The 54,808-nt window shown below is 64.8% G+C and carries 60 protein-coding genes and 1 tRNA gene (2 of these 61 running past the window's edge); 40 read left to right on the forward strand and 21 right to left on the reverse strand.

Going from position 1 to position 54,808, the window contains the following annotated elements:
• Positions 1-785: the 5' portion of a prolipoprotein diacylglyceryl transferase gene (lgt, locus tag FXB38_RS12330; protein ID WP_148751130.1), read on the reverse strand. 61 nt of this gene lie to the left of the window's left edge; 785 of the gene's 846 nt are visible here — the first part of the coding sequence; the start codon lies at positions 783-785; the stop codon falls past the left edge of the window.
• An 8-nt stretch (positions 786-793) separates the two neighbouring features.
• Positions 794-1,531: a dienelactone hydrolase family protein gene (locus FXB38_RS12335; RefSeq protein WP_148751131.1), complete on the reverse strand. Its 738-nt coding sequence runs from the start codon at positions 1,529-1,531 to the stop codon at positions 794-796.
• Between the two features lie 184 nt (positions 1,532-1,715).
• Here FXB38_RS12335 and FXB38_RS12340 point away from each other — a divergent pair, with 184 nt between their 5' ends.
• The 4 genes from FXB38_RS12340 (at position 1,716) to ychF (ending at position 4,643) form a co-directional block, all read left to right on the forward strand.
• The gene (locus tag FXB38_RS12340) at positions 1,716-1,967 is read left to right on the forward strand and encodes an accessory factor UbiK family protein (RefSeq protein ID WP_128953911.1); all 252 of its coding nucleotides are present in this window, start codon (positions 1,716-1,718) and stop codon (positions 1,965-1,967) included.
• 183 nt (positions 1,968-2,150) lie between these two features.
• Positions 2,151-2,876, forward strand: coding sequence for a 50S ribosomal protein L25/general stress protein Ctc (locus FXB38_RS12345; protein WP_148751132.1), 726 nt, complete (start codon positions 2,151-2,153; stop codon positions 2,874-2,876).
• 58 nt (positions 2,877-2,934) lie between these two features.
• On the forward strand, positions 2,935-3,540 hold the full coding sequence (pth, locus tag FXB38_RS12350; protein WP_148751133.1) for an aminoacyl-tRNA hydrolase: 606 nt from the start codon (positions 2,935-2,937) through the stop codon (positions 3,538-3,540).
• 5 nt (positions 3,541-3,545) lie between these two features.
• Positions 3,546-4,643, forward strand: a complete 1,098-nt coding sequence (gene ychF / locus FXB38_RS12355) for a redox-regulated ATPase YchF (RefSeq protein ID WP_148751134.1) — start codon at positions 3,546-3,548, stop codon at positions 4,641-4,643.
• 143 nt (positions 4,644-4,786) lie between these two features.
• On the opposite strand, the gene FXB38_RS12360 is transcribed toward ychF, so the two are convergent.
• On the reverse strand, positions 4,787-5,083 hold the full coding sequence (locus FXB38_RS12360) for a DUF4282 domain-containing protein (protein WP_045003742.1): 297 nt from the start codon (positions 5,081-5,083) through the stop codon (positions 4,787-4,789).
• A gap of 159 nt (positions 5,084-5,242) precedes the next feature.
• On the opposite strand from FXB38_RS12360, the gene FXB38_RS12365 reads away from it, so the two are divergent.
• The 3 genes from FXB38_RS12365 (at position 5,243) to FXB38_RS42670 (ending at position 6,522) form a co-directional block, all read left to right on the forward strand.
• A complete protein-coding gene (locus FXB38_RS12365; protein WP_148751135.1) occupies positions 5,243-5,695 on the forward strand; it encodes a MaoC family dehydratase in 453 nt (150 codons plus the stop codon).
• The gene (locus FXB38_RS12370; protein ID WP_148751136.1) at positions 5,695-6,174 is read left to right on the forward strand and encodes a MaoC family dehydratase; all 480 of its coding nucleotides are present in this window, start codon (positions 5,695-5,697) and stop codon (positions 6,172-6,174) included. The genes FXB38_RS12365 and FXB38_RS12370 overlap by 1 nt, the downstream gene beginning before the upstream one ends.
• A 201-nt stretch (positions 6,175-6,375) precedes the next feature.
• Positions 6,376-6,522 carry a hypothetical protein gene (locus FXB38_RS42670; protein ID WP_187434826.1) on the forward strand — a complete coding sequence of 49 codons (147 nt, stop codon included), beginning with the start codon at positions 6,376-6,378 and terminating at the stop codon, positions 6,520-6,522.
• A 65-nt stretch (positions 6,523-6,587) separates the two neighbouring features.
• Here FXB38_RS42670 and FXB38_RS42675 read toward each other — a convergent pair whose 3' ends face one another.
• The 4 genes from FXB38_RS42675 to FXB38_RS12385 form a co-directional block, all read right to left on the reverse strand.
• Positions 6,588-6,725, reverse strand: coding sequence for a hypothetical protein (locus tag FXB38_RS42675; protein WP_187434827.1), 138 nt, complete (start codon positions 6,723-6,725; stop codon positions 6,588-6,590).
• 292 nt (positions 6,726-7,017) lie between these two features.
• Positions 7,018-7,443: a hypothetical protein gene (locus FXB38_RS12375; protein WP_148751137.1), complete on the reverse strand. Its 426-nt coding sequence runs from the start codon at positions 7,441-7,443 to the stop codon at positions 7,018-7,020.
• Positions 7,444-7,615: 172 nt separating this feature from the next.
• A complete protein-coding gene (locus tag FXB38_RS12380; RefSeq protein WP_148751138.1) occupies positions 7,616-8,533 on the reverse strand; it encodes a hypothetical protein in 918 nt (305 codons plus the stop codon).
• Positions 8,534-8,761: 228 nt separating this feature from the next.
• Positions 8,762-9,202, reverse strand: coding sequence for a nuclear transport factor 2 family protein (locus tag FXB38_RS12385; RefSeq protein WP_148751139.1), 441 nt, complete (start codon positions 9,200-9,202; stop codon positions 8,762-8,764).
• Between the two features lie 274 nt (positions 9,203-9,476).
• On the opposite strand from FXB38_RS12385, the gene FXB38_RS12390 reads away from it, so the two are divergent.
• A complete protein-coding gene (locus tag FXB38_RS12390; protein ID WP_148751140.1) occupies positions 9,477-9,713 on the forward strand; it encodes a hypothetical protein in 237 nt (78 codons plus the stop codon).
• Positions 9,714-9,793: 80 nt separating this feature from the next.
• On the opposite strand, the gene uvrB is transcribed toward FXB38_RS12390, so the two are convergent.
• From uvrB to FXB38_RS12410, 4 genes are all read right to left on the reverse strand, one after another.
• A complete protein-coding gene (uvrB, locus tag FXB38_RS12395) occupies positions 9,794-12,829 on the reverse strand; it encodes an excinuclease ABC subunit UvrB (protein ID WP_148751141.1) in 3,036 nt (1,011 codons plus the stop codon).
• 107 nt (positions 12,830-12,936) lie between these two features.
• Complete coding sequence (locus FXB38_RS12400; protein WP_148751142.1) at positions 12,937-13,167, reverse strand: hypothetical protein; 231 nt, start codon at positions 13,165-13,167, stop codon at positions 12,937-12,939.
• Between the two features lie 61 nt (positions 13,168-13,228).
• Positions 13,229-13,456: a hypothetical protein gene (locus tag FXB38_RS12405; protein ID WP_148751143.1), complete on the reverse strand. Its 228-nt coding sequence runs from the start codon at positions 13,454-13,456 to the stop codon at positions 13,229-13,231.
• Between the two features lie 175 nt (positions 13,457-13,631).
• Positions 13,632-14,546, reverse strand: a complete 915-nt coding sequence (locus FXB38_RS12410; protein WP_148751144.1) for a LysR substrate-binding domain-containing protein — start codon at positions 14,544-14,546, stop codon at positions 13,632-13,634.
• A 312-nt stretch (positions 14,547-14,858) separates the two neighbouring features.
• On the opposite strand from FXB38_RS12410, the gene FXB38_RS12415 reads away from it, so the two are divergent.
• The 3 genes from FXB38_RS12415 (at position 14,859) to FXB38_RS12425 (ending at position 16,660) form a co-directional block, all read left to right on the forward strand.
• Entirely contained in the window at positions 14,859-15,638 is a 780-nt protein-coding gene (locus FXB38_RS12415; protein WP_148751145.1) for a sulfite exporter TauE/SafE family protein, read from the forward strand.
• Positions 15,635-15,865 (forward strand): hypothetical protein, encoded by a 231-nt coding sequence (locus FXB38_RS12420; protein WP_148751146.1) that lies wholly within the window; start codon positions 15,635-15,637, stop codon positions 15,863-15,865. Before FXB38_RS12415 ends, FXB38_RS12420 begins: the two co-directional genes overlap by 4 nt.
• Positions 15,866-15,964: 99 nt before the next feature.
• Positions 15,965-16,660 (forward strand): glutathione S-transferase family protein, encoded by a 696-nt coding sequence (locus FXB38_RS12425; RefSeq protein ID WP_148751147.1) that lies wholly within the window; start codon positions 15,965-15,967, stop codon positions 16,658-16,660.
• Between the two features lie 90 nt (positions 16,661-16,750).
• Here FXB38_RS12425 and FXB38_RS12430 read toward each other — a convergent pair whose 3' ends face one another.
• The gene (locus tag FXB38_RS12430) at positions 16,751-16,948 is read right to left on the reverse strand and encodes a cysteine-rich CWC family protein (RefSeq protein ID WP_148751148.1); all 198 of its coding nucleotides are present in this window, start codon (positions 16,946-16,948) and stop codon (positions 16,751-16,753) included.
• Between the two features lie 114 nt (positions 16,949-17,062).
• Here FXB38_RS12430 and FXB38_RS12435 point away from each other — a divergent pair, with 114 nt between their 5' ends.
• Genes FXB38_RS12435 through hmuQ form a run of 4 tightly spaced genes read left to right on the forward strand, consistent with a single transcriptional unit; the run spans position 17,063 to position 20,518 of the window.
• Positions 17,063-18,616, forward strand: a complete 1,554-nt coding sequence (locus FXB38_RS12435; protein ID WP_148751149.1) for a DUF1800 domain-containing protein — start codon at positions 17,063-17,065, stop codon at positions 18,614-18,616.
• A gap of 2 nt (positions 18,617-18,618) precedes the next feature.
• Positions 18,619-19,836, forward strand: a complete 1,218-nt coding sequence (locus FXB38_RS12440) for a DUF1501 domain-containing protein (RefSeq protein ID WP_187434834.1) — start codon at positions 18,619-18,621, stop codon at positions 19,834-19,836.
• Positions 19,837-19,874: 38 nt separating this feature from the next.
• Positions 19,875-20,138 (forward strand): endonuclease domain-containing protein, encoded by a 264-nt coding sequence (locus FXB38_RS12445; protein ID WP_430640169.1) that lies wholly within the window; start codon positions 19,875-19,877, stop codon positions 20,136-20,138.
• A 56-nt stretch (positions 20,139-20,194) separates the two neighbouring features.
• Positions 20,195-20,518 carry a heme-degrading protein HmuQ gene (gene hmuQ / locus FXB38_RS12450; RefSeq protein WP_148751151.1) on the forward strand — a complete coding sequence of 108 codons (324 nt, stop codon included), beginning with the start codon at positions 20,195-20,197 and terminating at the stop codon, positions 20,516-20,518.
• Between the two features lie 17 nt (positions 20,519-20,535).
• Here hmuQ and FXB38_RS12455 read toward each other — a convergent pair whose 3' ends face one another.
• The 6 genes from FXB38_RS12455 to FXB38_RS12475 form a co-directional block, all read right to left on the reverse strand.
• Complete coding sequence (locus FXB38_RS12455) at positions 20,536-21,477, reverse strand: aldo/keto reductase (protein ID WP_148751152.1); 942 nt, start codon at positions 21,475-21,477, stop codon at positions 20,536-20,538.
• A 259-nt stretch (positions 21,478-21,736) separates the two neighbouring features.
• Positions 21,737-22,192, reverse strand: a complete 456-nt coding sequence (locus FXB38_RS12460) for a GNAT family N-acetyltransferase (protein WP_148751153.1) — start codon at positions 22,190-22,192, stop codon at positions 21,737-21,739.
• Between the two features lie 73 nt (positions 22,193-22,265).
• Positions 22,266-23,078 (reverse strand): PAS-domain containing protein, encoded by an 813-nt coding sequence (locus tag FXB38_RS12465; RefSeq protein WP_148751154.1) that lies wholly within the window; start codon positions 23,076-23,078, stop codon positions 22,266-22,268.
• A gap of 129 nt (positions 23,079-23,207) precedes the next feature.
• Positions 23,208-23,369: a hypothetical protein gene (locus tag FXB38_RS12470; protein WP_187434836.1), complete on the reverse strand. Its 162-nt coding sequence runs from the start codon at positions 23,367-23,369 to the stop codon at positions 23,208-23,210.
• A gap of 70 nt (positions 23,370-23,439) precedes the next feature.
• Positions 23,440-23,616 (reverse strand): hypothetical protein, encoded by a 177-nt coding sequence (locus tag FXB38_RS42680; protein ID WP_187434828.1) that lies wholly within the window; start codon positions 23,614-23,616, stop codon positions 23,440-23,442.
• 155 nt (positions 23,617-23,771) lie between these two features.
• Positions 23,772-24,422: a glutathione S-transferase family protein gene (locus FXB38_RS12475; protein WP_148751155.1), complete on the reverse strand. Its 651-nt coding sequence runs from the start codon at positions 24,420-24,422 to the stop codon at positions 23,772-23,774.
• A 541-nt stretch (positions 24,423-24,963) separates the two neighbouring features.
• Here FXB38_RS12475 and FXB38_RS12485 point away from each other — a divergent pair.
• The 8 genes from FXB38_RS12485 (at position 24,964) to FXB38_RS12520 (ending at position 33,607) form a co-directional block, all read left to right on the forward strand.
• Positions 24,964-26,166: a pyridoxal phosphate-dependent aminotransferase gene (locus tag FXB38_RS12485; protein ID WP_148751156.1), complete on the forward strand. Its 1,203-nt coding sequence runs from the start codon at positions 24,964-24,966 to the stop codon at positions 26,164-26,166.
• Positions 26,167-26,331: 165 nt separating this feature from the next.
• A complete protein-coding gene (locus FXB38_RS12490; protein ID WP_148751157.1) occupies positions 26,332-26,811 on the forward strand; it encodes a DUF992 domain-containing protein in 480 nt (159 codons plus the stop codon).
• Between the two features lie 161 nt (positions 26,812-26,972).
• Positions 26,973-29,021 carry an elongation factor G gene (locus tag FXB38_RS12495; RefSeq protein WP_148751158.1) on the forward strand — a complete coding sequence of 683 codons (2,049 nt, stop codon included), beginning with the start codon at positions 26,973-26,975 and terminating at the stop codon, positions 29,019-29,021.
• Positions 29,022-29,207: 186 nt separating this feature from the next.
• Positions 29,208-29,480: a helix-turn-helix domain-containing protein gene (locus tag FXB38_RS12500; RefSeq protein WP_148751159.1), complete on the forward strand. Its 273-nt coding sequence runs from the start codon at positions 29,208-29,210 to the stop codon at positions 29,478-29,480.
• A gap of 90 nt (positions 29,481-29,570) precedes the next feature.
• Positions 29,571-31,328: a SulP family inorganic anion transporter gene (locus FXB38_RS12505; protein WP_148751160.1), complete on the forward strand. Its 1,758-nt coding sequence runs from the start codon at positions 29,571-29,573 to the stop codon at positions 31,326-31,328.
• Between the two features lie 52 nt (positions 31,329-31,380).
• Positions 31,381-32,220 (forward strand): shikimate dehydrogenase, encoded by an 840-nt coding sequence (locus tag FXB38_RS12510; RefSeq protein WP_148751161.1) that lies wholly within the window; start codon positions 31,381-31,383, stop codon positions 32,218-32,220.
• 56 nt (positions 32,221-32,276) lie between these two features.
• The gene (locus tag FXB38_RS12515; RefSeq protein ID WP_148751162.1) at positions 32,277-32,903 is read left to right on the forward strand and encodes a hypothetical protein; all 627 of its coding nucleotides are present in this window, start codon (positions 32,277-32,279) and stop codon (positions 32,901-32,903) included.
• A 74-nt stretch (positions 32,904-32,977) separates the two neighbouring features.
• The gene (locus tag FXB38_RS12520) at positions 32,978-33,607 is read left to right on the forward strand and encodes a single stranded DNA-binding domain-containing protein (RefSeq protein ID WP_148751163.1); all 630 of its coding nucleotides are present in this window, start codon (positions 32,978-32,980) and stop codon (positions 33,605-33,607) included.
• A gap of 120 nt (positions 33,608-33,727) precedes the next feature.
• Here the strand turns inward: FXB38_RS12520 and FXB38_RS12525 are convergent, their stop codons facing one another.
• Positions 33,728-34,870 carry an alpha-hydroxy acid oxidase gene (locus tag FXB38_RS12525; protein WP_148751164.1) on the reverse strand — a complete coding sequence of 381 codons (1,143 nt, stop codon included), beginning with the start codon at positions 34,868-34,870 and terminating at the stop codon, positions 33,728-33,730.
• A gap of 133 nt (positions 34,871-35,003) precedes the next feature.
• On the opposite strand from FXB38_RS12525, the gene FXB38_RS42685 reads away from it, so the two are divergent.
• The 12 genes from FXB38_RS42685 to FXB38_RS12580 all read left to right on the forward strand — a co-directional run bounded on the left by FXB38_RS42685 (position 35,004) and on the right by FXB38_RS12580 (position 47,164).
• Positions 35,004-35,171, forward strand: a complete 168-nt coding sequence (locus FXB38_RS42685; protein ID WP_187434829.1) for a hypothetical protein — start codon at positions 35,004-35,006, stop codon at positions 35,169-35,171.
• Positions 35,172-35,391: 220 nt separating this feature from the next.
• Positions 35,392-36,738, forward strand: coding sequence for a phosphoglucosamine mutase (glmM, locus tag FXB38_RS12530; RefSeq protein WP_148751165.1), 1,347 nt, complete (start codon positions 35,392-35,394; stop codon positions 36,736-36,738).
• Positions 36,739-37,025: 287 nt separating this feature from the next.
• Positions 37,026-38,267 carry an MFS transporter gene (locus FXB38_RS12535; RefSeq protein ID WP_187434830.1) on the forward strand — a complete coding sequence of 414 codons (1,242 nt, stop codon included), beginning with the start codon at positions 37,026-37,028 and terminating at the stop codon, positions 38,265-38,267.
• A 227-nt stretch (positions 38,268-38,494) separates the two neighbouring features.
• Positions 38,495-39,337 (forward strand): outer membrane protein, encoded by an 843-nt coding sequence (locus FXB38_RS12540; protein ID WP_187434831.1) that lies wholly within the window; start codon positions 38,495-38,497, stop codon positions 39,335-39,337.
• Positions 39,338-39,508: 171 nt separating this feature from the next.
• Positions 39,509-40,405 carry an outer membrane protein gene (locus FXB38_RS12545; protein WP_148751168.1) on the forward strand — a complete coding sequence of 299 codons (897 nt, stop codon included), beginning with the start codon at positions 39,509-39,511 and terminating at the stop codon, positions 40,403-40,405.
• A gap of 75 nt (positions 40,406-40,480) precedes the next feature.
• The gene (locus FXB38_RS12550) at positions 40,481-41,071 is read left to right on the forward strand and encodes a glutathione S-transferase family protein (RefSeq protein WP_148751169.1); all 591 of its coding nucleotides are present in this window, start codon (positions 40,481-40,483) and stop codon (positions 41,069-41,071) included.
• Positions 41,072-41,116: 45 nt separating this feature from the next.
• Positions 41,117-41,581 (forward strand): GNAT family N-acetyltransferase, encoded by a 465-nt coding sequence (locus FXB38_RS12555; RefSeq protein ID WP_148751170.1) that lies wholly within the window; start codon positions 41,117-41,119, stop codon positions 41,579-41,581.
• 173 nt (positions 41,582-41,754) lie between these two features.
• Positions 41,755-41,946 (forward strand): hypothetical protein, encoded by a 192-nt coding sequence (locus FXB38_RS12560; RefSeq protein WP_246229842.1) that lies wholly within the window; start codon positions 41,755-41,757, stop codon positions 41,944-41,946.
• Positions 41,947-42,025: 79 nt separating this feature from the next.
• Positions 42,026-43,198 carry a phosphoserine transaminase gene (locus tag FXB38_RS12565; RefSeq protein WP_148751172.1) on the forward strand — a complete coding sequence of 391 codons (1,173 nt, stop codon included), beginning with the start codon at positions 42,026-42,028 and terminating at the stop codon, positions 43,196-43,198.
• A 240-nt stretch (positions 43,199-43,438) separates the two neighbouring features.
• Entirely contained in the window at positions 43,439-45,028 is a 1,590-nt protein-coding gene (gene serA, locus FXB38_RS12570) for a phosphoglycerate dehydrogenase (RefSeq protein ID WP_148751173.1), read from the forward strand.
• A 298-nt stretch (positions 45,029-45,326) separates the two neighbouring features.
• Entirely contained in the window at positions 45,327-46,499 is a 1,173-nt protein-coding gene (locus FXB38_RS12575) for a thiolase family protein (RefSeq protein ID WP_148751174.1), read from the forward strand.
• 194 nt (positions 46,500-46,693) lie between these two features.
• Entirely contained in the window at positions 46,694-47,164 is a 471-nt protein-coding gene (locus FXB38_RS12580) for a DoxX family protein (protein ID WP_148751175.1), read from the forward strand.
• Here FXB38_RS12580 and FXB38_RS42690 read toward each other — a convergent pair.
• Complete coding sequence (locus FXB38_RS42690) at positions 47,145-47,294, reverse strand: hypothetical protein (protein ID WP_187434832.1); 150 nt, start codon at positions 47,292-47,294, stop codon at positions 47,145-47,147. The two genes, FXB38_RS12580 and FXB38_RS42690, sit on opposite strands and share 20 nt — an antisense overlap.
• A 379-nt stretch (positions 47,295-47,673) precedes the next feature.
• Here FXB38_RS42690 and FXB38_RS12585 point away from each other — a divergent pair, with 379 nt between their 5' ends.
• A complete protein-coding gene (locus FXB38_RS12585) occupies positions 47,674-49,647 on the forward strand; it encodes a methyl-accepting chemotaxis protein (RefSeq protein ID WP_148751176.1) in 1,974 nt (657 codons plus the stop codon).
• Between the two features lie 37 nt (positions 49,648-49,684).
• Here FXB38_RS12585 and FXB38_RS12590 read toward each other — a convergent pair whose 3' ends face one another.
• A complete protein-coding gene (locus tag FXB38_RS12590; RefSeq protein WP_148751177.1) occupies positions 49,685-52,990 on the reverse strand; it encodes a PAS domain-containing sensor histidine kinase in 3,306 nt (1,101 codons plus the stop codon).
• 228 nt (positions 52,991-53,218) lie between these two features.
• On the opposite strand from FXB38_RS12590, the gene FXB38_RS12595 reads away from it, so the two are divergent.
• The 4 genes from FXB38_RS12595 to FXB38_RS12610 form a co-directional block, all read left to right on the forward strand.
• Positions 53,219-53,602, forward strand: coding sequence for a phasin family protein (locus tag FXB38_RS12595; protein ID WP_148751178.1), 384 nt, complete (start codon positions 53,219-53,221; stop codon positions 53,600-53,602).
• Positions 53,603-53,923: 321 nt separating this feature from the next.
• Positions 53,924-54,355: a phasin gene (locus tag FXB38_RS12600; RefSeq protein WP_148751179.1), complete on the forward strand. Its 432-nt coding sequence runs from the start codon at positions 53,924-53,926 to the stop codon at positions 54,353-54,355.
• A 187-nt stretch (positions 54,356-54,542) separates the two neighbouring features.
• A tRNA-His gene (locus FXB38_RS12605) sits at positions 54,543-54,619 on the forward strand.
• A gap of 18 nt (positions 54,620-54,637) precedes the next feature.
• Positions 54,638-54,808 carry part of the coding region annotated (locus FXB38_RS12610) for a hypothetical protein (protein WP_210250909.1) on the forward strand (this coding region is incomplete at its 3' end). 568 nt of the annotated region lie beyond the right edge of the window, so 171 of the 739 annotated nt are shown.

Below are 54,808 nucleotides of genomic sequence, written 5' to 3' on the forward strand. Positions count from 1 at the left end.
CCGCCGACGATAAGCATCGGGATCGACAGCAGCATGCCCATGGTTAATCCGCCCCAGAGGAAGCCGAGCTGCTCGTCCGGTTCGCGGAAATGCTCGCCGGCGATGCGGGTCAGGCCGTAGATCAGGATGAAGGCGCCGAGGATCATGCCGGGGCGTTTCAAGGCGCCGAGGCGGATCAAGATCGCGAGCACGGTGAACAGCAGGATGCCCTCCATGCCGGCTTCATAGAGCTGGCTCGGATGGCGCGGCAAATGCGAGGGATCGTTGGGGAATACCATGGCCCAGGGCAGGCTTGCGTCGGTAGCGCGGCCCCACAATTCGCCGTTGATGAAATTGGCGATGCGCCCGAGCAGAAGCCCGATCGGGGCGACTGCAGTGGTGATGTCACCGAGCGATAGGATCGAGATGCCGTTGCGATAGGCAAACCACATCACTGCGACGACGCAGCCGAGGAAGCCGCCGTGGAACGACATGCCGCCCTCCCACAGCCGGAAGATCGCCGTGGGATGCTCGATGAAGAAGGGCAGATTGTAGAACAGCACGTAGCCGGTGCGGCCGCCCAGGATGATGCCGAGTGTAACCCACAGAATGAAGTCGTCGATCTGCACCAGCGACATCGGCGCGGGGCCGCCCCACAGCCGCTCGTTCTTCAGCAGCGAGCGCGCATAGAGCCAGCCGATGACGATGCCGCCGATATAGGCCAGCGCATACCAGCGGATCGCGAACGGCCCGATCGCGACCGCGATCGGGTTGAAGGACGGAAAGTCGATGAGCAGAAAGGGCATCGTGCCTTCTATGACTGGACGAGATTGCGGCGATAGAGCGCCAGCAGGCGCTCCCAATGCCGCTCGGCGGCGTCGCGGTCATAGACCGGGCGCTTGGGAAAGGCGAAGCCGTGATGGGTCCCGGGATAGATCTCGACCTCGGCTTTCGCGCCGCTCATGCCCTGCTTGACCCTCTCGATGATCTCGGTCGGCGCGTAGATGTCGGTCTCGGCGCAGGCGAAATAGAGCTCGGCCTTGGTCTTGCTCGCGGCGAGATGCGGGCTGTCGTCCTGATCGGTCGCGAGCTGCGTGCCGTAGACCGAGGCGGCCGCCTTGACGCGATCGGGGAAATGCGTGGCGGCGTTGACGGCATAACGGCCGCTCATGCAGTAGCCGACGGTGCCGATGATCTCAGTGTTCGCGGCCGTCTGGCCCTCGGCATAGGTGAGCAGCGCGCGCGTGTCGTCCATGATCATGGGAATCGTGAGCGAGCCCATCAGCGCGAACATGCGCTTGCGCTCCGGTGCGTTCGGATCGGCCGGCAGCGCGCCGAGCTCCATCACGCCGGAGCGGTAATAGAGGTTCGGCAGCATCACGTAGTAGCCCGATGTCGCGAGCCGGCGCGCCATGTCGCGCAGCTCTTCGCGGATCGCCGGCGCGTCCATGTAGAACAGGATGACCGGGAACGGTCCGGCGCGCTCGGGATGAACGATGAAGGTCGCGGTGTGGCCGTCCCTGGTGGGAATTGCGATCTGCTGCTCGATCATGTCTTGCGTTCCGCTTTGTGATTCTTGTTATGCAGGGACGTTGAATACGATTGCAAGGAAACCGGGGCATGACAAGGATACCACCGCGCGGCCCTTGAACCGGCCTCCGCGGATTGCCATTGTCTTATCCGCCGTTCGCGCAAAGTTTATCGCAGGCCGCCAAGAGACCGATCAGGAGACCGACATGACCCAGACCACCAACCGGTTTTTCGACGAGATCGGCCGCTTGATGAACGACGCCGCCGGAGCTGCTCAGGGCGCCAAGCGGGAGTTCGATACGGTGCTGCGCAATCAGGCCGAAAAATTCCTGCGCGACATGGATCTGGTCAAGCGCGAGGAGTTCGAGGCGGTCAAGGACATGGCCCGCCTCGCCCGCGAGGAGAACGAGGCCTTGAAGGCGCGTATCGCGGCGCTGGAGGCCAAGCTCGGCGGGTGAGGTCGCTTACCCTCCCCTGGAGGGTGGGAACCCGGGCGGGCAGCCCATTCTCCTTGTCATTTCTGCATCTTCCGGGTAAAAGCCCGGCAGTTCGTGGCCCCCGCACCCCTGGAGGCTTGCTGCGAACGATGCCATGGGCCGCGCTGCGGCCCATTAACTTTTGCAAAAACAAGGACTTAGACTATGGCGACGACCGTCAAGGAATTGAAGGCGACCGCACGTCCGAAGAGCGGCAAGGGGGCCGCCCGGGCTGAGCGTCGCGCCGGGAAAGTGCCCGGAGTGATCTATGGCAACAAGCAGCCCCCGCTCCCGATCTCGGTTGACGATCGCGAACTGCGCCAGCGCATCCTCGCCGGCCGGTTCCTGACCACGCTGGTCGACATCGACCTCGAGGGCAAGAAGCACCGCGTGATTCCGCGCGATTATCACCTCGATCCGGTCAAGGACTTCCCGATCCATGTCGACTTCATGCGGCTCGGCGAAGGTGCCACCATCCGCATCAGCGTGCCTCTGCACGTGGTCAAGGCGGAAGGCTCGCCCGGCGTGAAGCGCGGCGGCGCCGTCAACATCGTCGCCCATGCGATCGAGCTCGAATGCGGCGTAGAGAGCATCCCGCAATACATCGAGGCCGATGTCGGCTCGCTCGAAATCGGTCACTCGCTGCATCTGGCAGACATCAAGCTGCCGGCCGGCGTCAAGGCGCTGACCCGCGAGGACGCGACCCTCGTCACCATCGTGCCGCCGTCCGGCTACGCCGAAGAGCAGAAGGCCGCGGCTGCGGCTGCTGCTGGTGGCGCGGCTCCGGCGGCTGGTGCAGCTGCTCCGGCGGCAGGTGCTGCTCCGGCTGCGGGTGCTGCTGCTCCGGCGGCCGCTGCCAAGGCTCCCGCCGGCGGCGACAAGAAGAAGTAATCTCTCATAGCTGGCGCGCGGTCTCTGATCGCGCGCCGAGCGAGGGGCGCGCCGCGTCATGCGACTCTTTGTTGGGCTCGGCAATCCCGGCGCGAAATACGCACGTAACCGGCACAATATCGGCTTCATGGCCGTCGACGAGATTGCGCGGCGTCATGGTTTCGCACCATGGCGCCGTCGTTTTCAGGGTGAGACCTCGGAAGGCACGCTCGGCACTGAGCGCGTGATCCTGCTCAAGCCGATGACCTATATGAACGACTCCGGCCGCAGCGTTCAGGAGGCGGCGAGCTTCTTCAAGTTCGCGACCGGTGACGTCACGGTGTTTCACGACGAGCTCGAACTGCCGCCGGGCAAGGTTCGGGTGAAGATCGGCGGCGGCATTGCCGGACATAACGGCCTGCGCTCGATCTCGGCGCATATCGGCAACGAGTATCGCCGTGTCAGGCTCGGCATCGGTCACCCCGGCGTCAAGGAGATGGTGCACGGCCATGTGCTGTCGGACTTCGCCAAAGCCGACAACGACTGGGTGATGACGCTCTGCGACGCGGTGGCCGAGCATGCCGCACTGATCGTCAAGGGCACGGACGCGACCTTCGCCAACAGGGTGCATCTTGCGATGCAGGCGAAGGGATTTTTGACCAAGGACGAGAACGGCAAGGAATAACGCTCGTGGGATTCAAATGCGGAATCGTCGGATTGCCCAATGTCGGCAAGTCGACCTTGTTCAACGCGCTGACCGAGACGGCCGCGGCGCAGGCCGCGAACTATCCGTTCTGCACCATCGAGCCGAATGTCGGCGAGGTCGCGGTGCCGGATCCGCGGCTCGACAAGCTCGCGGCGATCGCCAAATCGGGACAGATCATTCCGACCCGGCTGACCTTCGTCGACATCGCCGGCCTGGTGCGCGGCGCCTCCAAGGGCGAAGGCCTCGGCAACCAGTTTCTCGCCAACATCCGCGAGGTCGACGCCATCGCGCATGTCGTGCGCTGCTTTGAAGATTCCGACATCACCCATGTCGAGGGCAAGATCGCGCCGCTCGCCGACATCGAGACGATCGAGACCGAGCTGATGCTCGCCGATCTCGACAGCCTCGAGAAGCGCGTCGACAACCTCACCAAGAAAGCCAAGGGCAACGACAAGGACGCCAAGGAGCAGCTCGACCTCGTCAACCGCACGCTGGTACTGCTGCGCGAAGGCAAGCCCGCGCGCCTCGTCGAGCGCAAGGCGGAGGAGGAGCGCGCCTTCGGGATGCTCGGCCTGCTGTCGTCGAAGCCGGTCCTCTACGTCTGCAACGTCGAGGAAGGCTCTGCCGCGACAGGCAACGCCTTCTCCAAGGCGGTCGAAGAGCAGGCGGCGAAAGAGGGCGCGGTCGCCGTCGTCATCTCTGCCAAGATCGAATCCGAGATCGCCACGATCTCGCGTGACGAGCGCGCCGACTTCCTGGAGACGCTGGGTCTCGAAGAGGCCGGGCTCGATCGCCTGATCCGCGCCGGCTATACGCTGCTCGACCTCATCACCTATTTCACGGTGGGCCCGAAGGAAGCGCGCGCCTGGACCATCTATCGCGGCACCAAGGCGCCGGGCGCCGCCGGTGTGATCCACACCGATTTCGAGAAGGGCTTCATCCGCGCCGAGACGATTGCGTATGAGGATTACGTCGCGCTGAACGGTGAAGCCGGCGCCCGCGATGCCGGCAAGCTGCGGCTCGAAGGCAAGGAATACGTTGTCGCCGATGGCGACGTGATGCATTTCCGGTTTAATACTTAGCGCGGGTTTCGTGCCCCGGACGCTGCGCAGCGCTCTTGCGGTGCGCTGCAGAGCCGGGGCCCAGGAATCTTGATTGCGGATGCATGGGTCCCGGCACTGCGTCGCGTCATTTCATGCCGCGCCGCGTCCGGGACACGAGAGGCTCACCGCACCCCGCCGCCCTGGTCCCGGATCGCGCCGAGATGCTCGTTGATGCGGAACACGATCAGGATCAGTTCCGCGGCGATGCGCGAGAACACGATTCCGACGACGACGCCCGCGATCGACTCCAGCACGACCAGGAAGCCGGCGAACGGGCTGATGGCCATCGCGGTGAGACCGGCAAAAATTCCGGAGAGTCCGAACAGGCAGATCACGCCGATCACCAGCCAGTAGAAGGTCTTGATGATCGTCGGCGTGATGAAGCGGTCCCATTGAAACAGGTCGCTGAATGAAAACATCTCTCTCCCCCGGGCAAATGGCGCCCCCGACTGCGTCAATCCGACAATGAGGCAGGTCCGGCCCGACTCGCCGAATGTAGCACGAGCCATGCGGGCCGGCGGGTTGAGATTGCCGCAAAGTGCGGCCACAATCTGTCATTCCCGCAAAGCTTTCCCAAGATGACCCTGACCTTCGAAGATTTCCCGACCGGCCGGTATGGAACGTTCGGCCCGCGCCATGTCACCCGCGACGAGATCCTGGCTTTCGCCGCCGAGTTCGATCCGCAACCGATGCATCTGGACGAAGAGGCCGCCAGCAAAAGCATGCTGCGCGGCCTGTCCGGCTCGGGCTGGCACCTCTGCTCGCTGATGATGCGGATGATGGCCGACGGTTTCATCACCCGCGCCGCCTCGCTCGGATCGCCCGGCGTCGACGAGGTGCGCTGGCTGTCTCCTTTGAGGCCGGGCGACGACCTCATGCTCGATGTCGACGTCGTGGAAGCCCGGACCTCGAAGAGCAGGCCGAATCTCGGCATCGTCAAGTTCAAATGCACGATGCGCAACGGCAGGGGCGAAGCCCTGTGCGAGATGACCTCGCCGATCCTGATCGAGCGGCGCGCGGGAGCGGTCTGATGCCATTCTTCGAGGAGATCGAGATCGGCCATCGCCGCGACATCGGCGCCTACACTTTCACGGCGGAGTCGATCAAGACGTTCGCGGCGAATTTCGATCCGCAGCGTTTCCACCTTGATGAGGAGGAGGGCAAGAACTCGCTGTTCGGCGGGCTTGCGGCGTCGGGCTGGCATGTCGGCTCGGCCTGCATGAGCCTGCTTGTCGCCGACGGCCAGCGTCTGGCGCGTGAAGCCGCAGCGCGTGGCGAGGAGGTCGCGGTGTGGGGGCCGTCACCAGGCTTTCGCGACCTGCGCTGGATCAAGCCGGTGCTGGCCGGCGACACCATCAGCTATTCCAACGTCGTCATCGACAAGCGCACCTCCGCCTCGCGCCCAGGCTGGGGCATCCTGACCGCCCGCACCACCGGCACCAACCAGCGTGGCGAAGAGGTCTATTCCATCACCGCCAGCGCCTTCGTGCCGATGCGGCAGGGCGGTTAGACCAGTTCCAGGATGAACGGCCGAAATCGGCTCGCGAGTGTTGCCCGCGCGCTATGGACGCGATTCTGGGCTGCTGCCATAAGCCTCGGCGAGATGGCCGGTCCTTGCGAAGCAGTTACCGGAACCATCGAGTTGCTAACCAATTATGAACCTGTCGCTGTCTATTTGAACGAACTGGGCGGAGTACAGGGGACGAGCACGATGGCAGACCGCGGCGCACTCAAGCTGGTTGGATTTATCTTCGCGACCGCGACACTGGCCGTGATGCTGGCTGCCGGCATGGTGGTGAAGGGCTATGCCGACGGCGCCTACACCCTGGAAGCCTCGAGCATCGACGCGAGCCGTTAAGAGCTCGTTAACTCCGCGGGGCCACGAAGTGGCCTCCGCGCGGTGCCGCGACACGGCCTCCGCCCTCAGCGGCTATAGACGAACGCCAATATCGCGATCGCAACCGCTAGCAATCCGACAAAGCGCAGCATGATGGTCCCGAACTGGTTCGGCGCGGGCCGCAGCGGTATCGGGTCCGTGTTTTCGGGCCGAATGCTTTCCATCTGAAAATATCCCCGGGCCCGGCCGCAAAGGCTGCGGGCGCTTGGCATTGGTCGGTGCGAGGGCGGGGAGGGTTCAATAGCGCACTCTCGTGTCCCGGACGCGCAGCAGCGCCTTAGCGCTGCTGCGCAGAGCCGGGACCCATCGTGACGCGCGTTCCGTATTAACGTGGGCCCCGGCTCTGCGACGCGTCACTGCGTGCCGCATCGCGTCCGGGGCACGAGAGCGGCACCCCCGAATCAAAACCGCCGCGTCCCGTCCGGAACGCGGCGGCTGTGATGACTGGTGCTGCGATCAGCTGTTGCGCAGGCCGTCGGCGGCGCGTTTCCACTGGGAGACGTTGTCGGCGATCATGCGGGTCGACTTCATCGCGGCCTGGCTGAGCTGGGCGTAGCCCGAGATCTCGCGCTGGACGCGCTGGCCTTCGGCATGCAGCAGGTCGCGCAGGCTCTCGAGCTCGGAGATCAGATTCTCGATCTCGGCGAGCGAGGTGCCGGCGACGCGCTGGATCAGCGAGTTGACGTTGGTGACGGTGGCTTCCGCGCTCGGATCGAGCGGCGGCGCGTCGGTGGTGGTGGTCGCGGCCGGCCGGCGCAGATAGGCGATGTCGTTGCGGACGAAATCGCGGATGCCGGCTTCGACTTCCGTCACGGCGGCGAGGTTGGTGTCGACCGTCTCGGTCTCGGTGGTCTCGGTCTTTTCCGGACGCATGGCGTTCATCGTTATTCCCCTGTTCGCGTTGAGCGCAGCGCGAGTGTCCCCCGCACGACGATGGGTGTCAGGCCGGTGCATGAGGGCGTCCGATTTTGACCGCAACGGGGCCGAGATGCGGCAAGGGCGGACCATTCGGGGGTTTTGCCGTGGCGTATGGTTACGGGATTCTAAAGATGGCTCACCAGCTCTTCTTGAAGCCCGCGGTCAGGCTCTTGTTGATCGCGCCTTGCGAGGTCTCGCCGACCGAACCGGAGACGGTGACGTTGTCGAACAGCTTCTGCTCGGCGCCGAACTTGCGCAGCCATTTGTCGTCGGTGGTCGACATGGTCTGGCCGGCGGTGATGCTGGTACCGGTGTCGACGATCGTGACCTTGGCGGACTGGTCAGTCTCGTAATTGCGGGTGATGTGGCCGCCGACGCCGGGCAGCGCCGTGGTGCCTTGCTGGTTGACGCTGTAGCCGTTCTGGAGCGTCAGCGCATAATCGCCCGACAGCGGCACCGATTTGGTCAGCGACGCGCCAAGCTTGCTCTGCTCGGCGCCGGGATCGACGCGGGCTTCGACCGCAGTCTTGTCCCACACGGGGCCTGCGCCCGGCGCGGTCGCGGTGGCCCAAGCGCTGCCGGAGGATTGCGGCAGGTTGCCGCCATTAGCGGCCTTCTGCGCCATCAGCTCCGACATCGTGGTCGGCTCTTTCGCCACCGTCATGTCGGCGCCGATCCGGGTGTCCCAGAATGAGGACACCGACTGCTTCACGGTCACGGCCGAGGAGCCGTTCGCGTTGGCATTGGTCGACCAGTTGATGCCGTTGTTGGCGGCGGCCTGCGCGCGCTTCTTGGCGGCGATGAGGTCGTTGAGCGTGCCGGCGTCGATGGCGAGCTGGCTCCAGTCGAGCTTGTCGACATCGATGCCTTTGAGCACGTCGGGGTCGTTGACATCGGCGGTCTCGGCGGCGTCGGCCTCCTCGTCTGGCGCGGTCGCGGCGGGGGCAGGGGAGAAGGGCGGGATGATCTGTGCCGGGGCTATCACCACCGAGCCGAAAATGAATGCGGCCGCCAGCGGCAGCCGGATCCAGCCAAAACCTGTCGAGAATTCCATGACCTTGCCCGCGAGCCCAGTTCGCGCACAGGATGCGGCGCTATCGTCGCAAAATTGTGGCGCCAAGAATTGTGGCGCCAAGAATGCCGAACCAACGGGCCGCGCACAAGACGCGCGCGCCCGATGACGAGCATCTCCACAAAAGCGTCCGGCGGGGCTGGAGGCCGGAACGCGTCGCGGGAGCATCAATCGACCGGTCCCGCATTGCGGAGCCCGTTGGTGTCTCCCTCAGCCGACGCCGGTCATCTTCGGCAGATGAATGGCGCGACCGAGTGCCTGCTCGACCAGGTCAAAAGTGTCGACCAGCACGCGCATGCTGATGAGACGGTCCGCCCTGAACTGGGCGAACTGCGCGACGCGCAAGCTGATCGGCTTGTCGGAGTCCAGCGCGGTGAGCGAATAGCGCAGCATCGAGGCGGCGGAATCGACGCCCAGCATGATGCTCTCGCGCTCGAAGCGGCGGACGCGGAAATTGTCGGCGAGCTGGCGGATGACCTGGAGCACGGCCGCCTTGCCCTGGCGCGCGCCGAGGAACGGAAACATGTCGATCGGGCCATAGATCGCCCACTCGACGTCCTCGTCGATCAGGGCCTTGATGTCCTCGAAATGCCGGTCGTTGATCGCGCGGTGCAACGCACGCGAGAAACGCCAGAGGCTGTGCTCTGTCATTTTGGGGCGTCCTGAAACTGGCTTGCAGAAAAACGGAAAACAACCCCATGCACAGTAAGGCGCGAGGCGGCTGCTCAATTCATTCGTGTACAAACAAAATAACCGTGATCTGCGAAAATGCAAATCACGATTTTGCAATGCACAATTGAGCGCACATTGTGAGATTTACAACAGAACCCCGTAATTTTACCGGGAGTCGGGTCGGTCCTCGTGTCGGGAACCCGAACCCGCCACATCAGTTGAGACGCTGACACCGCATCCGGAGACATCGCTCATGAAATCGCCGCTCATCGCCATCACTGCCGCGCTTCTCGTGCTCGGCGCAACCTCCGGCGCCAACGCCAAGGGCTGCATCAAGGGCGCCGTCGTCGGCGGCGTCGCCGGTCATTATGCCGGCCACCACGGCGTCCTCGGCGCCGCCGCCGGCTGCCTCTACGGCAGGCACCATGCGAAGGAGCAGGAGAGGCAGCAGCAACAGCAGAGCCAGGCGAACGGGCAGGGCAAGCTGTAAACCGTTGTCATTCCGGGGCGCCGCAAAGCGGCGAGCCCGGAATCCATCGCCACGACCAAGCGCGGACGATACTCCGTCGCCTACCTCTTCTTCCACCCCCCGCGCCGCCCCGGCATCCCACCGGTCGACTTCGGCGCCGGCCCGAACTCCGGCCCAGACTGCCGTGAATCCGTCGGCTGGATGATCCGGCTCTCGCGGCCGAACGGCTTCGCCGGCAGCGCGCGGTCTGCACGATACGGCAGCGACTCCGGCCCGTGCATCTCGTCGAGATGCGGCTTGCGGACTCTCGAGCCACCACCGGCACCACCCGTGGACCGCCCCTCACCCCGACCCTCTCCCCGTGAAGAACGGGCAGAGGGGGAGGAGGCACCGCTGCTGGCCTTGAGTGCAGCGGAGACAGTTTTTTTCTTCATCGCGCTGACCGGCAGGTTGGCGGCGTCGCCGTATTTCTTCGCTCCGGCATAGGCGCCGGCCTTGCCTGCCACGGTGCGCTGCTTGACGGTGGGGTCGTCGACGACCGCAAGCTCGGTGGCGCGCAGGCGCTTGACCTCGTCGCGCAGGCGCGCGGCCTCCTCGAAGTTCAGATCGGCGGCGGCTTCGCGCATGCGGGTTTCCAGATCGGCGAGCACGGCTTCGAAATTGTGGCCGATCGAGATGACGTCGTCGGTCATGTCGTGGCCGCCGATCTCGACCAGCACATGGTCGCGCTCGTAGACGCTGTTCATGATGTCGCCGATCGACTTCTTGATGCTCTCCGGCGTGATGCCATGCGCCGTGTTGTACTCGACCTGTTTTTCGCGGCGGCGGTCGGTTTCGGCGATGGCGCGCTCCATCGACCCCGTCATCTGGTCGGCGTAGAGGATCACCTTGCCGTCGACGTTGCGCGCAGCGCGGCCGATGGTCTGAATCAAGGATGTTTCGCTGCGCAGAAAACCTTCCTTGTCGGCGTCGAGAATCGCGACCAGCGCGCATTCGGGAATGTCGAGGCCTTCGCGCAAGAGGTTGATGCCGACCAGCGCGTCGAACGCGCCGAGGCGCAAATCGCGGATGATCTCGATGCGCTCGATGGTATCGATATCGCTGTGCATGTAGCGGACGCGAATGCCCTGCTCATGCAGATATTCGGTGAGGTCCTCCGCCATGCGCTTGGTCAACACCGTGATCAGCGAGCGATAGCCGGCTTGCGCCGTGGCGCGCACCTCGCCGACGAGATCGTCGACCTGGGTGCGGGCGGGGCGGATGTTGACGGGAGGATCAATCAGCCCGGTCGGGCGGATCACCTGCTCGACGAACACGCCGCCGCTCTCGTTGATCTCCCAGGCGCTGGGCGTGGCCGAGACCGCGACTGTCTGCGGCCGCATCATGTCCCATTCCTCGAAGCGCAGCGGGCGGTTGTCCATGCAGGAGGGCAGGCGGAAGCCGTATTCGGCCAGCGTCGCCTTGCGGCGGAAGTCGCCGCGGAACATGCCGCCGATCTGCGGCACGGTGACGTGGCTCTCGTCGGCGAACACCAGCGCGTTGTCGGGAACGTATTCGAACAGCGTCGGCGGCGGCTCGCCGGGCAGGCGGCCGGTGAGATAGCGCGAATAGTTCTCGATGCCAGCGCAGCTTCCCGTCGCCTCCATCATCTCGAGGTCGAAGGTGGTGCGCTGCTCCAGCCGCTGCGCTTCCAGCAGGCGTCCCTGGTCGTGCAGCTGGTCGAGCCGCTGCTTCAGCTCGGATTTGATCGACTTGATCGCCTGCACCAGCGTCGGACGCGGCGTCACATAGTGCGAATTGGCGTACATCTTGATGAATTCGAGCTCGTCCTGCTTGTGGCCGGTGAGCGGATCGAATTCCTCGATGTTCTCGATGGTGTCGCCGAACAGGTTCACGCGCCAGGCCCGGTCCTCATAGTGCGCCGGGAAGATGTCGATGACGTCGCCGCGCACGCGAAACGTGCCGCGGGTGAAATCGGCTTGCGTCCGCTTGTACTGGAGCGCGACGAGGTCGGCGATGAGCTGGCGCTGGTCGATGCGCTCGCCCTTCTTCAGCGCAAAGGTCATCGCGGTGTAGGTCTCGACCGAGCCGATACCGTAGATGCAGGACACCGAGGCGACGATGATGACGTCGTCGCGTTCGAGCAGCGCGCGCGTCGCCGAGTGACGCATGCGGTCGATCTGCTCGTTGATCGAGGAGTCCTTCTCGATATAGGTGTCGGTGCGCGGGACATACGCTTCCGGCTGGTAGTAGTCGTAATACGAGACGAAATACTCGACCGCGTTGTCGGGGAAGAAGCTCTTGAACTCGCCATAGAGCTGGGCGGCGAGCGTCTTGTTCGGCGCCAGGATGATGGCGGGCCGCTGCGTCGCCTCGATCACCTTGGCCATGGTGTAGGTCTTGCCCGAGCCGGTGACGCCCAGCAGCACCTGCGAACGGTCGTTGCGCCGGATGCCTTCGACCAGCTCGGCGATCGCGGTCGGCTGGTCGCCGCGCGGCTCGTATTCCGACTTGATCTCGAAGCGCACGCCGCCTTCGGACTTTTCCGGCCGCGGCGGCCGGTGCGGGGTCCACACTTTGGTGGAGCCGTCATCCTTCCGGAACTCCGGCCGGCCCTCGCGGATCAGCGATTCCAGCGCTTCCGCGGTCGCCTTGACGCCGAGCGCCTCCATCTTGTTGCGCGGCGGGCGCGCCATCGCCTCGGCGTCGTCCTCCTCGGTGGGAAGGCCGAGCTGGCGGGCCAGTTCCGGATCGAGCGTCGGGATCGTGGCCGCGGTTCCGTAATTGGCCTGCGGCGCCTCTTCAAACGCACCGGTCTCTCCGCTCCCTCCCCCCTTGGTCGGGGAGGGGGGTAAACCACGAGTCGCGCTGCCCGACGCGATGTCCTGCGGAAACTCCTTCGGTGTCGAGGCGCGCGCCCGATGCGCGGCGGCCTCGCCTCCGGCGCGGCGGTCGCGCGAATTGTCCGGCGGCGGCTGCAGGCCGGTGCCGGATCCAAGCCCGGCATCGCCGCGATTGATCGCGGGATTGAGCAGTTCGGCCAGGGCCGGTCCGATCGGCTGCACGTCGGGCCGATGGGCCTTCGAGTTCGGAGCTTTGGATTTAGGAGATTTTGGGGGAGCAGGTTTCTTCGCCATGAGGCGAATATGGGACGAGTCCGCCCCTCAGAAAAGAGCGAATGCCCGTCCGTGCGCAGGCTGCTGACAGCAGTTTGGCAGCAGGGCCATCGTTCAGCGGTTTCGCCTCACGCCGCCGGCAGCGGTCCTTCGCCGTCCACGACCGGAAGACGCGGCTCGAGGATGTCGAGATGGATCCCACCGCAATCGGTGCAGCGCATGGTCCAGTACTCGCACCCGGCGCGGCCGCCGATCACACGGAGCACCGTGAGATCGCCGTCACATTCCGGGCATATCGCCAGTACCTTGCGCGAATAAATTCGCGGCCGCGGCGCGCCTTCGAAGTCGATGACTGACATGAACCGGTGTCCCCCCTGTTACGCCACGCTGTCGCTCAGCCCTGTTGCCGTCTCGCTGGGTCTATTCGTCGTCGCCCTCGTCGGCACGCCGGCGGAAGCGGTCGATGTGATGCTTGGCATCGGCGATCGCGGCGTCGGGATCGGGCCAGGCGAAGCCGACTTCCATGGCCGGAAACAGCACGCCGTCGATGGCAACCGGGCTGAAATCGGCGCGCCGGATCCGGGCGTGCCACAGTCCCTTGCCAGCTTCGAAGGATTCGATGTCAAAGCCGTCGTAAAGGGTCGTCATTGGTAGTCCCCAAATGCTCTCTTGTCGGAGGGTTAGACGACCACGTTTGCGGATTTTGAGATGTGAAGCCGTTCACAAGCGGCCGGCTTTTTCACCCCGAAAGGGTGATGGGCCAGAGCGTTTTCGAGCGAAGTGGATACCGGTTCGCGTAAAGAAAACGCGTCAAAACAAGAATCTAGCCCCGTCCGGTGGCGCGCCCGGACCGCCGCGGCCGGGCCGCGGGTTCCGCCGCGGCCCGCATGATCCAGCGGCGGAACGCGGCAAAGTCGCGCTGCTCGGTCTGAAAGCTGCGGTAGAGCAGATACCAGCGCATGCCCTTGGGCACCGAGAGGTCGAATGGCGCGATCAGGCGTCCGGCGGCGAGGTCGTCGTCGATATAGGGCCGGATGCCCATGGCGATGCCGAGCCCGTCAACGGCGGCCTGGAGCGCCTGGCCGTAAAACTGGAACTCCGGCCCGCGCGCGTTGATGCGGGGGAGGGCGGCGGCCTTGAGCCAGAGCGGCCAGTCCTCCGGCGAATGCGTGACGCGGATCAGGCTCGGGCCCTTGAGATCGGCGGGGCGCTTCAGGCTGGCGGCGAGGCGGGGCACGCAGACCGGCGTGAGGTCGCCGGCGAACAGCGGCTCAGCAACCAGCCCCGGCCAGTCGCCGGTGCCGAGCTTGATGCCGCAGCTCCAGTCCTCGCCGAATGCGACCTCGGCGCCGCCGGTGGTGAAACGCACCTCGATGTCGGGCTCCTCATTGCGAAACTCCGACAGCCGCGGGATCAGCCAGCGCATCGCGAAGGTGTGGCCGACGCCGATGGTGAGCACGCGGACGCCGGAGGGTGCCGTGACCTGCGCGGTGAGGCTTGCGAGCGCATCGAAGATCGGCGTCAGCCCGCTCTGATAGGCGCGGCCTGCCGGCGTCAGGACGAGCTTGTTGGCCTTGCGCTCGAACAGTGCGACGCCGAGCCGCTCTTCCAGCAGATGCACCATGCGGCTGACGGCGGCCGCCGACACGCTCAGCTCGACGCCGGCAGCGGCAAAGCTGCCGGTCCGCGCCGCCGCCTCGAATGCCTTGATGCCGTTGAGAAAGAGCAGCCGCCGCAAATGCAAACACCCTCAGGAAAGCTGATGCCAGGCCAAGATAACTCAGTTTGCGAAGCAGGGGCAAGCGAGGCACAAACATCAGCGTAATTCATGCTGATTTGTTGCGGCGGAGGCGGTGCCCTTCGCCTCTCCCCGCCTGCGGGGAGAGGCCGGAATTTGCGAGAGCAAATTCCGGGTGAGGGGGACCCTCCGCGAGTCCAGCTGGCAGCTCCCTTGCGGAGACTCCCCCTCACCCCACCCTCTCCCCGCAAGCGGGGCGAGGGAGACGAACAGCTTGCGTCCCTTACTCGCCCACCACAGGAGAACCCCTTCGTGACGTCCATCATGATCGCTGCCCTTGGATTGCTGATGGTCGCCACCGCGTTCCTGTCGGGGCTGTTCGGCATGGCGGGCGGGCTGATCCTGATCGGCGTGCTGCTGGCCTTGATGCCGCTGCCGACCGCGATGGTGCTGCATGCGATCACGCAGATGGCCTCGAATGGCTGGCGCGCGCTGCTGTGGCGCGCGCATATCCGCTGGCGGCCGGTCGCGAACTACATGGTCGGCGCCGCCATCGCGCTGGCGGCCTGGTCGCTCACCCGCTACGTGCCGGACAAGCCGATGGCGCTGCTGATGCTCGGCGCCACGCCGTTCATGGCACGGTTGCTGCCGACCAATATCAAGCCCGATCCGGATCGCCTCTGGCAGGGTAGCGTTTACGGCACGATCTGCATGGGCCTGATGCTGATGACCGGCGTCTCCGGTCCGCTGCTCGACACCTTCTTTCTCGGCGGCGATTTCGGCCGGCGCGAGAAGGTCGCGACCAAGGCGATGTGCCAGCTCGTCAGTCACTTCACCAAGCTGATCTATTTCGGCGGCGTCATCGACCAGCCCGCCACGCTCGATCCCGTGCTCGCGGGCGTCGCGATCGCAGCCTCGATGCTCGGCACCACGCTGGCGCGGCGCATTCTCGAAGCCATGACCGACCAGCAGTTCGTGGCCTGGTCGAACAAGCTGATCTCCACCATCGCCTGCTACTACATCGCCTATGGCGGCTGGCTGCTGGTTCGCACGCCGGTGCTGGCGACTTTCGACAAGGGAGGTTTACAATGAGCGAAACCGCCGATCCGCTGGTGCTGGACTTCGTCGAATGGATCGCGCGCGAGCCGCGCGCCTATGCCGAGGTGATCGCGACCTGGAAGACCTCGTGCCCGCGGCTCACGATCTGGGAGGACGCCGCCGACCGCGGTTTCGTCGCGCGCGAGACGCTGCCCGGCATCGGCCTGATCATCGCGGTGACGGAAGACGGCGAAAGGCTGCTGCGAACCAACGGGCGGTGACGCCACAACGTCATTGCGAGCGCGAGCGAAGCAATCCAGAATGTCTCCGCAGCGGCAGACTGGATTGCGTCGCTGCGCTCGCAATGACGGAACTCCAATATGTCGCTCAAACTCTACGAACTCGTTGGCACCGACGCCTCGCGCCCCTTCAGCCCTTACTGCTGGCGCACGCGGATGGCGCTGGCGCATAAGGGGCTGACGGCGGAATCGCTGCCCTGGCGCTTCACCGAGAAGAGCGAGATCGCGCCTCACGGCTCGGAGAAGGTCCCGGTGCTGTTGCATGATGACAAGCCGGTGGTCGATTCCTGGACGATCGCGAATTATCTCGAAGACCATTTTCCGGATCGCCCATCGCTGTTCGGCGGCGAGGGCGGCCGCGCCATGGCGCGCATGCTGAACGCGTGGGGCGACATCGCCATCATTGGCGGCATCTTTCCGCTGATCATCGCCGACATTCCGAAGAATCTCGCCGAGGTCGATGCCGCCTATTTCCGCAAGTCGCGCGAGGCGCGGTTCGGCAAGCCCCTGGAGGAAGTCCAGGCGAGCCGCGACACCGGAGTCATCGCGTTCCGCAAATCGCTGGAGGTGATGCGGCAGACGTTCAAGACGCAAGCTTATCTCGGCGGCAGCGCGCCGAACTACGCCGACTACATCGTGTTCGGCGGCTTTCAGTGGGCGCGAGTGGTGAGCCCGTTCAGGCTGCTTGAGGCCGATGATCCCGTCTATGCCTGGCGCGAAAAGCTGCTCGATGCCTTCGACGGCATGGCGCGGAAGTCGCCAGGGTTTGCGGTGTAAGCTTCGTAGGGTGGGCAAAGGCGCAACGCGCGGTGCCCGCCATCTCTTCAGATGCAATGAAGGTGGTGGGCACGCTTCGCTTTGCGTACCCTACGATACCGCCGCCGCCTTGCGCAAACACTCCCGGCATAGGCAATCCTCGCCCTTGACCGGCATCGGCAGTCTTGCCGTCTCCTCCGCGCACCAGCAATTGCCCGAGAGGTCGCAGCCGAACTCGGTGCCGCAGCGGGAACAGGCGAGGCGGCGCGGAGCCGGTGGCGTGAGCGTGATTTCTTTCGGATTTGTCATGATTTACGCAAAAGCTTTGCCGTCATTTTCATGTCGGGTTCATCTCCGGCTGCGGTATATTAGGCGCCGCGCACAGAGCAGGGAAGCGGTTGGCACCGCGCGGAGGACAAATCGATGGCCCGCGATTCGCAAGCCGCCCTCGTCGCGCTGAACCGCTTCGGCTTCGGCGCCCGCGGCGGGGCCTCCGGCGATCTCATCAATGCGGCCTCCGATCCGCGCGGCTTCGTGAAGGCTGAACTGGCGCGGCCCTTTGGCGCGCTGCTGGAGGCGCCGGGCCTGCAATCGACGCCGCAACTAGGCCAAGCCGCGTTCGCCTATCAGGACCAGGTCAAGCAGGCGCGCGAGGCGGCGGCGAAGGCCGGCGCGCCGGCTGAATCGCCGCCGCAGGCGCCGGCCGATCAGAAGCTGCGTCGCAATCTCTCGCTGAACACGGTCGCGACCGAGATCGCCGCCGGCCAGATGGCCGAGGCGAAGCCGGCCGACAGTGCGATGAAGCCTGACGGCATGCAGCCCAATGCCGCCGCGCCTGCTGCTGCAAAACCGGCGCAACCGCTCAACGTCATCCAGAAGACCTTTCGCGCCGAAGCGCTGGCGCGCCTGCAGCGCGCGACGCTGGTCGAGTGTGGCTTCACCGAGCGTCTGGTCGTGTTCTGGTCCAATCATTTCTGCATCTCTGCGAACAAGGGCGAGCTGGCGCGGATGTGGGCCGGCGCCTTCGAGCGCGAGGCGATCCGTCCGCACGTGCTCGGGCGCTTTGCCGATATGCTCAAGGCGGTCGAGCAGCATCCGGCGATGCTGTTCTTCCTCGACAACCAGCAATCGCTCGGACCGGATTCGCGCGCAGGCCAGAACCGCAAGCGCGGGCTGAACGAGAACCTCGCGCGCGAGATCATGGAGCTGCATACGCTCGGTGTCGGCGGCGGCTATACGCAGGAGGACGTCACCTCGCTGGCGCGGATCATCACGGGATGGACCTTTGCCGGAAGGCAGGGGCAGCTCGGGGCACCCGGCTCGTTCGTGTTCAACGCCAACGCGCACCAGCCAGGGCCGCAGCTGCTGCTCGGCAAAACCTACGAAGCGATTGGCCTGGCGCAGGGCGAAGCCGCGCTCGGCGACATCGCGCGCCATCTCTCGACCGCGAATTTCATCGCCACCAAGTTCGTCCGGCACTTCGTTGCCGACGATCCGCCGCCCGCGCTCGTTGCACGGTTGCGCGATGTCTTCGTCAGGACCGATGGCGACCTCAAGGCGCTTGCCACGGCGATTGTCGATTCCGACGAAGCCTGGAAGGCGCCGCTGACCAAGATGCGCTCGCCCTATGATTTCGTGATCGCGAGCGGCCGGCTGCTTGCGCGCGTGCCGGAAGATCCCGGCGGTTATCTCGGCAATCTGAACCTGCTCGGCCAGCCCTTGTGGACACCGGCCGGACCGAACGGTTTTCCGGACACGAGCGCCGCGTGGGCCGCGCCCGAAGGCATGAAGCTCCGGCTCGACATCGCTTCGCAGATGGGTGCGCGGCTCGGACCCAACATCGATCCGCTTGATCTTCTTGAATTCGCCGCCGCCGATGCTGCGTCAACCGAAACACGCAAAACCATCGAGCGTGCGGAATCGCGCCAGCAGGCGCTGGCGCTGCTGCTGATGTCGCCGGAACTGCAGAGGAGATGATGATGATCGACTGCGTCGAAAACCGGCTCCTCACCTCGCGCCGCGGACTCTTGCTCGGCGGCGCGTCCTTTGCTGCCTGGGCCTATTTGCCGAAATTCGCGCGCGCGGCCGATGGGCGCGATCCCCGGCTGGTCGTGGTGATCCTGCGCGGCGCGCTTGATGGGCTCGCGACCGTCGCGCCGGTCGGCGACCCCGACTATGCCGGCCTGCACGGCTCGATCGCGCTCGCGGCGGACGGCGCGCATCCCGCGATCATGCTCGATACTTTCTTCGCGCTGCATCCGGCGATGCCGGAATTCGCGCGGATGTATCGCGCGCAACATGCCGCGGTGATCCATGCGGTGGCGACACCCTATCGCGATCGCTCGCATTTCGACGGCCAGGACGTGCTCGAGAGCGGTTATGCCGGCCCGGGCCGGGTGCAGTCCGGTTGGCTCAACCGCGCGCTGGAAGCGCTGCCGCGCGGCGAGCGCGTGTCGAGCGGGCTCGCGGTGGGGCCCACCACGCCGCTGGTTCTGCGCGGCAATGCGCCGACCGTCGGCTGGGCGCCGGTCGCGCTGCCGCAGGCCGACGACGACACCGCGATGCGGCTGGTCGATCTCTACCGTCATCGCGATCCCGCTTTGGCTTCGGCACTGTCGCAAGGCCTCCAGTTGGAAAAGGCCGCGAGCGGCGACGACATGAAGCCGAAGCCCGGCAATGCGGTCGCGCAGATGCGGCAGGTCGCGCGCGGTGCCGCAAAACTGATGGCGGCCGATGACGGTCCGCGCATCGCCGCACTCGCCTTCGACGGCTGGGATACGCATGCCAACGAGGGTGGTCCGGTCGGACGTCTCGCCTTCCTGCTCGGCGGTCTCGACGGTGCGCTCGCCGAATTCGAAAGCGGCCTCGGCGATCGCTGGCGCGACACTGTTGTTGTCGTCGCCACCGAATTCGGCCGTACCGCGCGCATCAACGGCACCGACGGCACCGATCACGGCACAGCGACCGTCGCGCTGCTCGCCGGCGGCGCGGTGAAGGGCGGCCGCGTCATCTCCGACTGGCCCGGCCTCAAGCTCGCCAACCTCTTTGAGGCCCGCGACCTCAAGCCCACCACCGATCTCCGCTCCGTCATCAAGGGCGTGCTGCAGGGCCAGTTCGGCCTGTCGGATCGCGTGCTGGCCGAGACGGTGTTCCCGGATAGCGCAAGCGCAAGGCCGATGAAGGGGCTGGTGGTGTGATTTCGACCTCTCCCCGCTCTTTGCGGGGAGAGGTCGGATTGCGAAGCAATCCGGGTGAGGGGCAGGTCATCGGATACATCTGCGACTTTGTTTGTCGCGAGAAGCGGCTCATCATCGAAGTCGATGGCGGCCAGCACAACGGGTCGGCAGCCGACGCGATCCGGGATGAACGCTTGCGCGAAAAAGGCTATAAGATCCTTCGCTTCTGGAACAACGACGTGCTCGGCAACATTGAGGGCGTTTTGACCATCATTCAAACCGAACTCGCGGAGGCAGCCCCTCACCCCACCCTCTCCCCGTAAGAACGGGGCGAGGGAGCGAGAGAGCGGCGCTTGCCTCACATCAGGAGACCACCCGCATGTACATCGCCATGAACCGCTTCCGGGTCACCAAGGGATCGGAAGCTGCCTTCGAGCAGGTCTGGTTGTCGCGTGACACGCATCTGGACAAGGTGCCGGGCTTCGTCGAATTCCATCTGCTTAAAGGGCCCGAGCTCGAGGACCACACGCTGTATGCCTCGCACACGGTGTGGGCCAATCACACGGCGTTCGAGGCCTGGACCAAGTCGGAGGCGTTTCGCGCCGCGCATCAGCGTGCCGGCGACAACAAGCCGCTCTATCTCGGCCATCCCCAGTTCGAGGGCTTTGAGGTGATGCAGACGGTGGGACACGGCGCCAAATAGCGCCGCGTTTCAAAAGCTCAGCCCTTGGTGATCCCATCGATCTCGGCAAGGTCGTCCGCACTCAGCTGCCAGGCGATCGCCTTGACGTTCTGCTCGACCTGCTCGACGCGGGTGGCGCCTGCGATCACGCTCGAGACCTGCGGGCGCGCGGCGAGCCAGGAGAACGCGAGCTCGAGCATCGAATGGCCGCGCGCCTTCGCAAAGGCCTGGAGCTTCTCGACGATGTCCTCATTGCGCGGCGTGACGTAGCGGTCGCGTAGCGCCGGCGCCTTGCCGAAGCGCGTGTCGGCAGGGGCTGCTGCGCCGCGCTGGTACTTGCCGGTGAGCAAGCCGCTTGCGAGCGGGAAGAACGGCAGCAGGCCGAGCTTGTATTCCTGGGCCGCTGGCAGCAAATCCTTCTCGATGTCGCGGACGACGAGACTGTACTCGTCCTGCGCCGAGACGAAGCGGCCGACGTTCATCGCGCGCGCGGTGAACTCGGCCTCAGCGATGCGCCATGCCGGAAAATTGGAATGGCCGATGTAGCGGACCTTGCCCTGGCGGACGAGATCGTCGAGAGCGCGCAGCGTCTCCTCCAGCGGCGTCAGCGGATCGTAATCATGCTGCTGGTAGAGATCGATGTAATCGGTCTTCAGCCGCGTCAGGCTGGCCTCGACCGCATTCATGATGTAGCGGCGCGAGGCGCCCTGCTTGGTGCCGTCGGCCGCCATCGGCTTGGAAAATTTGGTGGCGAGCACGATGTCCTTGCGGCGGTCGCCGAGCACGGTGCCGAGCACCGTCTCCGAGCCGCCCTGGCCGGCATAGATGTCGGCGGTGTCGAACAGCGTGATGCCGAGATCGATCGCGCGGTGGATCACCTTGCGCGAGGTCTCCAGATCGGTGCGCTGGCCGAAATTGTTGCAGCCGAGTCCGACTGCGGACACGCGCAGGCCGGAGCCGCCGAGATTACGAATTTCCATGGGAGATCCTGTCAGACGAGAGCAGACGCCCATTGTGACCGCGGTGCGACACAGCGGCAAGCGTCTGCCTGCGTTGCAGCCATGCTGAAAGGAACTGCGGACAAAAAAATGCGGCCCCTGTCAGACGCGGCGACTGACGGGGACCGCTTGGGGCGCTTGATCGGTGACGGGGGGCCTGATCAGACGCAGGCGCAACTTAGTCCCGGTGTGTTACGCGCCGGTGACAGGCCGAGTTATCCACAGGGTTGCGACAGCAGGATCAGAAGATCTTGCGATAGACGATGAAGCCGGAGCGTTCCGCGACCTTGTCGTACAGGCTCTGTGCCGTGACGTTGGTCTCGTGCGTCTGCCAGTACACCCGCGGCGATCCCGCGAGCTTGGCGCGCTCATAGACGCCGTCAATCAGCGCCGAGGCGACGCCCTTGCCGCGCGCGGCCTCCAGCGTGAACAGGTCCTGCAGATAGCACGACGGCTCGATCGCGGTGGTGCTGCGATGGAACAGGTAGTGCGTGAGCCCGAGCAGGCGGCCATCGCTTTCGGCGACCAGCGCATGCACCGGCTCGTAGGCATCGAAGAAGCGCTGCCACGTCACCTTGGTTATCTCAGGTGCGAGTGCGGTCGGACCGGAGCGGCCGTAGAAGGCGTTGTAGCCGTCCCACAGCGGCAGCCATTGATCGTAATCCTGTCGAGTGACGGAGCGAATGGTGAGCGACATCTGGAAAATCCACGATCGATGAGGTGTCCTTCATACTGATGAAGGGCGTATCGATCAATTGCGATGTCGCGCATCACTCCGCGACGCGCAAGTACCGGGTCAGCTTCCGCCCTGTGGGATCGCGCAGCGAGCGATAGTAATCGGCGCGCGCCGGCGCGTCGGTGTGGCGCACGAGGTCGGTCACCGGCGTGTAGCTCAGCATGCGGCCGCCGTCGGGCAGTGCGGTGCAGACGAAACGCAGCACCTCGCCATTGCGCAAATTGATATTGATCGGCGTGGCGTCGCCGATCCGCACCATCTCCATGCGCTGCGCGATGAAGGCGCCCAGCTCGTCCTCCGGCAGCTCGAAGGCGCCGGTGTCGCGGCCGTGATACATCAGCGCGATGAAGGGCGGCTTCTCGTCGGCCTTTTCGTCCGGCAGCGCGAAATAATCGCGGAAGGCGCGGTTGATGAATTCGGCGCGGGTCTCGGCATCGAGCAGCACGATGCCGATATCGACCTGGTCGAGCGCTGCCGACAGCCGTGCCGCAGTGGCGTGGTTGTGCCGCTCAGTGGCAAAGGCATCGACCAGACGCTCGCGCATCAGCCCGGTGATGCCTGCTGTGCCGGCGGTCGTCAGCGCGAGCAGGCCGAGTGGCGCGAGATCGGTCAGGTCAAAGCCGGGCGCGGTGCGGTGGCCGAGAGACAGCAGCGCCGCGCCGATTACGGCGATGGCGGCGCTGCCGAGCGCAGACGCAAAGCCCGAGAGCGAGCCGGCCAACGCCACGATGCCAACGAACAGCGGTGCAAGCGACAAAGCGGGAGCGTGACGGTCGAGCAGGATCGCCAGCAGTGCGATCGCTGCCGTCAGCACGGGACCGGAAATGGCACGCCATCCGAACCGCATGGGCCTGGCTCGTTCCTCCCTGAACGAGATAATTCCGCCAGACTGACCGATGGTTGCACAAGCGCAATCCGATTTCGCGCGGTGCGCTTAAGGGGCGCTTGCCTTCGTGCTCAAAGCTTTCGGATGATTTTAGACCAAATGCACATGCATCATGCGCTGCTGCAGCGCGGGCGCATTCCACGTCGACGTCCCCGGGCCCTTGCGGGCGCCGACGACAATCAAAAGCGACACCGCGACCAGGATGGCCGCAGTCAGGGTGATTGCAACGACTACCACAGGCGATTTCATCATTGTCCTGTCGCGATGCCTGTCGGCGCGGGGCCGCGCGGCACCTTGAAGGCTATCCAGGATGAAACGGGGATCAGACCGGCAGGCCCATCGCCATGGTCGCCTTGGTCGACAGCACCGTGAGGGTGACGATCAGACAAAGCGAGAGGGCAGCGACGGCGAGCGAGGCCGCGACTGCGTTGGTTAGCCGGGAAGACGAGACGGTATCGGTTTGGCCCTGAAAGCCGACCGCGCCGGACGCCCGAATCATGGCCTAAATCCTTCAACGTGCGAGCGAATCACCCGCGACGCCGAACAACTTCACAATTTCAGCGGGCAATAATGGGGCGGCAGTTGCACCGAAAGCGGCGGGAATAGGGCAAAGGTTAACGCAGTGCCCGCTATTTCTTAACGTTGCACCGGTTTTCAGGCCTCCGCCGCGATGCTGGCGGAGTCGTCGATCTCGGCGGGGCGCCAGTCCATCGCCACGAAGCCGGGCGCAGCCTCGACGCGCTTCAGCCAGTCCCGGATCGCCGGGAAGGGCGAAAGGTCGAAATCGCAGCGGTCGGCGAGGTGGGTGTAGCCGTACAAGGCGATGTCGGCGACCGTGAGCTGGCGGGCGGCGAAATAGGCGCTGGTCTTGAGGTGGTTCTCCATCACCTGGAGCGCGCCATAGCCGCGCTCCATCCAGTCTTCCAGCGCGTGGGTCTGCAGGTCGCGGCCGCCCTTGACCAGCGACAGCCAGAAATAGGCGGCGCCGATATTGGGCTCGAGCGCGTGCTGCTCGAAGAACATCCATTGCAGCGCCTCGGCGCGATCGATGCGGTTCTCCGGCGCGAGCGGCGTGCCGACGGCGACGTACCACAGGATGGCGTTGGACTCGGCGAGATAGCGATTGTCGCCGACCTCGAGCAGCGGCACCTGTCCTGACGGGTTCTTCGCCAGGAAGTCCGGCGTCTTGCTCTCGCCGCGGAGAATGTCCACCTCGATGGGTTCGTAGGGCACGTTCAACAGCGCCAGCGCAAGGCGGACCTTGTAGCTGTTGCCCGAGCGTTGCATCGAATAGAGCTTGTACATTCTGGGAGTTCGATTCCGAGGGACGGGAAGGTTCGGCGCTTGTTGCCCCGCACCGCGGCTAAACAATGATGCCGATGCGAATCCGCCGCAAGGGCTGGCCCATAGAAAAACTCGAAAACCCTACCGCACTGCAACGCTGCAGAAGATCATGTTCGTGTGACGCTGCAAGTGAGATCACGCTTGCGTCAACATGCACGACGCATCGCTTCGCGCGATCGTGTGCGAGGCGGTGACGGGTCGCGAGCTCGCCACCGGTTGACGATCGGCCGCAGGCCTTGCGCGTCAGCCGGCGGTCAGTCTTGTGGCGCTCGAGCGGCGCAAAATTGCTCCGAGGACAGGCCTTGCCGGATATGAGGGGTTTGCCCGGCAAAGTTGCTGAAAATTGCGGGAAATCGCGCCTTGCAACGCTCCAGACCCGTAAACTTTTCCGGGATCGGGCCGAAGTTTCTTGCGGCGCAGCGGCACACGTTTTAGGGTGTCTCCATTCCCACAATCAGAGTCGTGAGGCCAAAGGGTTCACGACGCTTGTCAGGAGATGACGATGGCCTTCCTTGCTGCTGCGCTCGACCGTGTGAAGCCGTCCGCGACCATCGCGGTCACGGATAAAGCACGCGCGCTGAAAGCGGCGGGCCGCAATGTCATCGGCCTCGGCGCCGGCGAGCCCGACTTCGACACGCCCGCCAACATCAAGCTGGCGGCGATCCGCGCCATCGAATCCGGCAAGACCAAGTACACCGCGGTCGACGGCATCCCCGAGCTGAAGGACGCGATCATCGCGAAATTTCAGCGCGAGAACGGCGTCGTCTACAAGCCGAACCAGATCATCGTCGGCACCGGCGGCAAGCAGGTGCTCTACAACGCGCTGATGGCGACCATCAATCCGGGCGACGAGGTGATCATCCCGGCGCCCTATTGGGTCAGCTATCCCGAGATGGTGGCGCTCGCCGGCGGCGAGCCGGTGCCGGTGGTCTGCACAGCCGCGAGCGGGTTCAAGCTCCGGGCCGAAGCGCTCGAGCGCGCGATCACGCCCAAGACCAAATGGGTCATCCTGTGCTCGCCGTCGAACCCGACCGGCGCGGCTTACACAAAGGCCGAGCTCAAGGCGCTTACCGACGTGCTGGTCAAGCATCCGCATGTGTGGGTGATGACCGACGACATGTACGAGCACCTCGTCTATGACGACTTCCAGTTCACCACCGTCGCGCAGGTCGAGCCCAGCCTCTACGACCGCACGCTCACCGTGAACGGCGTCTCGAAAGCCTATTGCATGACCGGCTGGCGCATCGGCTACGCCGGTGGTCCCGCGCAGCTGATCAAGGCGATGTCGACCATCCAGTCGCAGTCGACATCGAACCCGTCCTCGATCTCGCAATGGGCGTCGGTGGAAGCGCTGAACGGTCCGCAGGACTTCATCGCCGCCAACAACAAGGTGTTCAGGGAGCGTCGCGATCTCGTCGTCTCCATGCTCAACCAGGCCAACGGCATCGAGTGCCCGCGTCCCGAGGGTGCGTTCTACGTCTATCCGTCCTGCGCCGGCACGATCGGCAAGAAGGCGCCGTCGGGCAATGTGATCTCCAACGACGAGCAGTTCGTCACCGAGCTCCTGGAGACCGAAGGCGTCGCCGTGGTGCAGGGTTCGGCCTTCGGCCTCGGCCCGGCGTTCCGCATCTCCTACGCGACCAAGACCTCGGACCTCGAGGACGCCTGCAAGCGCATCCAGCGCTTCTGCGGCAACCTGCGCTAAGCTTGCAGCAACGATGTAACATGAAGGGGCCCGCTCGCTGCGGGCCCTTTTTTTCTTTGTGGCACGCGTGATCTGGCACCACCCCAACTATTGTGGCATAGACCATCGCGCGCCGCTTGCAGGCTGCTTCTCTGCTCGCATCACATTCATAGCCGGAGACATTTCATGCGCCGCTCACTCCTCCTTGCCGGACTCACCATTGCGAGCCTCGTCGCCTCCATCGCGGGCGCCAGCGCGCAGTCGCGGATGGTGCAGGTCGGCGTGCTCGAATGCCGCGGCGGCGCCAGCGTCGGCTTCGTGGTGGGATCGGTGACCAATCTCGGCTGCGTGCTGCGCGCCGACGGTCTGCCCGAAGACCGCTATGTCGCGACGATCCGTAAAGTGGGCATCGACCTCGGCATCACCCAGGAGACGGCGCTCGCCTGGGGCGTGTTCGCGCCGGTCAACCGGCTCGGCCCCGGCGATCTCTCCGGCAATTATGCCGGCGCGCAGGGCAGCGCCTCGGTCGGCGTCGGCCTCGGCGGTAATGCGCTGGTCCGCGGCTCCAACAATTCGATCGCGCTTCAACCGTTGAGCGTGCAGGGCCAGGTCGGCCTCAACGTCGCCGCAGGGCTCGAGAGCCTGGAACTCCGTCCGGGCCGTTAACGCCCGACGACGCTGTCGCGCTTAGCTCTGCCTTCGGGAGAGGTTAAGACACTGACGACGCACCGCAGCGACGTTTGACGCTTGCCAAATCTCGGAGACGGGCAGAGCATCTGCGTTTGCCGACCCAATCATGGGCCGAGCTCCAAACAAGGAGGCGGCGAATGGGACAAGACGTCAGAAGTCCCCGAGGTCCACGGTGCATTGCGCTGGTGGGCCCATTCCAAAGCGGTAAAACCACACTTCTCGAAGCAATCCTGGCGCGAACGGGCGCAATCCCGCGCGCCGGCAGCGTCGACGCCGGAACCTCCGTCGGCGACGCCACGCCTGAGGCCCGTCATCACAAGATGACTGTCGGGCTGACTGCCGTCACCACGAGTTTCATGGGCGACAGCTACACTTTCCTGGATTGTCCCGGTTCCGTCGAGTTCGCCCACGACATGCGCGCCGCGCTTCCCGCGGTCGACGCCGCAATCGTGGTCTGCGAGGCCGACGAGAAGAAGCTGCCGCAGCTTCAGATCATCCTGCGCGAGCTGGAGGAGCTGAAGATCCCGCGCTTCCTGTTCCTCAACAAGATCGACCGCGCCAACAAGCGCATCCGCGAGACGCTCGCGACGCTCCAGCCCGCCTCGCGCGTTCCGCTGGTGCTGCGCCAGATCCCGATCTGGAAGGACGAGTTGATCGAGGGCTTCGTCGATCTTGCGCTCGAGCGCGCGTTCGTCTATCGCGAGCACAAGGCATCCGAAGTGGTTGCGCTCGAAGGCGGCGACCTCGATCGCGAGAAGGAGGCCCGCTTCTCGATGCTGGAGAAGCTCGCCGACCACGACGATGCGCTGATGGAGCAGCTGCTCGAAGACATCCAGCCGCCGCGCGATGCCGTGTTCGACGACCTCGCCCGCGAACTGCGCGAGGGACTGATCTGCCCCGTGCTGCTCGGCGCTGCCGCGCGCGAAAACGGCGTGCTGCGTCTGATGAAGGCGCTGCGCCACGAGGCGCCCGGCATTGCGGAGACCGCAAAGCGTCTCGGCGTGCCCTCCGCCAAGGACGCGCTCGGCTTCGTCTTCAAGACGCTGCACTCGCAGCACGGCGGAAAGCTGTCGCTGACGCGGCTGCTTGCCGGCCATCTCGACGACGGCGCCACGCTGCAATCGTCCTCCGGCGGGGTGAGCCGCATCTCCGGTATCCTCGCCGTCAACGGCGCCTACGACACCAAGCGTGCCGCTGCCGAAGCCGGCGACACCGTGGCGCTCGCCAAGCTCGATCCGGTCAAGACCGGCGACACGGTCTCGAGCGGCAAGACCGCGCCAGCCGCGCTCGCGGCCTCAGAGCCGACGCCGCCGGTGCTCGCGATTTCAGTTGCGGCCACCGACCGCAAGGACGACGTCAAGCTCGGACAGGCGCTGACGCGGCTGCACGAGGAGGATCCCTCCCTCGTCGTCGTGATGAACGCCCAGACCCACGACACCGTGCTGTGGGGACAGGGCGAGATGCACTTACGTGTTGCGAGCGAGCGGCTGCGCGATCGCTTCGGCGTCAAGATCTCCTCGCATCCGCCTGCGATCGGCTACCAGGAGACCATCCGCAAGCCGATCGTCCAGCGTGGTCGCCACAAGAAGCAGTCCGGCGGTCACGGCCAGTTCGGCGATGTCGTGCTCGACATCAGACCGCTGCAGCGCGGCGAGGGCTTCAAGTTCGACGAGAAGGTCGTCGGCGGCGCGGTGCCGCGCAACTATATCGGTGCGGTGGAGGAGGGCGTCGTCGACGGGCTCGCGCGCGGGCCGCTCGGCTTCCCCGTCACCGATCTGCAGGTGACGCTGACGGACGGCTCCTATCACAGCGTCGATTCCTCCGACCTTGCCTTCCGCACGGCGGCGAGGGTCGGGCTCAACGAAGGCCTGCCGCAATGCCAGTCGGTGCTGCTTGAGCCGATCCACGTGGTCGAGATCGTGTGTCCGACCGATGCCACCGCCAAGATCAACGCGATCCTGTCGGCGCGGCGCGGCCAGATTCTCGGCTTCGACACCCGCGACGGCTGGAGCGGCTGGGACTGCGTCCGCGCCATGATGCCGGAAGCCGAGATTGGCGAGCTCATCGTCGAGCTGCGTTCGGCAACCGCAGGCGCCGGCAGCTTCACCCGTCAGTTCGACCACATGGCCGAAGTCACGGGCCGCGCCGCCGACCAGATCATCGCCGCGCATCAGCACGCGGCGTGAGCCAACTCGCGCAGTAAGGGACGCACCGCTTTCTCCTCTCCTCGCCCTTGCGGGGAGAGAGGGGGCCGCGCCCTCTCGACTCGTCATTGCGCAGCGAGAGTACTTGCATTTGGCCTCATATGATATATTTTACATCATTATACATGTGCGAGACATCACTTATAAGCTCTGACACGTGAGGCCAAGGTGATCACGTCGTTCCAGATGCGAGCAGCCCGCGCGCTGCTTGGCATTGACCAGAAAACCCTGGCCGAGCTCGCAGGCGTTTCGCTGCCGACCATCCAGCGGATGGAGGCGAGCACCGGCAACGTTCGCGGCGTGGTCGAGACCCTGATGAAGGTGGTCGAAGCATTCGAGCGGGCCGGCGTCGAGCTGATCGCCGAACACGCGCGCAGCGACGGCGGCGGACGTGGCGTTCGGCTGAAAGAGCCGGGGCCGCCGCGTCGGGTGGGAGCATGATCTTGCGATGATCATGCTCGGATGCAGTCTGAACTAACGCACCGTCGCGCCGGAGCACGCGGCCGCACGATGCATCGGAGCATTGTGGGCATGAGCATCACGGGCGAACACGCAGGCAAGCTGCACCACCTTCGTCAGCCGACCTTTGCCGAACTCTATCTGCCAAAGCTCATCACCGTCTGGCGCGAAGGCTATGGCCTCGCGGATTTCGGCGCCGATGTGTTTGCGGGCCTCACGGTCGCGATCGTCGCGCTGCCGCTGTCGATGGCGATTGCGATCGCATCCGGCGTGACACCGGATCGCGGGCTCTACACTGCGGTTGTCGGCGGCTTCATCGTGTCGCTGCTCGGCGGCAGCCGCTTCCAGATCGGCGGGCCTGCGGGCGCCTTCATCGTACTGGTCGCGGTGACGGCGGAGCGGCATGGCGTCGACGGCGTCATCCTCGCCACCATGATGGCGGGTATAGTGCTGATCGCTGCGGGCCTGCTGCGCATCGGCACCTACATCAAGTTCATCCCCTATCCCGTCACGGTCGGCTTCACCGCCGGTATCGCCGTGATCATCTTTGCGAGCCAGCTGCGCGATCTCTCAGGCATCACGCTCGCGGGGAAAGAGCCGAGCGAGTTCGTGCCGAAGCTCGCCGCGCTGGCGGATGGCCTTCACACCATCAATCCGTCCGCGCTTGGCGTCGCTCTCGTCAGCGTCGCCATCATCGCGGGCTTGCGGCGCTGGCGGCCGTCCTGGCCCGGCATCCTGATCGCGGTCGTGCTGGCGGCGATCGCGACGGCTGCACTGTCGCTGCCAATCGAAACCATAGGCAGTCGTTTCGGCGGCGTCCCGCGTGAATTGCCCTCGCCTGCGTTGCCGGCGTTCTCGCTTGCGAAGGCGAAAGCGGTGCTGCCGGATGCGATCTCGTTTGCGCTGCTCGCGGCCATCGAATCGCTGCTGTCGGCGGTGGTCGCCGACGGCATGACCGGGCGCCGTCACCGCTCCAATTGCGAGCTGGTGGCGCAAGGTGCCGCCAATATCGGCGCGGCACTGTTCGGCGGCATCTGTGTCACCGGCCTGATTGCGCGCACCGCGACCAACATTCGCGCCGGCGCGCGCGGGCCGCTGGTAGGCATGCTGCACTCCGTCTTTCTGCTGCCGTTCATGCTGGTCGCTGCACCGCTCGCGAGCTACATCCCGCTTGCCGCACTTGCCGCCGTGCTGGTCGTGGTGGCCTGGACCATGGCGGAGAAGCAGGAATTCGCGACGCTGCTGCGCTCGTCCTGGGGCGATGCCGTCGTGCTGCTGGCAACCTTCCTGCTCACGATCTTCCGCGATCTGACCAAAGGCATCCTGGTCGGCTTCGCGCTCGGTGCGGTACTGTTCATCCATCGCATGGCGGAGATGACCGGCATCGAGGAGCGCTCGCCGCTGGTCGCGGCCGATCGTCCCGATGACGGCAATGGCGAGCGCGTACCTTACGATCCCGCGCTCGCGGTCGACCGCGACGTCCTGGTCTATCGCATCATCGGCGCGTTCTTCTTTGGTGCTGCGTCTGCGATCGGAGGCGTGCTCGACGGCATTGCCGACAAGCGCAAGGCGCTCGTGGTCGATTTCGCCGCAGTGCCGTTCCTGGACTCCACCGCGGCGAACGTGTTGGGGCGCGTCGCCGCCAAGGCCCAGCGCAAGGGCATCCGGCTATTCATCACCGGGGCTTCGCCCGCGGTCCGCCGCGCGCTGCTGACCCACGGCGTGAGCCCGAAGCGGGCGCGCTATCGCCAGACCATCGAGCGCGCGGTCGTCGATATCAAGGCGGCTCCCGGCGTGACCGAATCCACGGTGCCGTCCCCGCCTGCTTGACAGGACCGGCCGGACGCGAAATGGATCGCCCTCGACACGACCCGAGGGAAAGATGACCGCGCTCAAATCGCCCGCAGCCTGCTTGATCGGATGGCCGGCCGCGCATTCGCGCTCGCCGCTGATCCATCATTACTGGCTGCGCACGCTCGGCATCGCAGGCGGCTATGTCATCGAGGCGGTTCCGCCCGAGAACCTGCGCGATTTCGTGCTGCGGCTGTCACTTCGTGGTTTTGTCGGCGCCAATGTCACCATTCCGCACAAGGTCGGCGTGCTGGAGCTGTCGACCCCCGATGCGCGCGCCAAGGCGATTGGCGCCGCCAACACGCTGTGGTTTGCCGACGGTGAGCTGCGCTCGACCAATACCGACGTCGAAGGCTTTCTCGGCAATCTCGACGCCAGCGCGCCCGGCTGGGACAAGGCGGATGAAGCGCTGGTGCTGGGCGCCGGCGGCTCCTCGCGCGCGGTGGTGTTCGGCCTGCTCGAACGCGGCTTTGGCCGCGTTCATCTCGCCAACCGTACTTTGGCGCGGGCCGAGGCGCTAGCGGCGCAATTCGGGCCGAACGTGCATCCGCTTGTCTGGGACCGGATCAACGACGTCCTGCCGCGCGCAAAACTTCTTGTGAACACGACCTCGCTCGGCATGCACGGCCAGCCTTCACTCGATGTTGATGTGGCGCGGCTGCCGCAAGGGGCCGTCGTCGCCGACCTCGTCTATGTCCCGCTGGTGACGCCGCTGCTCGCGGCAGCCAGGGCCCGCGGGCTCGACACCGCCGACGGGCTCGGCATGCTCCTGCACCAGGCGGTGCGCGGCTTCGAGCTGTGGTTCGGCCGGAGGCCCGAGGTGAGTGCGGAACTGCGCGCGCTGGTCGAGGCCGATCTCACAAAGACTTGAGAGAATAGTGCGCCGTCTCCGGCGTTCACTATCCGTGGGGATAATCGGAGACTGTCATGACGATCCAACGTGCAAATTTCACGCGCCCGCTCATCGCTGTTGCGATGGTGGCTGCTTCCACCCTCGCGGCCGTCGCGCAAAGGGCGCCGGTGCCGACCCGCGTGCGCGGCACGATCGAGCGCGTCGAGGGTGACACTCTGCTGGTCAAGTCGCGCAGCGGCGAGGACGTCAAGCTTCACATCGCTTCCGACCTGCGCGTGGCCGGCGTCACCAAGATTTCGCTGGCCGATATCAAGGTCGGCTCCTTCGTCGGCGCCACCACCGTGCCGGGACCGGACGGTGGCGAGAACGCCGTCGAGGTCCACGTGTTTCCGGAGAGCATGCGCGGCACCGGCGAAGGCTCGCGGCCCTATGACCTCAAGCCCAATTCCAGCATGACCAATGCCACGGTGTCGGAGAGCGTGGTCGGCAACGACGGCCATACGCTGCTGGTGAAGTACAAGGACGGCGAGAAGAAAGTGTTCGTGTCCGATATGACACCGGTGGTGACCTTCGTGCCCGCGGACAAGTCCGAGCTGAAGGCCGGCGCCAAGGTCATCGCCTTCATGAAGCAATTGCCCGACGGCTCGTTCGAGACCAATCGCGTCAATGTCGGCCGTGACGGTATGACCCCGCCGATGTGATCGGAATTCAGGGAATAGCGGCGGTCAGACGGGGTTGCCCTGTCTGATCGCCGCAAACCCTGAAGGGGACCATCATGCCAAGCCTGAACAACTGGATGCCGCGCGCCGTCGCGGCAGCATTCGTCGCCTGTATCGTTACATCATCCATTTCAGCGCAGCAGCAGGCGCCGACCGTGCGCATTCGCGGCACCATCGAGAGCATCGACGGCAACACCCTCGGCATCAAGACGCGCGAGGGCACCGATGTGAAGGTGAAGATGACCGACAACGTCGCCGTCTTCGCGGTGGTGAAGACGCAGCTCTCCGAGATCAAGGAGGGCTCCTATATCGGCGTCACCGCCATGCCCGAGCCCGACGGCACGCAGAAGGCCATTGCCGTCCATATCTTTCCGGAAAACCAGCGCGGCGCCGCTGAAGGCTTCCGCCCCTGGGATGCGCGCGCCAACTCGACCATGACCAACGCCACCGTAGCGCAGACGGTCAAGGGCACCGACGGCCAGAACATCACGGTCAAATACAAGGACGGCGAGAAGAAGGTCGTGGTGCCGCCGGAGACCCCGATCGTCACCTTCGTCGCCAGCGACAAGTCCGAGATCAAGCCCGGCGCCAAGCTGATCATCTTTGGTGCGGCGAAGAAGGATGACGGCACGCTGGAAGCGAACCGGGTCAATGTCGGCCGCGATGGCCTGACGCCGCCGATGTGAGCGACTGAGCGCTGGACTCGCAGGGTGGGCAAAGGCGCACTGGCGCCGTGCCCACCGCTTTCCTGCGTTTCGTAAGAGTTGGTGGGCACGCTTCGCTTTGCGCACCCTACGGCAACTGTTCTAGGGCGCGACCGCAATCACATGATCGTCGATCTCGTCGATCCTGTTGACGCCGCACAGGCCCATGGTCGTGAGCAGCTCCTTCTGGATGATGTCGATCGCCTTGGCGACGCCGGCTTGGCCGCCGGCGCCGAGGCCATACGCATAAGCGCGGCCGATCATGCAAGATTTTGCGCCGAGCGCGAGCGCGCGCATCACGTCCTGGCCGGAGCGGATGCCGCCGTCGAACATGATCTCCATCTTCTCGCCGACGGCGTCGGCGATCTCGGGCAGCACCTCGATCGAGGACGGCGCGCCGTCGAGCTGACGGCCGCCATGGTTGGACACCACCAGCGCCTGCGCGCCGGTCTTGGCCGCTTCCTCGGCGTCCTCGACGTCCAGAATGCCCTTGATGACGAGCTTGCCCGGCCAGATGCTCCGGATCCACTCGACGTCCTTCCAGTTCAGCGAGGTGTCGAACTGCGAGGCGGTCCATTCGGCGAGGCGGTTGAGGTCCTCGGTGTTCTTCACGTGGCCGGCGATGTTGCCGAAGGTGCGGCGCTTGCCCTGCAGCACGCCGGCGACCCAGGCCGGCTTGGTGGCGAAATCGATGAACTTCGACAGCGACCATTCCGGCGGAATGGTCATGCCGTTCTTGATGTCGGCATGGCGCTGGCCGATCACCTGAAGATCGACGGTCAGCACGAGCGCGCTGCACTTCGCCGCGATCGCGCGCTGGACCAGCTCCTTGATGAAGCCGCGGTCCTTCATGACGTAGAGCTGGAACCAGAACGGCTTCTCGACATTGGCCGCGATGTCCTCGATCGAGCAGATCGACATCGTCGATTGCGTGAACGGGATGCCGGCGGCCTGCGCCGCGCGGCAGGCGTGGATCTCGCCGTCGCCATGCTGCATGCCGAGCAGTCCCACGGGCGCCAGGATCAGCGGCATGGTCGAGGGCTCGCCGAGGATCGTGGTCGAGGTGTCGCGCCTGGAGACGTCGACCAGGATGCGCTGGCGGAACTTGATCGCCTGCATGTCCTCGCGATTGGCGCGCAGCGTTTCCTCGGCATAGGAGCCGCGGTCGCAATAGTCGAAGAAGGCCTTCGGCACGCGGCGCTTATGCAGAGCGCGAAGATCGTCGATACAGGTGATGTGCTTCATGAACGTTTCCCCGGCCCGTCTTGTATCAAGAGGCTCATATCAAGAGTCCTATACTAAGAGCCTTGCATCGGAAGGTTTCGAGGTCATCTAGCATGGTTGGATGCACAGCCAAATCGTTTGCGGGAGGGACGCCATGACCAAGCCGCACAGAGGACCTTCGCCGGAAGAAATCAAGGAGAAGCGCGACCTCGAGGAAGCGCTGGAGGAGGGGCTGGAAGAGACCTTTCCGGGCTCCGATCCCGTCAACGTCACCCAGCCGGCGCCGAGCCGTGCGGACGGTCATGTGAAGCGCACGGACTAAGGTCAGGTTCCGCTTCGTTCCGGCCCTCAAACCGGAAATATAATGTTAACAAGGAGTTACCGGGACGCCGGCGGCCCCGGTCTCGTAATGATTAATCACATTTTTTGAAGCCAATTTAGCGGCGCAGGGATTATAAGATCCCAGCAAATCAGGGATGCGGGGCCCGTTCGGGCACCCGGAGGTTGTCGTGGGGATCCCTGGTTGTTGCGTGGGGGACGATATGAGCCGCAAATATTTCGGGACGGACGGGATCCGGGGCCGCGCCAACGGGCTGATCACGCCGGAGCTCGCGCTCAAGGTCGGCCAGGCCGCAGGCCTTGCGTTCCAGCGCGGTGACCACCGTCACCGCGTCGTGATCGGCAAGGACACCCGCCTGTCCGGCTACATGATCGAATATGCGATGGTCGCGGGCTTCACCTCTGTCGGCATGGACGTGCTGCTGGTCGGCCCGATGCCGACACCGGCGGTCGCGATGCTGACCAAGTCGATGCGCGCCGATCTCGGCGTGATGATCTCGGCCTCGCACAATCTGTTCGAGGACAACGGCATCAAGCTGTTCGGCCCGCAGGGCTTCAAGCTCTCCGACGATGTCGAGAAGCAGATCGAGCAGCTGCTCGACGAATCCCTCGACAAGCGTCTCGCACAAAGCGCGAGCCTGGGCCGCGCCCGCCGTATCGATGGCGTGCATGACCGCTACATCGAATTCGCCAAGCGCACGCTGCCGCGCGACCTCTCGCTCGACGGCCTGCGCGTCGTGGTCGATTGCGCCAATGGCGCCGCCTACAGGGTGGTGCCGGAGGCGCTGTGGGAACTGGGCGCCGACGTGGTGCCGATCGGCGTCGAGCCCGACGGCTTCAACATCAACAAGGAATGCGGCTCGACCTCGCCGGAGGCGCTGTCGAAGAAGGTGCGCGAGATGCGGGCCGACATCGGCATTGCGCTCGACGGCGACGCGGACCGCGTCATCCTGGTCGACGAGCGCGGCCATGTCGTCGACGGCGACCAGCTGCTCGCGGTGATCGCGCAGAGCTGGAAGGACGACGGACGGCTGTCACGTCCGGGCATCGTTGCAACCGTGATGTCCAATCTCGGCCTCGAGCGCTTCCTGCAAGGGCAGGGGCTCGATCTCGTGCGCACGCCGGTCGGCGATCGCTACGTGCTCGAGCAGATGCTGAACGGCGGCTATAATCTCGGCGGCGAGCAGTCCGGCCACATCATCCTGTCCGACTACGCCACCACCGGCGACGGCTTCGTGGCCGCGCTGCAGGTGCTGGCCGTGGTGCAGAAGCTGCGCCGGCCGGTGTCGGAAGTCTGCCACCGCTTCGATCCGCTGCCGCAGATCCTCAAGAACGTCCGCCACAAGGGCGGCAAGCCGCTCGACGATTCCGAGGTGCAGTCGGCGATCTCCGACGGCGAGAAGCGGCTCAACGGTCACGGCCGCCTGCTGATCCGCTCCTCCGGCACCGAGCCCGTGATCCGCGTCATGGGCGAGGGCGAGGACCGCGTCCTGATCGAGGACATCGTCGACACCATCGTCTCCGCGCTGGGCCAGGCCGCGGCGGCTTGAGCCGAGAGCGCCTTCCTTCCCCCCTTGTGGCAGTATCGTAGGGTGGGCAAGGCGAAAGCGTGCCCACCGCTTCTGCTGCAATGTTGGATCGATATTGATGGTGGGCACGGCGCAAGTGCGCCTTTGCCCACCCTACGATTCCAGGCTCGCGGATAGAGACCCTCTCCAGCAAAGGAAGAAGGGCAAACACACGCATCCCAGCTATCGACGATTGGTGGTGGTTCGGCCACCACGGTCATCGTAGTTAGGCAGTGTGGCGGTTCGCCGCGCCTGCCGGGATCGATCCATTGAACAAGCCAGTTCTCGTCTCCGAGGAAACACTGACCGAGCCGGTCGTCGTCGCCGACATCGCGCCCGCCGCCGCAGGGCCGGCCTATGTCGTGCTCGCCGGCATCAGCTTCTCGCACTTCCTCAACGACACCATGCAGTCGCTGATCGCCTCGGTGTATCCGATCCTCAAGGACACCTACGCGCTCGACTTCGCGCAGATCGGCATGATCACGCTGGCGTTCCAGTTCACGGCGTCGCTGCTCCAGCCGGTGGTCGGTCACTACACCGACAAGAAGGCGCAACCCTATTCTCTGTCGATCGGCATGGCCTCGACCTTCTTCGGCCTGCTGCTGCTCAGCGCCGCGCACCAATATCTCGTCATCCTGATTGCCGCTGCCCTGGTCGGTCTCGGCTCGGCGGTGTTTCACCCCGAATCCGCGCGCATCGCGCGGCTGGCCTCCGGCGGCCGCTACGGCTTCGCGCAATCGGTGTTTCAGCTCGGCGGCAGTTTCGGCACCTCGATGGGGCCGGTGCTCGCAGCCCTGATCGTCGTGCCGTTCGGGCAGGGCAGCATCGCCTGGTTCTCCTCGATCGCGTTCCTCGCGATCGTCATCCTCTGGCGCATCGGCCGCTGGTACGAGCCGCAGATCAGGGCGAAGAAGACAGTGGTCGCGCAGGCCCATCCTGACGCGCCGAGCTCGCGCCGGGTCGCGGTCGCGCTCGTTGTGCTGGTGGCATTGTTGTTCTCCAAGCAGCTCTACGTATCGAGCCTGTCGAGCTACTACATCTTCTACCTGATCGACCGTTTCAACGTGTCGACGCAGGCCGCCCAAATGTACCTCTTCATCTTCCTTGCGGCGAACGCGGTCGGTGCGTTTCTCGGCGGACCGCTCGGGGATCGCTTCGGCCGCAAGATCGTGATCTGGATCTCGATCCTCGGCGCGCTGCCGTTCACACTGGCGCTGCCCTATGCCGGGCTTTACGCGAGCGCGGTACTCACCGTCATCATCGGTCTCATCATCTCCTCGACGACGTCGTCGATCATCGTGTTCGCGCAGGAGCTGGTGCCGCATCGCTTCGGCATGATCTCCGGCGTGTTCTTCGGCGTCGCCTTCGGCATCGGCGGGCTCGGCGCGGCCGTGCTCGGCAAGCTCGCCGATCACACCTCGATCGAGTTCGTCTACCAAGTCTGCGCCTACCTGCCGGCGATCGGGCTGCTCGCGGTGTTCCTGCCCAAGCTGCCGCGGCACGTGCGTTAACGCAGTTCCACTTGCTGCATTGCGGCTTCATACATCGTTAGCAATTGCGGAGCGCGGCTGCCGCATTTTTGCAACGCTTGCGCCGCATCCGCGTGTGTAGTGAGAAAAAATCAACCTTAAAAATTAGGGTTAAGTGGCGCTTAAACATTTGCTGCCATCGTCCGCCCGTGAGTTTCCAGAACGTGAGGCAGCTGCATTTTGCCTCACCGGCCATAAGGACGAAGCCAATGCGTAGCGTTAAGTCTCTCCTTGCCGCGGGTGCGGCGTCACTGATCTCGTCGATGGCGTTCGCCGCCGATATGCCGATCGCGGCTCCGCCCCCCATGTACGCGCCGCCCGCCCCGCCCGCGGACTTCGGCGGCTGGTACCTGCGCGGTGACGTCGGCATGACCAACCAGAGCGCCAAGCGCATCGAGGGCGCCGTCGGGCCTGGGTTTACGAAGACGACGGAGGGACTTGGCTTCGACTCGTCGCCGCTGTTCGACCTCGGTGTCGGCTATCGCTTCAACAACTGGTTTCGCACCGACGTGATCGGCCAGTACCGTGGCAAGGCTAACCTGCATGGTGCGGATAACGTCATTGGGCCCGGCTTCGTCGGCTCCAACAACTATAGCGGCAGCAAGTCCGAATGGGTCGTCATGGCCAACGCTTACGTTGACCTCGGCACCTGGTGGTGCATTACGCCGTTCATTGGTGCCGGTGTTGGCGGCTCCTACAACAAGATCAGCGGCTTCCGCGACGACGGCGTGTCATACACCGTGGGAAATACTCCGCCCCTGGCCAACAGCGTCGCCTACTTCGCCGACAACGGAAAGTGGAACTTTGCCTGGGCGGCCCACGCCGGCCTCGCCTACAAGGTCAATCCCGGGTTCACCGTTGAACTGGCCTACAGCTACATGAACCTCGGCGATGCGGCACCTGGCAACTACCGCTTGTTCGACAACAGCGGCTCGGGCCCGACCTCGATCAAGATCAAGGAGCTCACCTCGCACGACGTCAAGCTCGGCGTGCGCTGGGAGCTCAACAGCCCGCCGGCTTACATGCCGCCGCCGCTCGTCACCAAGGGCTGATCGTTCGCCCCCATCGCTTAATGTCTCTTAACGGCGCGGGATGCTCCCGCGCCGTTTTTGCGTGGCATATTTTTCATTGCCCGGCGGCGACGAAAGCCTCTGGCGCAACCATTGGTTAAGGTTAACGAGCCATGATCACGAGCGAAAGTTCGAGTTCGATGGAGCGTTGCAATGCGTAGGCTTTGGTTGGTGGTGGCGGCTTTGGGATCTATGTCCGCCGCACACGCGGCCGACATGCCGGATCTGCCCGTGCTGCGCGGCGGCTTCACCGACGGTCTATCCAAGACGTCCCATAATTGGGATGGCACTTATTTCGGCGGCGGCGCCGGCTACTCCACTGACGCGAGCGACTTCAGCCAGAGCGTCGTCGGCCTGACCAATTTCATCTTCCGTGACAGCGTGCTGCAGCAGCCGACCGCCAATTGGTCGCTCATGAACAAGACGAACACGCAGAGCACCAATTTCAACGCCTTCGTCGGCCGCAACTGGCAATGGTACGATGCCATTCTCAGTCTCGAGGGCACCTACACCTACTTCAACAACCTCGCCACTTCGACGTCGGGTAGCAACTCGCTCACGATCGTCAATCCGGCCGGCGATACGCATGCCGCGAATGTCACCGACAATTACGACGTGACATTGACCGGCACCGCCGCGGCGAAGGTCAAGGACATGATCACGCTGCGCGGCCGCGTCGGTTGGGACGGCGGCGATTTCATGCCCTATGCCTTCGCAGGCGCTGCCGTCGGCCGAATGGACGTCTCTCGCTCGGTAACGAGCACGGTGGATTTGCGTCAGGATGTGACGAATTCGATTGTCGTCGGCGGCGTCACGGTGACGTCGACCACTTTCGGAGCGCCACAGGCCGTTCCAGCTCAGTCGCAGGCGCAGACGCAGCGCCGGACCAACGCCTTCGCGGTGGGCTGGACCGCCGGCCTCGGCGTCGAATACTGCATCTGGGACGGTCTGTTCGCGCGCGTGGAATACGAGTACGTGAAATTCTCGCCCGTCATGAACACCTCGGTGACGCTGAACAATGCGCGCGTCGGGCTCGGCTACAAGTTCTGACGCTGCTGCGCTGCGCCGCGGTTGACAGGCTGCTTCCGTCCTGATGCTCTGCCGGGCGAAAGCGGGGCGGCAGCGATGCAGATTTACGGCGATAGCAACTCGGGCAATTGTCTGAAGGTGAAGTGGGTCTGCGACAAGCTCGCATTGCCCTATCGCTGGATCGAGATCGATACGCGCAAGGGCGAGACGCGCACGCCGCAATTTCTTGAGATGAACGGCGCCGGCCAGGTGCCGACTGTCGCCTTCGACGACGGCCGCATGCTGGCGCAGTCCAACGCCATCATCCGCTATCTTGCCCGCGACAGCGCACTCGTGCCGCGCGACGCCTTTGCTGCCGCCAAGATGGACGAATGGCTGTTCTGGGAGCAGTACAGCCACGAGCCCTATATCGCGGTGTGCCGCTTCCAGCTGGTCTATCTCGGCAAGCATCCCTCTGAGCTCGATCCCGACAAGGTCAAGCGCGGCTATGCGGCGCTCGACCGCATGGAGGCGCATCTCACAACGAGCCGCTTCTTCGCCGACGATGAGATCTCGCTCGCCGACGTCTCGCTGCTTGCCTATACGCGCCTTGCGCATGAAGGCGGTTTTGATCTCGACCGCTATGCCGCCATCCGCCGCTGGATCGCCGAAGCTGAGGCCTGTCTCGGTCTACCGCCGGCGCGCTAAATCCATCGCGCGGAATCCGTCGCACGGAATCCTGGAGTTTCCCGTATGAACGACAAGTCCGTCTCCATCCGTCCCGCGCGCCGCGAGGACGTTCCCGCGATTGTGGCGATGCTTGCCGACGATCGTCTCGGCCGCGCCCGCGAGCGCGTCGAGGATCCGCTTCCGGCCGTCTACTATCAGGCGTTCGAGCGGGTCGAGCGTGACCAGAATCTCGCGCTCGTGGTCGCCGAGAGCGAGGGCAGGGTGGTCGGCTGCCTGCAACTCGCGGTGCTCGCGGGCATCAGCTCGCAAGGCGGCATTCGCGGCCTGCTCGAGGATGTCCGCGTTGCCTCCGATTGCCGCAGCCGCGGCATCGGCGAGCAATTGGTGCAATGGGCGATGACGGAAGCCAAGGCGCGCGGCTGCAATCTGGTCGAATTGCTGACGCATGCGAGCCGTGTCGACGCGCAGCGCTTCTACAAGCGTCTCGGATTTGCATTGAGTCACGCCGGCATGACTGTGCGTTTTTGATGCAGGCCGTCGGGACCGTTGCGCGGCTTGCGAAATCCGATCGCGCGTTCGTTCATCTTAAGAGCTGATAAACTACCCCTTGGTCGTTCACGTTGATCGGGGAACGAACGGTGCTACGCCAGCGTCTGAAACCGGGCTCGGTCGGTTCGGGGATTTCGATGGCAAGGTATTCCATGATCAAGGTCGGCAACGATTACGTTGTGCAGGCCAACGACAAATGCATTTTGAAGGTCGGCAGCCGCCGCCGCGCCGCGCAATTGATCAGCGAGGCCACGGACTTGCTGAACGCGCTCGCCCCGGTTGCATCCCCCGATCTCGTGCCGGAGGAGCCATCACTCCAGCGTGAGACGCCGGAACTTCCTTGACTGGTCTTCCCGATTCCCGTATCAGCCGCGGCGGGACACCTCCCCCCAACGGGAGGCTTACTATCTGGAAGGGTAGATTATGACTGTAGCGAAGCCCGCTTCGCGGCCGAACGTGCCGCATTTCTCCTCCGGCCCCTGCGCCAAGCGCCCCGGCTGGAACGCCCAAAATCTCAAGGACGCAGCGCTCGGCCGTTCGCATCGCGCGAAGGTGGGCAAGACCAAGCTCAAGCTCGCGATCGATCTGACGCGCGAAGTGCTTGAAGTGCCGGCCGATTATCGCATCGGCATCGTGCCGGCGTCGGATACCGGCGCGGTCGAGATGGCGCTGTGGTCGCTGCTCGGGGCACGGCCCGTCACCACGCTCGCCTGGGAATCCTTCGGCGAAGGCTGGGTCAGCGACATCGTCAAGGAATTGAAGCTCAAGGACGTCACCAAGCTCAATGCGGCTTACGGTGAAATTCCCGACCTCTCCAAGGTCGATCCCAACAGCGACGTCGTCTTCACCTGGAACGGCACCACCTCCGGCGTCCGCGTGCCGAACGCGGATTGGATCAGCGCGACCCGCGCAGGCCTGACCATTTGCGACGCGACGTCGGCTGCATTCGCGCAAGCCCTCGACTGGGCCAAGCTCGATGTCGTCACCTTCTCCTGGCAGAAGGCGCTCGGCGGCGAAGCCGCGCATGGCATGCTGATCCTGTCGCCGCGCGCGGTGGAGCGGCTCGAGACCTACAAGCCGGCCTGGCCGCTGCCGAAAATCTTCCGCATGACCAAGGGCGGCAAGATCAACGAAGGCATCTTCGTTGGCGAGACCATCAACACGCCGTCGATGCTCTGCGTCGAGGATTATCTCGACGCACTAAGCTGGGCCAAGTCGATCGGCGGCCTCAAGGCGCTGATCGCGCGCGCCGACGCCAACACCAAGGTGCTGGCCGACTGGAAGGCGAAGACGCCCTGGATCGACTTCCTGGCCAAGGACGCCGCGATCCGCTCCAACACCTCGGTGTGCCTGAAGTTCATCGATCCCGCGATCACCTCGCTCTCGGAGGACGCGCAGGCCGAGTTCTCCAAGAAGCTGGTCGCTCTCGTCGAGAAGGAAGGCGCCGGCTACGACTTCGCCTATTACCGCGATGCGCCGGCGGGTTTGCGCATCTGGTGCGGCGCCACCGTCGAGGCCCGGGATGTCGAGCTGCTGACGCAGTGGATCGACTGGGCTTTTGCCGAGACCAAGGCGCAGCTCGCCAAGGCAGCATAAGTTTTCTTTTCGCCTCTCCCCGTCTTACGGGGAGAGGCCGGGTCGCTCCCGGCGATGCGGAGCATCGTCCGGTGCGATCCGGGTGAGGGGCTCTCTCCACGAGCACCTCGCCCGTGGCTGCCCCTCACCCCAACCCTCTCCCCGTAAGAACGGGGAGAGGGAGAGCAAAGAGCTTCCGCGCAATTACCCATTTCGGCCCTCGGGCCGATCCCCCTTAGGGACGGCGAAGGACACATCCCCATGACCAAACCCAAAGTTCTCATTTCCGACGCGCTCTCGCCTGCTGCCGTGCAGATCTTCAAAGACCGCGGCGTCGAGGTCGACTTCCAGCCCAACCTCGGCAAGGACAAGGACAAGCTCGCCGAGATCATCGGCAATTACGATGGCCTCGCGATCCGCTCCGCGACCAAGGCGACCGCCAAGATCCTGGAGAAGGCCACCAACCTCAAGGTGATCGGCCGCGCCGGCATCGGCGTCGACAATGTCGAGATTCCGGCTGCGACCGCCAAGGGCATCATCGTGATGAACACGCCGTTCGGCAATTCGATCACGACCGCCGAGCACGCCATCACGCTGATGCTGGCGCTCGCCCGTGAGATCCCGCAGGCCGACGCCTCGACCCAGGCCGGCAAGTGGGAGAAGAACCGCTTCATGGGCGTCGAGATCACCGGCAAGGTGCTCGGCATCGTCGGCTGCGGCAACATCGGCTCGATCGTCGCCGACCGCGCGCTCGGGCTGCGCATGAAGGTGGTCGCGTTCGACCCCTTCCTGTCGCCGGAGCGCGCCAAGGACATCGGCGTCGAGAAGGTCGATCTGGATGACCTGCTCAAGCGCGCCGACTTCATCACGCTGCATACGCCGTTGACCGAGAAGACCCGGAACATCATCGATGCGGCCGCGGTCGCCAAGATGAAGAAGGGCGTGCGCCTGATCAACTGCGCCCGCGGCGGTCTCGTCGACGAGCAGGCGGTGGTCGATGCGCTCAACGCCAAGCACATTGCCGGCGCCGCCTTCGACGTCTTCGTCGAGGAGCCCGCGACGACGAACGTGCTGTTCGGCCATCCCAACGTGATCTGCACGCCGCATCTCGGCGCCTCCACCACGGAAGCGCAGGAAAACGTCGCGCTGCAGGTCGCCGAGCAGATGTCGGATTATCTGCTCACCGGCGCGATCTCGAACGCGGTGAACTTCCCCTCGATCACCGCGGAAGAAGCGCCGAAGCTGAAGCCGTTCATCGCGCTCGCCGAGAAGCTCGGCTCGTTCGCCGGCCAGCTCACCGAAAGCGGCATCCTCAAGGTCGAGATCACCTATGAGGGCCACGTCGCCGAGATGAAGATCAAGGCGATCACCTCGGCGGTGCTGTCGGGCCTGCTGCGGCCGATGCTGGGCGAGGTCAATGTGGTGTCCGCGCCGGTGGTCGCCAAGGAGCGCGGCATGGTGGTGGACGAGATCGTCCGCGCCGCCCAGAGCGACTATGAGAGCCTGATCACCGTCACGGTCACCACCGAGCGCCAGGAGCGGTCGGTCTCGGGCACCGTCTATCACGACGGCAAGCCGCGCCTCGTCGACATCAAGGGCATCCGCGTCGACGCCGAGTTCGGCAAGTCGATGATCTACGTCACCAACGAGGACAAGCCGGGCTTCATCGGCCACTTCGCCGGCCTGCTCGGCGACGCCAAGATCAACATCGCGACCTTCCATCTCGGCCGCGTCGCCCAGGGCAGCGATGCCATCGCGCTGGTCGAGGTCGACGGCGCGGTGCCGGCGGATGTGCTCGCCAAGGTGCAAGCGCTGCCGCAGGTCAAGCAGGTCAAGGCGCTGACGTTCTGATCGAGCTTTCGCCTCTTGCGTCATGGCCGGGCATAGCCGTCCGAAGGACGGCGTCGCTTCCGCTCGCCTATGTCCCGGCCATCCACGCCTTGCCGCGCGGTCCGAAGAACGTGGATGCCCGGGACAAGCCCGGGTATGACGAGCGGATAGAGCGACGCTCACATTGATATTCCGACCCGCGGAACAACGCCGCCTCAATCATCGGAGGCGGCGTTTTTATTTCTCCCGCACCCTCCAAACTTTGTGTACCAATGGCGCCAGCACGCTCCGTACCAATCGTTCGAAAAGGGAGAAAACAATGCGTGAAGCCGTCATCGTTTCCTACGCGCGCACGGGTCTGGCCAAGTCCGGCCGTGGCGGGTTCAACATCACGCCGCCGATGTCGCTCGCGGCCCACGCCATCCACCACGCGGTCGACCGTGCCGGCGTCGACAAGGACTATGTCGAGGATTGCTATCTCGGCAATTGCGCCCATGGCGCGCCGAACATCGGCCGGCAGGCCGCGCTGCTCGCAGGCTTGCCGAAGTCGACCGGCGGCGTGTCGGTGAACCGCTTCTGCTCCTCAGGGCTTCAGACCATCGCGATGGCCGCGAACTCGATCCGCTCCGACGGTGCCGATTGCATCGTCGCCGGCGGCGTCGAGAGCATCTCGATTCCGGGCGGCGGCTCGCCGAAGGAATGGGTCGATCCCGAGCTGCTCAACACCGCGCCTGACATCTTCATGGCGATGATCGACACCGCCGACATCGTCGCCGAGCGCTACAAGCTCAGCCGCGAATACCAGGACGAATATTCGCTGGAGTCGCAGCGCCGCATGGCCGCAGCCCAGCAGGCCAAGAAGTTCAAGGACGAAATCGTCCCGATGAAAACGAAGATGAAGGTGGTGGACAAGGCGACCAAGGCCGAGAGCATTGTCGACTACGTGGTGGACCGCGACGAATGCAATCGTCCTGAGACCACGCTGGAAGGATTGGCAAAACTCGAGCCGGTGAAGGGCCCGGGCAAGTTCGTCACCGCCGGCAATGCCAGCCAGCTCTCCGACGGCGCCGCCGCAGTGGTGCTGATGGAAGCCAAGGATGCCGAGAAGCGCGGCCTCAAGCCGCTCGGCCGTTTCGTCGCCTGGGCTGCGGCAGGCTGCGAGCCCGACGAGATGGGCATCGGGCCGATCTTCGCCGTGCCGAAGCTGTTGAAGCGTCATGGCCTGAAGATCGACGACATCGATCTGTGGGAGCTCAACGAGGCCTTCGCCAGCCAGTGCCTCTATTCGCGCGACAAGCTCGGCATCGACCCCGAGAAGTACAACGTCAACGGCGGCTCGATCGCGATCGGCCATCCCTTCGGCATGACCGGCGCCCGTCTCACCGGCCACCTGCTGCAGGAAGGCGCCCGCCGCAAGGCCAAGTGGGGCGTCGTGACCATGTGCATCGGCGGCGGCCAGGGCGGCGCCGGCCTGTTCGAGATCTACAGCTGATCAAGGCGATCTGAATGTGAAAGGCACGGCGCCGCAAGCGCCGTGCCTTTTTCGTATGTAGCTCGACGTGCTTTGCCGCCGTGCCAAACAGCCGGCACGGGCGCTTTCATGTGTCCGCCCGTTCATGCTATTGTGTGCTCTCGGTACTAAATGTTTCCAGCCGGCGTTGCACAAGACGCTCGGGGGATCTACCGATGAAAGCTGATTCGGATTTTCTGACAGCCGATGGGGTCGCCACAGCCGGAGCTGGCGCACTGCTCCTGATTGGCCGTATTCTGCTGGCATGGGTGTTCGTTGGAAGCGCGTACGGAGCAATAGCCGACTTCGGCGGCTCGGTGGGCTATTTTCGATCGCTGAATCTTCCAGCGCCTGAGCTGTTCACGATCGTGAATATCACGCTGGAAGTCGTCATATCCGCAGGCTTGATATTGGGCATCCGTACGCGCTATTGCGCAGTTCTGATGTTTGTCTTCGTGTTGATGGCAACCGCGATTGCACATCGCTACTGGGAATATCCCGCCGGTGGGCAGCAGATCAATCAGTACAATAATTTCTTGAAGAATATCTCGATCATGGGCGGGGCCATGTTGATCTTCGTCACCGGCGCGGGCCGGTTCAGCTTCGATCGAGTATTGTGGCCGGCAATCACTTCACGTAGAGCTTGAAAGCTTGCGCGACCAGTCGGCGGATGCTCTTTGAGAGCGGTTTGAGAATCTCGCCGACGATTGCGAAGAGAAGCATCAGCCATGTCGCCAATGCTGCGCACCACAACAGAACTTCCAATATGTCAGGCATGATGCCCTCACAAAAATAGAAGATAGCTGTTCTGAAATTGCGCGAGCGTTGCTCAACCGAGTCGACGCTGCAAGTCCTCTTCAGGGGTAGTCTTCAGGGTAGCAAGACGCCCAGATGCTCGGAAAATGAGCGGCGAAGAGTTCTCGGTGCTGCCGTCCGCGAACCCTTGATTCGCGATGAGCGCCGCGGTGGTCATAAACCGGCTTGTGCACGTCACAGTGCAGAAGCCGCCATCAGCGGTATCGTGGGGAACGGTCAACACATCCTGACGGCGAGCTTTATGACAAAAACACGTAGTTCCACGTGCCCGCAAATTAACGGAAGTTTCTACGCATCAGGGTTTCATCAACCGCATCGGTCACTCTAGCTTGGTACCAAGATGCGGCTTCTCGCTCTTCGCCTCACCCACAAGATCACTGCGATCGGCGTCATCGGCGTCGTCGGTGTCGTCCTCATCGGCGGCATTCATCTCTACGGCGAGCGGGCGATGGGCCTGTCGCGCGACGCCGCCGAGAACGCGCGCACGGTCTTCGAGCTCAACAACAATATTGCGGTCGAGCTGCTCGAAGGCCGCCGCGCCGAAAAGGATTTTCTGCTGCGCAGTGACCCGGCGAGGGCGCAGCGTCAGCTCGAGATCTCGCGCCAGGTCGCACGCGATATCGAAAAGCTCCGCGGCAGGATCGCGGCGCTCGGCAAGCCCGAGCTCGCGCAAAAGATCGATGCGATGAACGAAGCGCTGAAGATCTATCAGATCCGTTTCGCCACGGTGGTCGCGGAGCGGGAGCGTCTCGGGCTTGACGAGAATTCGGGCCTCGAAGGCCGCCTGCGGACCTCCGTCCACGAGATCGAGAGCAAGGTCGACCAACTCCAGAATTCCGCGCTCAAGGTGATCATGCTGATGATGCGCCGGCACGAGAAGGATTTCATGCTGCGCCGTAATGCCAAATACGGCGACGAGATGAAGAAGCGCGCGTCGGAATTTCTGGCCGGCGTCGACGCCGCCGCCGTTCCCGACGACGCGAAGGCCGAGCTGCGCGCGAGGCTCGCCGACTATCAGCGCGACTTCTCCGCATGGATCGAGACCGCGCTGAAGCTCGCGACGGAATTGAAGGCGATGTCGGAGGCGTTCTCGACGGTCGAACCTGTCGTCGAGCAGGTCTCGAAATCGGTCGACAGCATCCGCGCCGAAGCCGACCGGCGCAACGTTGCCGAGCGGGACGGCATCCAGTTCTGGATCGCCGTGGCGATCGCTCTGATCGCGTCCGGCGTGCTTGGGCTCGGCATCTTCATTGGCCGCTCGGTCGCAAAGCCGCTTGCCGCGATGCGGGCGGCCATGATCGAGCTGGCCAAGGGCAATTTCGCGATCGTGCTGCCCGGCCTCGGCCGCCCCGACGAGATCGGCGAGATCGCGCAAGCCGTCGAGACGTTCAAGATCAACGCCGAGCAGAAGGCGCGCGAGGAGGCGGAAGAAAAGATCAGGCAGGACAAGCTCGCCGCCGAGCGCCGACGCGCCGACATGATCAGGATGGCTGACGATTTCGAGGGTGCGATCGGCGAGATCGTCGAGACGGTGTCGTCCGCTGCCACCGAGCTCGAGGCGTCGGCGACGTCGTTGACGACGACCGCGAGCCGTTCGACCGAGCTTGCCACGCTGGTCGAAGCTGCGTCGGAGGAGGCCGCGACCAACGTGCAGTCGGTGGCGTCCGCCGCCGAGGAGCTGACCGCCTCCGTCACCGAGATCAGCCGCCAGGTGCAGGCCTCCGCGCGCATCGCCGGAGAGGCCGTCAGCCAGGCCGGGCACACCAATGATCGCGTCGGCGAATTGTCAAAGGCCGCCGCGCGCATCGGCGATGTGGTCGAGCTCATCAACGCGATCGCGGGCCAGACCAACCTTCTGGCGCTCAATGCCACCATCGAGGCGGCGCGTGCGGGCGAAGCCGGGCGCGGCTTCGCCGTCGTGGCCTCCGAGGTGAAGGCGCTGGCTGAGCAGACGGCGAAGGCTACCGGCGAGATCGGTCAGCAGATCGCGAGCATTCAGGGCGCGACCAACGAGTCCGTCGGCGCGATCAGGACCATCGGCGGCACGATCGAGCGCCTGTCCGAGATCTCGTCCACCATTGCGGCCGCCGTCGAGGAGCAGGGCGCCGCGACCAGCGAGATATCGCGCAACGTCCAGAGTGCGGCGGCCGGCACCACGCAGGTCAGCGCCAACATCAGCAATGTGCGGCAGGGCGCGGTCGAGACCGGCTCGGCATCGACCCAGGTGCTCTCCGCGGCCAGGTCGCTGTCGGGCGACAGCAACCGGCTGAAGTTAGAGGTCGGCAAGTTCCTGGATACCGTGCGCGCGGCTTGAAGCTTCCGCGCCGTCATGCCCGGACATGACGTGAACCTCACGCCCTTGCCACCACCGGCGCGAACGCCACCTCGATCAGCGTGCCGGAATTCGACGCGCTCTTGATATTGAACTGGGCGCGGTTGGCTTCGACCAGCGCCTTGGTCAGCGACAGGCTCAGCGCGGAATTGTCTGCGGCGTCGCCCGGTGGCGGGGTGCGGAACGGCTCCATCGCGGCGGCGACTTCCGTCTCGGTCAGCCCATGGCCGGTGTCGCGGATCCGCAGCGCGATCTCGCCGCGATCGTTCAATGCGGTCGAGACGATGACCTGGCCGCCGGCGCTGGCAAGCCGGATCGAGTTCGAGATCAAGTTCATCGCGACCTGACGCAGCGCGCGCGCGTCCGCCGTCACCTGCGGCAGCGCATGCGCGAGCGAGGTGCGGATGATGATGCGTTCGCGGTTGGCCTGCGGCTGCATCACGGTGACACAGGCTTCCACGAGGTCGTTGAGGTTGAGGTTGGTGAAACTGAGATCGAGCTTGCCGGTCTCGATCCGCGACAGCTCCAGCAAATCGTCGATGATGGTGACCACGCGCTCGCCGGAGGCGCGGATGTCCTTCATATATTCGCCATAGCGCTCGTTGCCGAGCGCACCAAAACGTTCGGAGATCATCACCTCGGCAAAGCCGATGATGGCGTTGAGCGGCGTGCGGATCTCGTGGCTGATCCGCGCCAGCATGTCGGCCTTGGCGTTGGCTGCGCCGTCGACCAGGCGTCGCGCCTGCGTCAGCTCGCTCTCGCCCTTCTTGCTGTGCGAGAGGTCGCGGAACACGGCAAAGAAATTCGGGCCGTCGGGCCGCGTGCGGCCCATGATCATGGCGAGCGGAAGCACGCCGCCCTTCTTCTCGCGGCCCAGGACCTCGCGGCCGTGGTCGAGCAGGCTCGCGATGTCCTCGCTCCGGATGCTTTCGAGATAGTCGACAACGATCTGCTGGCTCTCGGGCGCGAACAACGTCAGCAAATTCTGCTGCATCAGCGCTTCGCCGTCATAGCCGAACAGCGCTTCGGCGCTGCGGTTGCAGGCGTGGATGTTGCCTTCGGCATCGAACATCACGATGCCCTCGGCCGTGGTGTCGAGGATCGCGGCGAGATCTTCGGCCTCGGCATCGCCGGCCTCTAGCTCGGATTCCAAGTCGGCCTCAGACTCCGGCAGGTCGGGGATCACCACCACCGGCTCGGCCATCGCGGGCGCTGCGAAAACAGGCGTGGCCACGACAGGTGCAGGATTGGGCAGCGCGCAGATCAGCGCATGCGCGCTGGCGCCGTCCCAGTCGATCGTGTGCAGATGCGCTTCCGTGGTCGCCAGTGGCTGCTCGCCATTGGCGATCGCAGCACTGATCGTCACCGGCGTGCCGGCCTGCGACGTGCTGCTGGCGGCGGAGACGCCCGGCTCGACATAGAGCGCATCCAGCCCGCCGGCATCTTCCAGCGCGGTCAGGCTGGCATAGCCCATCCGCGTGAGGAACGCGGGGTTGGCGTAGAGCAGGCGATCGAGCCGGTAGATCAGCATGCCCGTCGGCACCAGATCGAGCAGCGCGCGGTCGCGCGTGCTGTCGCCGCGCGCGGGCGGTGCGGGCGCGGTCAGCCATTCGGCCGCGGCCGGCGGCGCCTCAGGCTCCGGCGTCGGTGCTTCCTGCGTGGTCTCTTCCGCCGGCGGCTCGGCCGCGACGGATGCAATCGTCTCGCGCTCGCGTTCGAGTCGCTCGGATAATTGTCGCGCGAGCTCGTTGAACGCGCTGTTCTCGACCGGCGTCAGCGTCGGCGATCTCTGATCACCCTGTGATCTGGCGTCGCCGGGCGGACGGAACGGTACGACATTGGGAGGCGTTTCCACGGATGTTTCCAGATCGGTTTGCTGTGAATTCGCTTCGGTGATGAGTACGGGCGGTTCAGGTTCAGGTTCAGGTGGTGGCGGAGGCGGCTCGATCGGCGGAGGCGGCGCCCCCTCCTCGGGATCAGGCTCGACCATATCGGCGCAGAGGCTCTGCGGCACAGTCTGCTCTGACAACAGCTCGTAACGCCGGAGCGCATCGAGCCGGTTGAGACCGTCGAGATCGCGGCAGACGCCAAAACCCTTGAAGCCGGCAAAATTGCGCTCGCGGTCGTAGACCGGCAGGCCTGCGAGCTCGACCGGCAGATGCTCGCCGCCATCGGCCGGCCAGTTCACGGTAATGCCGGCCCAGGTGTCGTGGCTCGCAAGCGCCTGCGCCACGCGCCCGTCCGGATCGAGCGCAAACGCTTCGGCGATCTCGCGCCAGGGCCGGCCGAAGCCGGCCGCGGTGTGCGGGCCGATCAGGCGGATGAACTCGCTCGACGCCAGCACAAAGCGTCCCTCCGCATCCATCTGCCACAGGAAACGCAGCGGATGCTGGCGCGGTGTCTCCGCATGTCCAGGCGGCTCGACCATGCCGCCCGTGATCGGCGCGGCTTGCGGCGGCACGATGGCTGCGGGCGGGTTTTCAACCGGTGTCTCCGGCGCCGCTACGCGAATGGGCGGCTCGGGCGTGAGCGTCTCGGCCGTCTCAGGCGTTTCGTCCAGATCGGCAAAGGCGTCGAACAGGTCGATTCCCGTAGCGGGCTCGTTCGCAGGCGGCGTCTCGATGGCCTGCGGCGCAGGATCAGGCGCGCTCTCGGCCACCGGCGCAGCCTGTACGATCGCCGGCTCGATCAGCGCGACGAGTCCGACGTCGGCGCCAGTGCCGACCCGTTGCAGCACCATCTTGCCGATCCCGATCGGCAGCTCGACGCGACCTTGCGCCAGCGCATCGCTGCGCGCCTGCTCGAGGCCGGCTTCGCCGAGATCGCGAAAGCCGAGCAGGGGGCGGGCGGCTTCGCTGGCGCCGGCGAACATGCCATCGGGCGCGAACGCTGCCATCGGCACGGCCGCACCGTCGACGAGCCGATGCAGCCGCTCGACCAGCGACATGGCGCGCGCGCCCGCATCCATCGCGGTGACAAGCACGCCTTCGCCGCCATCGGCAAAGACAAGCCGCGCGCAGGCGCAGGTCATCAGCGTGCCGAGCCGGGCGCCGAAGCCGCGCAGCCGTTCGAGCCTGATGGCGCCGCTCGCCGGCAGCTGGCGGGCGAGGCGGGTGATCTGGCGGCGATGGACGTCGGCCGGCCCGAACGTCTTTGCCGCGAGAATAGCCGCGTTCGCCGCGCCGAAGAATTTTGCCCCGACGGCATTGGCCCACAGCACGCGGCTGCCGTCGGGCGACCATAGCCAGGCCGGCAGCGGAGAGGTCGCATGCACGGACAGCCTGGGATCGCCGACGCCGCGCAACTGGAAATCCGAACTCGTCATCCGACCGGCTTTAAGTCTCGCTTGTTGGCGTCACGTCAGGGACTGCCGGGAATGACAGCCTTAAGAAAGGGTTAGTATCGCCCGCGGCGGCGGGCAGGTCCACGGCCCGAGCTTAACGGGCGCGTCCTAAAGCCGCGATAACCTTAATGTGGCTGAACCCGCAAGCCGCCGCGTCGTTGCATCCGCAGGATTCGGCAAAACCGGCATAACATGACAGGAGCCGCAGCCATGACCGATCAGTCCCATGAGCCTTTCGACCTTCCGCCGGAGATGCGCAACGTGGCGGAATCCAGTCTTAAGCAGGCCCGCGACGCCTTCGAAAAACTGCTCGCCAACGCCGAGGCCGCCGCCGGCTCGATCGAGGAGCGCGGCGCCTCCATGCGCGCCGGCGCCAAGGACATCGGCGCCAGAGCGATCGCCTTCGCCGAGACCAATGTGCAGGCCTCGCTCAATTACGCCCAGTCGCTGGTCCACGCCAAGGATGTCGCCGAGGTGATGCGGCTGCACAGCGAATACGTCCAGGCCCAGATGAAGGCCCTGGCCGAGCAGGCCAGCGAAATAGGCCAGATCGTCAGCCGCGCGGCGATGGATACGACCAAGCCGAAGCATTAGCCCGCTCTGTCATTCCGGGGCGCGACGAAGTCGCGAGCCCGGAAATCCATCGGACGGCAAAATACCTCAACCCCCGGTTCCCCACCCCGGGAACCTCACTCTCCCCGGGATTAAATTTCCGCACGCGCCTCCGGATCGCGTTGCGCTGCACAATGTTGACATGTTAGGCAGCGATACTGCTGGGCGCTGGACGAGCCATCTCGTTTGTTCTGCGTTTTCCAGTCTTTCGTACCCGCCAGTTCGCAAGAAGAAATGGCCCCGGTTGGGTCGGCGGGCGCGCCAGAAGGCTCACTCCATTTTTCTTTATCGTGAGGGACAACCATGACAGGTGCGACTGATCCGTTTTCTGCCTCGATCATTCCGTTCGAGGTCCCCGAGCAGGTGCGCGCGTTCGCCGAAAAGGGCGTTTCGCAGGCCCGCGAGAACTACGCCAAGTTCAAGGACGCCGCCGAAACCCACAACGGCACCATCGAGGCCGTGTTCGCCAACGCCTCGAAGGGCGCGAACGAGTACACCGCCAAGCTGATGGAATTCGCCAAGGCCAACACCACGGCCCATCTGGACTTCACCCAGGAGCTGCTCGGCGTGAAGTCGCCGACCGACGCCTTCCAGCTCTGGACCGGCCACGCCAAGAAGCAGCTCGAGACGTTCCAGGCCCAGGCCAAGGAGCTGGCCGAGATCACCCAGCGCGTCGCCAGCGCCACTGCCGAGCCGATCAAGGCCTCTGCCTCGAAGCTCTACCCCGCCGCCTGAGCGGATTGGGCCTTAGGAAACCCGGGCCGCGAAGCCCGGGTTTTGCTTTGGAAATAACGTTGTTCGAGGCCCGATTATCGGGTTTTGCGGCCTTGCCAAAAACGGCCGTTGCACCTAGTTTCCGCCCCGTCCAGCCCCCCTCGGTGACCGGCCCTCTCAGGGCGCCCAAGGTGCGGCTCGCAAGGATGCAGTTGTAGCTCAGTTGGTTAGAGCGCCTGTCTGTGGAACAGGAGGTCGGTGGTTCGAGCCCACCCAACTGTACCAAGCTGGGAAAAATCCCAGTTGTATCAGCATCTTCTTGATAGACCTGACGTATTTGCCCGCGCTAAATACAAAAGGCGCATACAAATGGCATTGCGGATGGTCGCGTTAAGTCGAGCGAAAGACGGTAATTGGTTCGCCCGCAAAGGCATCCCGGAAGACGTACGCGATCCATATGCTCGGCTCTATGGC

Origin of the sequence: Bradyrhizobium cytisi, assembly GCF_008123515.1 — a bacterium.
Lineage (GTDB): Bacteria > Pseudomonadota > Alphaproteobacteria > Rhizobiales > Xanthobacteraceae > Bradyrhizobium > Bradyrhizobium cytisi.

Excerpts from the sequence above, each read along its gene's own strand:
- FXB38_RS42685 (WP_187434829.1), top strand. The coding sequence starts at position 35,004 with ATGACCAAGCCGCACAGAGGACCTTCGCCGGAAGAAATCAAGGAGAAG.
- FXB38_RS12505 (WP_148751160.1), top strand. The coding sequence starts at position 29,571 with ATGAGCATCACGGGCGAACACGCAGGCAAGCTGCACCACCTTCGTCAG.
- FXB38_RS12400 (WP_148751142.1), bottom strand. The coding sequence starts at position 13,167 with ATGTCAGTCATCGACTTCGAAGGCGCGCCGCGGCCGCGAATTTATTCG.
- FXB38_RS42675 (WP_187434827.1), bottom strand. The coding sequence starts at position 6,725 with ATGGAAAGCATTCGGCCCGAAAACACGGACCCGATACCGCTGCGGCCC.
- FXB38_RS12460 (WP_148751153.1), bottom strand. The coding sequence starts at position 22,192 with ATGTCGCTCACCATTCGCTCCGTCACTCGACAGGATTACGATCAATGG.
- FXB38_RS12465 (WP_148751154.1), bottom strand. The coding sequence starts at position 23,078 with ATGCGGTTCGGATGGCGTGCCATTTCCGGTCCCGTGCTGACGGCAGCG.
- FXB38_RS12430 (WP_148751148.1), bottom strand. The coding sequence starts at position 16,948 with ATGACAAATCCGAAAGAAATCACGCTCACGCCACCGGCTCCGCGCCGC.
- FXB38_RS12365 (WP_148751135.1), top strand. The coding sequence starts at position 5,243 with ATGACCCTGACCTTCGAAGATTTCCCGACCGGCCGGTATGGAACGTTC.
- FXB38_RS12555 (WP_148751170.1), top strand. The coding sequence starts at position 41,117 with ATGAACGACAAGTCCGTCTCCATCCGTCCCGCGCGCCGCGAGGACGTT.
- FXB38_RS12560 (WP_246229842.1), top strand. The coding sequence starts at position 41,755 with ATGATCAAGGTCGGCAACGATTACGTTGTGCAGGCCAACGACAAATGC.
- FXB38_RS12420 (WP_148751146.1), top strand. The coding sequence starts at position 15,635 with ATGAGCGAAACCGCCGATCCGCTGGTGCTGGACTTCGTCGAATGGATC.
- FXB38_RS12440 (WP_187434834.1), top strand. The coding sequence starts at position 18,619 with ATGATCGACTGCGTCGAAAACCGGCTCCTCACCTCGCGCCGCGGACTC.
- FXB38_RS12550 (WP_148751169.1), top strand. The coding sequence starts at position 40,481 with ATGCAGATTTACGGCGATAGCAACTCGGGCAATTGTCTGAAGGTGAAG.
- hmuQ (WP_148751151.1), top strand. The coding sequence starts at position 20,195 with ATGTACATCGCCATGAACCGCTTCCGGGTCACCAAGGGATCGGAAGCT.
- FXB38_RS12335 (WP_148751131.1), bottom strand. The coding sequence starts at position 1,531 with ATGATCGAGCAGCAGATCGCAATTCCCACCAGGGACGGCCACACCGCG.
- FXB38_RS12370 (WP_148751136.1), top strand. The coding sequence starts at position 5,695 with ATGCCATTCTTCGAGGAGATCGAGATCGGCCATCGCCGCGACATCGGC.
- FXB38_RS12425 (WP_148751147.1), top strand. The coding sequence starts at position 15,965 with ATGTCGCTCAAACTCTACGAACTCGTTGGCACCGACGCCTCGCGCCCC.
- FXB38_RS42670 (WP_187434826.1), top strand. The coding sequence starts at position 6,376 with ATGGCAGACCGCGGCGCACTCAAGCTGGTTGGATTTATCTTCGCGACC.
- pth (WP_148751133.1), top strand. The coding sequence starts at position 2,935 with ATGCGACTCTTTGTTGGGCTCGGCAATCCCGGCGCGAAATACGCACGT.
- FXB38_RS12475 (WP_148751155.1), bottom strand. The coding sequence starts at position 24,422 with ATGTACAAGCTCTATTCGATGCAACGCTCGGGCAACAGCTACAAGGTC.
- FXB38_RS12565 (WP_148751172.1), top strand. The coding sequence starts at position 42,026 with ATGACTGTAGCGAAGCCCGCTTCGCGGCCGAACGTGCCGCATTTCTCC.
- FXB38_RS12590 (WP_148751177.1), bottom strand. The coding sequence starts at position 52,990 with ATGACGAGTTCGGATTTCCAGTTGCGCGGCGTCGGCGATCCCAGGCTG.
- uvrB (WP_148751141.1), bottom strand. The coding sequence starts at position 12,829 with ATGGCGAAGAAACCTGCTCCCCCAAAATCTCCTAAATCCAAAGCTCCG.
- FXB38_RS12470 (WP_187434836.1), bottom strand. The coding sequence starts at position 23,369 with ATGATGAAATCGCCTGTGGTAGTCGTTGCAATCACCCTGACTGCGGCC.
- FXB38_RS12380 (WP_148751138.1), bottom strand. The coding sequence starts at position 8,533 with ATGGAATTCTCGACAGGTTTTGGCTGGATCCGGCTGCCGCTGGCGGCC.
- FXB38_RS12510 (WP_148751161.1), top strand. The coding sequence starts at position 31,381 with ATGACCGCGCTCAAATCGCCCGCAGCCTGCTTGATCGGATGGCCGGCC.
- FXB38_RS12515 (WP_148751162.1), top strand. The coding sequence starts at position 32,277 with ATGACGATCCAACGTGCAAATTTCACGCGCCCGCTCATCGCTGTTGCG.
- FXB38_RS12405 (WP_148751143.1), bottom strand. The coding sequence starts at position 13,456 with ATGACGACCCTTTACGACGGCTTTGACATCGAATCCTTCGAAGCTGGC.
- FXB38_RS12375 (WP_148751137.1), bottom strand. The coding sequence starts at position 7,443 with ATGAACGCCATGCGTCCGGAAAAGACCGAGACCACCGAGACCGAGACG.
- FXB38_RS12585 (WP_148751176.1), top strand. The coding sequence starts at position 47,674 with ATGCGGCTTCTCGCTCTTCGCCTCACCCACAAGATCACTGCGATCGGC.
- serA (WP_148751173.1), top strand. The coding sequence starts at position 43,439 with ATGACCAAACCCAAAGTTCTCATTTCCGACGCGCTCTCGCCTGCTGCC.
- glmM (WP_148751165.1), top strand. The coding sequence starts at position 35,392 with ATGAGCCGCAAATATTTCGGGACGGACGGGATCCGGGGCCGCGCCAAC.
- FXB38_RS12595 (WP_148751178.1), top strand. The coding sequence starts at position 53,219 with ATGACCGATCAGTCCCATGAGCCTTTCGACCTTCCGCCGGAGATGCGC.
- FXB38_RS12340 (WP_128953911.1), top strand. The coding sequence starts at position 1,716 with ATGACCCAGACCACCAACCGGTTTTTCGACGAGATCGGCCGCTTGATG.
- FXB38_RS12360 (WP_045003742.1), bottom strand. The coding sequence starts at position 5,083 with ATGTTTTCATTCAGCGACCTGTTTCAATGGGACCGCTTCATCACGCCG.
- FXB38_RS12485 (WP_148751156.1), top strand. The coding sequence starts at position 24,964 with ATGGCCTTCCTTGCTGCTGCGCTCGACCGTGTGAAGCCGTCCGCGACC.
- FXB38_RS42690 (WP_187434832.1), bottom strand. The coding sequence starts at position 47,294 with ATGCCTGACATATTGGAAGTTCTGTTGTGGTGCGCAGCATTGGCGACA.
- FXB38_RS12390 (WP_148751140.1), top strand. The coding sequence starts at position 9,477 with ATGAAATCGCCGCTCATCGCCATCACTGCCGCGCTTCTCGTGCTCGGC.
- FXB38_RS12575 (WP_148751174.1), top strand. The coding sequence starts at position 45,327 with ATGCGTGAAGCCGTCATCGTTTCCTACGCGCGCACGGGTCTGGCCAAG.
- FXB38_RS12345 (WP_148751132.1), top strand. The coding sequence starts at position 2,151 with ATGGCGACGACCGTCAAGGAATTGAAGGCGACCGCACGTCCGAAGAGC.
- FXB38_RS12385 (WP_148751139.1), bottom strand. The coding sequence starts at position 9,202 with ATGACAGAGCACAGCCTCTGGCGTTTCTCGCGTGCGTTGCACCGCGCG.
- FXB38_RS12495 (WP_148751158.1), top strand. The coding sequence starts at position 26,973 with ATGGGACAAGACGTCAGAAGTCCCCGAGGTCCACGGTGCATTGCGCTG.
- FXB38_RS12455 (WP_148751152.1), bottom strand. The coding sequence starts at position 21,477 with ATGGAAATTCGTAATCTCGGCGGCTCCGGCCTGCGCGTGTCCGCAGTC.
- FXB38_RS12600 (WP_148751179.1), top strand. The coding sequence starts at position 53,924 with ATGACAGGTGCGACTGATCCGTTTTCTGCCTCGATCATTCCGTTCGAG.
- FXB38_RS12580 (WP_148751175.1), top strand. The coding sequence starts at position 46,694 with ATGAAAGCTGATTCGGATTTTCTGACAGCCGATGGGGTCGCCACAGCC.
- FXB38_RS12525 (WP_148751164.1), bottom strand. The coding sequence starts at position 34,870 with ATGAAGCACATCACCTGTATCGACGATCTTCGCGCTCTGCATAAGCGC.
- FXB38_RS12520 (WP_148751163.1), top strand. The coding sequence starts at position 32,978 with ATGCCAAGCCTGAACAACTGGATGCCGCGCGCCGTCGCGGCAGCATTC.
- FXB38_RS12545 (WP_148751168.1), top strand. The coding sequence starts at position 39,509 with ATGCGTAGGCTTTGGTTGGTGGTGGCGGCTTTGGGATCTATGTCCGCC.
- FXB38_RS42680 (WP_187434828.1), bottom strand. The coding sequence starts at position 23,616 with ATGATTCGGGCGTCCGGCGCGGTCGGCTTTCAGGGCCAAACCGATACC.
- FXB38_RS12540 (WP_187434831.1), top strand. The coding sequence starts at position 38,495 with ATGCGTAGCGTTAAGTCTCTCCTTGCCGCGGGTGCGGCGTCACTGATC.
- FXB38_RS12435 (WP_148751149.1), top strand. The coding sequence starts at position 17,063 with ATGGCCCGCGATTCGCAAGCCGCCCTCGTCGCGCTGAACCGCTTCGGC.
- FXB38_RS12490 (WP_148751157.1), top strand. The coding sequence starts at position 26,332 with ATGCGCCGCTCACTCCTCCTTGCCGGACTCACCATTGCGAGCCTCGTC.